Genomic DNA, 57,671 nt, shown 5'->3' on the forward strand with positions numbered 1-57,671 from the left:
CGGTGTGGACCGGGCGGGTGTGGCTCGCCTCGGCGCGGTCCGGGGGTGTGTGGCTCGGCCCGGTGTGGACCAGGAGGGTACGGCTCGGCCCGCTGCGAACGTGGAGTCGGCGGTTCACCGGGTCTACCAGGCGGTGGCGGGACCCGGCGCGTCCGTGCGTTGTGCTGGGGGTCGTCGCCATTCATCACTAGGCACTCTACTGATCGGGGGCCGCGCGGGGTGGTTTCGCGGCGGCCGGACGTCGGGTGGGTACAGGGTCGGCGCAGTCGGTCCGTTCGAATGCTCGTGCGCGAGTGCGTGTTCGAGCGCTTCATGGTCGCCGGTGCCCAGCGTCGATGGTGAGCGACGGACGAATCCGGCGCTCCTAGTGAATTCGCAAATAGACCGAAGTTGGTTACGGCAACCAGGAAACGTGCCCACGCAAGATCGTGTAGCCGATGTAGGCCACCGCGTCGATTGTGGCGTGCGCCAGAATCAGCGGCCACAGGCGATTGGTGCGCTGCCAGAAGCGGCCGAAGATCACGCCCATCACCAGATTTCCGATGCCGCCGCCCAAGCCTTGATACAAGTGGTAGCTGCCGCGCAGCAGCGCCGAGGCCAGCAGCGACGAATCCTCCGACCAGCCGAGTTTGCGCAGCCTGGTGATCAGATACGCGACCACCAGGATCTCCTCGGCCGCCGCGTTCGCGCAGGCGGAAAGGATGAGGGCCGACAGCCGCCACCAGTGGTCGCCGAGCGAGCTCGGCACGATGGTGACGCTGATGCCGAGTGCGTGCGCGGTCAGATACAGGCCGAGTCCGGGCAGCCCGATGACCGCCGCGAGTGCGAGCCCGGGCAGTACGTCCGAACGCCACCGCAGCCGCGCGAGTCCGATCATCCGCGGTCCGATACCGCTGCGCCACAACAGGTATAGGCCCAGTGCCGCCCACCCGGCCAGCCGTAACACCCCGAGCAGCTGAAACAGCAGATCGATCGTCGACTGGGTCGCGCGCGACGGATTCAGCGCGACCGTCCGACCGCCGACCCCACCGGGTGAGAGCGCGCTCTCGATCAGCGACAGCGCGGCGTTGAGCCCGCTCAGCCCGAAGGTGACGACCAGAACGACCGCGATCTCGAGCCGGATGGCGAATCGCTCCCGATCCGCCGGCTCGGGCCTGTCCCAGGTGGGAACCGATTCAGCAGCGCACATGCGCACGAATCTATTGCCAACGCAGAGTGCGCGGCACCGGCGGACTTCAGATGCGCCGCAACCCGTTCAGGAAGGGACAGCCCGCGAGCGTGCGGACGGCGCGGCTCAGGGATTCGATGTCTTCGGCAGGGGTGTTGAAGGGCAAGCGGAAGTCGTGGTCGCCGTCGGTGCCTTCGATGCGCAGGGTGAGGCCGTATCGGTCGATGGCGAGCGGGTGCACCGAGCCGCGCTGCAGGCGGGGCGGCAGGTGGCGGGCGAGTTGGGCGACGACATCCGCGTGGTCGGCGTCCATGTGCTGCAGCCATGCGGACTCGAGCGCGCAGAACGGGTCGGGCTCGGCGTGGCGGAGTTCGTCGACGCAGACGGATTCGGCGCCGGTCGAGTCGGCCAGCACCGCAGAGTTGATCACCACCCACAGCAGGGTCGCGGTGTATCCGACATCCAGCAGTCCGGGATGCGGATGGTCTTTGGCCACCTCGGAGGCCAGCGCACGTTGCGCCTGATTGGGCACGGTGCGCACCCAGCCGCGCAGCCATACCAGTGCCCGCACCGGCTCCCGCAGTGTCAGCGGCGAGTGATCGGTGAGCTCCAATACCGCCGCCGCGCCGGCAGCGCCGGAATTCGCGGCGAGCACGGTGGCCATGGACGCGGTCGGCACCGCGATCACCACATCACCACACTCCCGCAGGTGATGTACCGAAACCGGGGTCGGATCGATGCCCGGCATCGCGAGTACCGCCTGCTCCGCATGCGCGCACGCGTTGCGAACCCGCTCGGCGGTGGATGGTGCGACGGTCGGGTTCGGCATGCAGACCTCCAGTACTCGGTGTTGCCCGGCTTCGGTTGCGCTAGCTTAGGTAACCCTAAGCTAAGTCACGCGCGGTCGTTCCGCAAGCGTTCGCCGCGGCCGGATCCTGAGATTTCAGTGCGACCGGCCATGGCTACGGTGAGGAGATGGCGGATGGATCGGGAGAACCGGTGTTGGTTTCGTTGACAGCGCCCGCGCGACGCAGCCTGGTCGCAGGTCTGGTGCGTGCCACCGGATCCGGACCGGGAGATACGACGGCGCGCACCGTCGATGTGGATGTCGCGGATGCGGAGATCGCCGATCTTCTTGCGGAAGTCGCACACGCGGATACTGGGTTCATCGCTCGTACCGCGCACGGCGATCGGGCCCTGGCAATCGTTGCGGCAACCGCCGCTGCCCTGTGCGGCGAGGACATCCGCACCGCCCTCAGCACCCCGAACATCGCCTTTCTGACCGCACTGAAACCACCGGCGATCGAGGCCGTTCGCAGCGTGCTGCTTGCCATCGAAACCGACACACCAGACGAGGTGACGCATTCCCTCGCGCCGCTCGCCATCGCCGATTCGCCCAGGTGACAACAGATTTCGCGAGCGCGAGGGCAACCCGCGAACAGTGCGGCGAGCCGCCCGAAGGCAGATCCGCGTCGGTGTGGCGGTAGCGCCCTTACCGTCGGCGACGGAGGCCGCACGGCAGGGGAGTGTCAGGTGAACAGAACTTCCCAGTGCGCCGAATTTTTCCAGCACACCGGCAACCGCAAGTACTGTCGTAATCGTGCCGCGAATCGCGTACTTCGGTCCGTCCGGAACCTTCACCGAGATGGCCCTTGCCAAGCTCGAATCCTCGGAGGCCTTCGACCGGCCGGTCGAGCGGGTCGCCGCGCCGAGCCAAGGGGCCGCGCTGGACCTCATTCGGTCCGGTGACGTCGACGGTGCGGTTGTGCCGATCGAGAGCTCCGTCGAAGGATCCATCTCGGCGACCTTGGATTCGCTCGCGATCGGCCCGCGACTGCAGATCGTCGCCGAGACCGAGTTGGAAGTGACCTTCACAATTCTCGCCAAATCGGGCACCCGGCTCGCCGATGTGCGGACACTGGCCGCCTATCCGGTTGCTGCGGCGCAGGTGCGCGTGTGGGTCTCGCGCAACCTGCCGAACGCGCAGCCGTACACCTCGGCATCGAACGCCGCCGCCGCCGAGGACGTGGCTGCCGGTCATGCCGACGCCGCGGTCTCCACCGCACTGGCGGGTGAGCGCCTCGGGCTGACGGCAGTGGCTTCGGGCGTGGCTGACCATGAACACGCGATCACCCGGTTCGTCCTGGTCACCAAGCCTCGCGTGGCGCCGCGCGCGACCGGCGCGGATCGCACGTCGATCGTGCTGGAACTGTCCAACGAGCCGGGTTCGCTGATGCGCGCGTTTGCCGAATTCGCCACTCGCGGTATCGATCTGACCAGAATCGAATCCCGCCCCACCCGGACGGGCCTCGGCACCTATCGCTTCTATCTCGACTGCGTCGGGCACATCGATGACGCGGCGGTGGCGGAGGCGCTCAAGGCGCTGCACCGCACCGCGCGGATCAGGTTCCTCGGTTCGTGGCCCGCGACATCGGCGACGGGGACCCCGCCGCCGTCGGATGAGGCGGCCGCAGAATGGCTGACCCAGCTAAGAAAGGGGGTGGCGGATCTATGAGCGGAAAGCTGATTCTGGTCCGGCACGGTGAGACCGAAGGCAATGTCGCCAAGATCCTCGACACCGAAGTCCCTGGCCTGCCACTCACCGAACGTGGTGCGGCACAAGCGAAGACGTTCGGTTCGAGTCTGCTCATGGAGCCGCGTGCGGTGTTCTGTTCGACGGCGCTGCGCGCCAGACAGACCGCAGGCTACATCGAGGCGGCGACCGGCGTGCCCGCCGAAGTGCTCGACGGCGTGCACGAGGTGCAGGTCGGCGACCTGGAGGGCCTGGCAACCCAGGAGGCGCACGAGACCTTCCAACGGGTGTACCGGGCCTGGCACGAGGGCGATCTCACGCAGCGAGTGTCCGGTGGCGAGTCCGGGTACGACGTGCTCGCCCGCTTTCTGCCGGTAATCGAGACGCTCCGGACGACCTACCTGGCGTCCGACGCCGCCGACGGCGACGTGCTGCTGGTCAATCACGGCGCCGCCATGCGACTGGTCTCACGGACCCTCACCGGGGTAGCGCCGCCGTTCACCACCAACAACCATCTCGACAACACCGAGACCATCGAATTGGTGCCCCGTGCCGTCGGCGGCTGGGAATGCATCCGCTGGGGTCGTTTCACACCGCCGTTCGGCTACGAGGTGGCACCGACCGCCGACGACCCGATGGGTTAGCCGCGTCAGGTCAATGCCCGGTTGCTCGGGAAGTCCTCGCGTTCGGGCAGCACACTGATCAAATCCTGCAGTGCGGTCCGCAACCGCCCCGTCGTTCCGCTGCTGAGCGACGTCCACTTGGTGCCGTCATCGGAAACGCTTGCGGTGGCGATGAATCGACCGCCCCGGGTGTTGAACACGGCGATGTGGTTCTCGGCGTAGTCCTTGGTGCCGTCGCCATAGATCACGCCCACGATCTCGGCGTGCGAATGGATCTCCACCATCGCCGAGGCGATGGCCTGCGCGTCAGTGGCGGGATGTCCCACCCTGGCGAGCCGGGCGGCAGTCGCCTTGGCGTCGCCGGTGTCGTCGAAGATCGGGACGAGCTGTTCGGTCTCGGCGCGCATGCCTGTCAGCTCGAGCGGCTCGGCAGGCCCGAGCGCGGTGATCACCGGTCCGGCCAGGTCGTCCTCGACCTGGTCGATGACATAGGAGTGCGGCCCGCGAAGGGCGACGGCAACGAAGTCATCGCCCTTCGCCAGGCACATGCGACTCGCATTGCCTTCCACGAACAGTCGTATCGCGACCACCCAGTGGGGTCGGTACAGCGCCCGCAGCCGGTCTTCGAGCTCTTGGTGAACCGAGCCACCGATCAGGAGTTCCCGATCGGTGAGCGACTGAGCAGCCACGGCCATCGCCGCATCGTGATCGGTCACGTTGTCGTAGCGTCCCATCGCCTGGAGCACGATGGGCAGCTCGTCGATCTCCAGCTTCTCCAGGAGAAACTGCATCTCGTCGAGCGACAACACAACCGCCGCGAGCATCGACGGGCCGTGGCCCGCACCCAGCACCGTCACTTAGCCGTCCCGGCTGTGTCCGCGCCGATGACGCCGTCGGCCATGTAGCGACCGTCGTTGAAGTGATCGGTGCGCAGGTAGTCGGCCGACTTGTGCTCGGTCTCGTCGTCTTCGCTGTCTTGCACCCGGTTGCCGAGCAACGGACTGCCCGAGGGCGCCGCCGGACGGACCGGCGCGGCATCGAAACGCACGTTGACGGACTCGGCGACCGCGGTCGTGGCAGGCATGCCGACCGCGGCGCCCGCACCCCAGCCTTCGGGAAGCTTGAGCGATGCGTTGGGGTTCGCGCCCGGGGCGGATGCCGCCGAGCGGGTTGCCGCGGCAGCCGCGGAGACCGCGGTGCCGACACCCATCATCGACATCGGCGCGGCGGCCATACCGCCCATCGACGGCGTCGCGCTGGTGACGGCCGAGATCGCATTGGCGCCGAGGGTGCCGACCGTGCTGACACCCGAGGTTGCCACCGAGCCGATGACGTTCGCTGCCTGTGTCGCGGCGCTCGCAATGGCCGGGTTGTTCACGACCCCGACTGCCGCGGCGATCGCGGACGACACCGGATCCCCCTGGAACGCGGCCTCGGCCGAGCTCGGGTCCGCGGTTCCGGCGCCGTTGGCGATCGCGGGGGGCGGCACGAACTCGCCGGGGGTCGCCACTGTCGCGGTGGTGGCCGCTTCGTAGGTCTCCATGGTCAGCGCGGCGCGCAGATCCAAGGCGGCCTTGGCTGCCTCCGCGATCTCGGAGCTGCCGTTCAGGACGCCGCCGGTGGAGGCGGCCGCGACCCGGGCGCTGTCGACGGCCGCGATCTCCGGGATGCTCGGCATCGCTATCGACGCGACGGTGTACGCGGTCGCGTTCGCGACGGCCTTCGCGCCCAAGGTGGCCGCCATGACGCTCTGCTGCTCGGCCCATCCGGTGAAGCCGGCGAGCCTGGCGAGCGCGGCGACACCGTTGACACCCTGCATGCCGATGCCCAACTCGGCCATCACCCGGACAGCGGTCGTGGTGGCGTCGATCCACGCGCCGGTCAGCCCGCCCCACGCGGCGGCGGCCGCCGAGATCGGGACGCCGTGTGCGCCCGCGTTGAGCGCGATGGAGTTTCCTTCTGCCATACGGGGCAGCCAGAACACCCCGGTCATACCTGCGGTCATGCTTGTTTCTCCCCTTTTTCCGTAATCAGAGCTGTCCGCGGGCCTACTGGCCGAGGGTCATCTCGGTGGCCTTGATCACGCTCGCCCGGAGGATGTCCTCACCGACGTGCGTGGCGAGCTGCATGCGCAGCGTGGCGGCAGCGTGATGCAGCTCGAGGACTGCCTGGGCGACCGCCTGGTCGTGGGTCATGGCGCCCCGGTTGAAGTGATTGGCTGCCAGCAGCGACACCTCGTCCATCCCGGACGGGAGCACGTGCGTCGCCGCGGCGCTCAGCACGTGTGCGGCGGCCAGCCGGTCGGCAACCAGATCCAGTTCTAGTGCTGCGGCCAGGACGGCTTCGGGTGTGATGTCTACACCAAACATGACTCGACTCCTTCTAGTGGCGGCTACTGGGCGGAACCACGAGAATTCCCCCTACGAGTGATAGGACGCGACAGCGAGGCAATCGGTTCCATCGAATCCCCAATTTTCTTTCGTGCCTTGACAGCTGCGCTCCGGTCCCACAGCTGCGTAAAAAGACTAGCCCCATCCCAACTGATGCAACCGGTCTTCGTCAATCCCGAAATAGTGTGCAATCTCATGGATCACAGTGATCGCCACTTCTTCGACGACTTGGCTCTCATCGTCGCAGATTTCGAGGATCGCGTCGCGGTAGATCGTGACAGTGTCGGGCAGCGCTCCGCCGTATTGGCTATCGCGTTCGGTGAGTGCGATCCCGTGATATAGACCGAGCAGCCGCGAGTCTTCCGAATTGCGAGCCTCGATAAGCACGACCACATTATCGATGGCACTGGCCAGCTCTGGCGGAATGAGATCGAGCGCATCGCCGACCAGTTCTTCGAACCGGTCCTCGGACATGGTGACCGACATCGGAAGGGCGGCCTGCCTAACGCGGCTGCGGCGGCAGCGGCGCCGCACCCGGCAGCGGCGCAGGCGTCCGGCGGCCCGAGTTCGGCGGTGGCACCGGCGCCTGGCCGTTGATCAAGATCTCGCCCTTCGCCGAGCCGATGATCGGGGCGAAGCCTTCCCGGTCGGTGCCTTTGCCGATCATGCAATCCAGCTTGCGACTGCCGGCCAGCCAGCTGCGGGCATCGACATAGTCGAAGAACAGCGTCAGCGTCTTGTTGCGCACCTGATCGGGCGACCCCAGATAGTCGGTAGCGGAGCGGGCGCACTCCTCCTCGACGAACCGATCCTGCTCCTCCTTGGCGGGCGGCCCACCGGGGAACCGAGCCGCGAGGTCGATGGTGGACACGATCTCGACGGCGTGCGCCTGCCCGCAGTCCACCGGATCGGTCGGCAGGTTCTGGTTGATGCCGAGGCAGGTCCCCGCCTCGAACACCTTCGACTGATCGTGTTCGGCGGCGCTGCCCGTCGACGGCAGTGGGGTCCCGGTACTTCCGGAGAACTGCAGCCCACAGCGCAGCGTCCGATCACCGTGTTTCCACCCGTCGGGGCTCGGGTACATCAGCCCGACGACATAGCGCCCGCGCGGATCGAAGTGCCCGCTCATGTACTGCTGCACTGCGGGGACGCAATGCTCTTCCTTGAGCTCGGTCAGGCGCAGCGAGTCCGGGAACCGCGAGCCGGCGCCGAATTCTTTGCCCGGGTACTTGCTCATGTCGATGTCGGCAGCGACCTCGAACAGATGCCTGTTCGAGCACGCCACCTTCACCAGGTCGCCGCGGTCCGGCTTGGTCCAGCTGAGGCAGTCGCCTCTGGCTGCGGTGCCGAACTCCTTGTCCAGCACGGTGTCGACCGGCGACCCGGGAGTGTGCGCCTCCAGCCCCGTTTCGTTGTCGAACCCGGTCACGAACAGCGTGACCATGGCCGCGATGACGGCGCCCGCCGCGACGGCGAGCAGCCCCCAGCGCAGGGTCGGTGCGGACAGGTGCAGGTTGCTACCCGTGAGCAACGCGCGGGCGTCATCCAGCGAGCGTGGGAACGAGCCGAGACGCGACGGCTTGGCGCCCGAGGGATGCTCGGTCGCCCGCGGGGGCTGAGGCACATCATCGGAGGACATCGCGATCCATCATGGCAGCGTCTGATCCCCGGTGCTACGACCTGGTCGATCAGGCGCAGGCAATGGCTTGCCGACACCGCCGTAGCGGCCTGATCTCAGCCGCGAAACGCCGACAGGAACACTCCCGGCAGCCGCGCCGGGTTGCCGCTCGCGTAGAACTCCGTCAGTTTGCGCCCGGTCGCCGCGGCGGTGGCATTCGTGACGAACCACGGCGGCTTCGGAGACAGCGCGAGTTCACCGTGCATCAGTGACCGCGGCGCCGGCCGGAACGGCCCGCTCACCACCGTCCGTTCCACATCGTCGAGCAGGAAAGCGTTGTGCACCACGCCGATTCCGCTCTGCACGTCGTCGATGGTGTGGCCGGGGTAGGCGCCCCACGCGGCCCGTGGCGTGAGGAAGGCCAGCCCGGTCCAGGCGTTGACCGCGATCGCGCCGTAGCGCAGCCGTTCGATCGCGCGGTCGAAGGCGACGCCGAGCCGTTTGATGGTGCTCGGGTGCGCGATCACATTGGCGCCGAGCGTTCCGGTGAGTTCGGTGTTCGCGAAATCGACTGCGTGCTGCAGGAATTCGCCGCCGTCATCGGGCAGTTCGACCACGCCCAGCACCGGTGCGAAGTACTCGGTGCGCAGCAGCGGGGTCTCGGTCTGCGGCAAATTCTCGACCAGCACCCGACTCTGCCCCGGCCCGAACCGTTCCGCGTCGGGATACGCCGCAACTGCGTCGGCAACGCGGTTGTCGCTGCCCGGGTAGTAGGCCGGACGCTGCGGCGCCTTGTCGAGCGCGGCGCGCAGCTCGGCGAGGAATTTCTCCTTCTGCGGCCAGTTCGCGCTCAGCACCACGGCTTGGGTGGCGACGCAGTTGTAGCCGCCGTTGTGCAACCGCTGGGTCGCGACGTGCTCGGCCTGGAAACGCAGATCGGCGTCGCTCCATTCGCCTGGCACGACGATGGTCGGCGAGACGCCACCGAGTTCACTGGTGATCGGCTTGTCCAGCAGCGGGCGTTGGTCGGACTTGCGTTCCTGTCCCTCCGGTCCGGGCCCCCAGACGATCGCGTCATGGGTGTGCGCGCTGCCGGTCATGTGCACATGCGCCACGTCGGGATGGTGCACCAGATACCCGCCCGCTTCTGCCCCGCCGGTCAGGATCCGCAGCACGCCGAGCTCGATGAGCGGCGCGAAGATCATCTCGAGCACCGTGAACAGCGGATCGGTGATCGGGTTCAGTTTCAGCGCGACCACCCGGTTGTGCGCGTAAAGCTCGTACAACGCGTCCAGCGGCGGAATCGAGGTGATGTTGCCTGCGCCGAGTATCGCGCCGATGCCCGCGGTTGCCGTCGGGTCGAGCTGGGCCAGCCCGGCGCGTCGGCGCGCGGTGCCGGCGTCGACGCCGGGCCGCAGCCACACCTCGCCCCGGAAGCCGCTGAGCAGCAGACGGTCGTAGACATCCAGCGGCAGGATCGGCACCGCGACCCGATCTCCTGGGGCCGCGGTGAGCGCAACCCCGTCGAGTGGACTGCGCCCCTGCTCCAGCGCCGTCAGCGTGGCCAACAGCGCGGCTGTGGCCTGCAGCAGTGTCATCGGACCCGACATCCATTCCTCACCGACCAGCGGTGAGTCCTCATCGAGCCCCTTCCAGGTGCGAGCCGCACGCACCCAGTCGGCGGCGAAGCGTCCGGTTCGGGTGTGGATTTCGTCGAGGAGTTCGCGACGACGGCGCAGCGAAGTCTGGGCCCACGCCTTCTCGCCCGCGGTCAGATCGGACAGTGCGCTATCGATCTCTGTTTCGTCGAAAGTTGTGCCCACAAACCAACTATGCGCGCGAACAGGGCCCGATGGCCCACATCCTGGGATATCGGCGTGAAACAGCAACACCGCGCCTATTAGGCGGCTGCCTCGCCTTCGCTCGACCCGGCGCGGACTGCGGTCGGACTACGTCCGGCTGCGCCTATTAGGCGGCTGCCTCGCCTTCGCTCGGCCCGGCGCGGACTGCGGTCGGACTACGTCCGGCTGCGCCTATTAGGCGGCTGCCTCGCCTTCGCTCGGCCCGGCGCGGACTGCGGTCGGACTACGTCCGGCTGCGCCTATTAGGCTGGTCACCCATGATCGACCTCCGATTCCTGCGGGACAACCCTGACGCGGTCCGCGCCTCGCAGCGCGCCCGCGGCGAAGACCCCGCCCTCGTCGACGCCCTGCTCGAAGCGGATGCGGCGCGCCGTGCGGCGGTGGCCACCGCCGACAACCTGCGTGCCGAGCACAAGGCCATGGGCAAGCTGGTCGGCAAGGCGAGCCCGGAGGAACGGTCCGCGCTGCTTGCGCAGGCGCAGGAGATGTCGGTGAAGGTCAAGGAGGCCGAGGTGGCGCAGCACGCCGCCGACGCCGACCTGGACGCCGCACAGCGCGCCCTTTCGAACGTTGTGCAGGAGGGCGCGCCCGCGGGCGGCGAGGACGACTACATCGTCTTGGAGACCATCGGCACGCCAACGGAATTCGATTTCGAGCCGAAGGACCATCTGGAACTCGGCGAGTCGCTCGGGCTGATCGACATGGAGCGCGGCGCGAAGGTCTCGGGCGCGCGCTTCTACTTCCTCACCGGATACGGCGCGCTGTTGCAACTGGGGCTGCTGCAGCTGGCCGCGCAACGTGCGGTCGCCAACGGCTTCACCATGATGATTCCGCCCGTGCTCGTCCGGCCGGAGATCATGGCGGGCACCGGGTTCCTCGGCCAGCACTCGGCAGAGGTCTACCACCTCGCCGACGATGATCTGTACCTGGTCGGCACCTCGGAGGTGCCACTCGCCGGCTACCACTCGGGCGAGATCCTCGATCTGAGCGACGGTCCGAAGCGGTATGCGGGTTGGTCGTCGTGCTTCCGTCGCGAGGCGGGCAGCTACGGCAAGGACACCCGCGGCATCATCCGGGTGCACCAGTTCGACAAGGTCGAGATGTTCGTCTACACCACGCCGGAGCAGGCCGACGCCGAGCATCGGCGGCTGCTGGCGTGGGAGCAGGACATGCTGGCCGCTGTCGAGGTCCCTTATCGGATCATCGATGTCGCGGCAGGCGATCTCGGCAGCTCGGCGGCGCGCAAATTCGATTGTGAGGCGTGGGTGCCCACCCAGCAGGCCTATCGTGAGCTCACTTCGACCTCGAACTGCACCACCTTCCAAGCGCGCAGGCTGTCGGTGCGATACCGGGACGAAAACGGAAAGCCGCAGATCGCAGCCACTTTGAATGGCACACTGGCGACCACGCGCTGGATCGTGGCGATTCTGGAGAACAACCAGCAGGCCGACGGTTCGGTGCGGGTGCCCGCCGCGCTGGTTCCGTTCGTCGGAACCGACCTATTGCGACCGACCAAATAACCCGGCTCACATTGCCAACAGGTTATAGCCGCTGGTTCGCCATGCCGGATTCACGGGATGTGGCAACCAGTGCGAATCGTTACCTCTAGGCTATTGCCCGTGCGAGGAATCGGGGCGCGCGGCGATACCCGAACCCGGGTGCGGGCGGCATCGGCGCTGGCGACAGCTATGGTCATGGCTCGGACCACCGGGGCGTTCTACGTCATGGGTGGTGTGCTTGGCCTGATTATTACTGCCATCGCACCGGGGGACGAGGGTAATCGACCGCTGGTCGGTACAGCTGCAGCGATTGCGCTGACGCTGGGACTTACGCTGCTCGCGTGGGGGCCGCGACTGCCGCATTCCATTCATCACGGGTACGTCGCCATCGCGACGGTCCTGGTGACCGTCGCGGTGCATTCGTTCCCGAACACGGTCGGCGCGATCGGCCTCGCCTCGTTCTATGTCTTCGTCGCCTGTGATGCGGCGCTGTTCTTCGCCTGGTCGCAGGCGCTCGCGCACATCGCGTTCGCCATCGTGTTGTGCCTCTGGGTGCTGCCCGCGCGGCCCGTTGTCCCCGGCTTGCCCTGGTGGTCCGGGTTGATTCCGGCAGGCGTGACCTTCGGTGTGGGTGTCGTCGTCGGCATCCTGACCAGGATGGCCTCCGAAGCCGATATCGATGTGCTCACCGGTCTGCTGAACCGGCGTGGCTTCGACCGTGCGCTGAACATCGCGATCGAGCACGCCACCCGCAGCGGGCAGGGCCTCGCGCTGGTGCTCGTCGACCTCGACCGCTTCCAGAAAATCAACGATCACCTCGGCCATCGCGCCGGTGACGCGGTGCTACAGCGTGTTGCTGATACCTGGTCCAAGCTGCTCGCTCCCGATCAGCGGCTGGCCCGCTACGGCGGCGATGCTTTCGCATTGCTGTTGCCGAATACCACTGAGCAGGCCGCGATCCTGCTGACCGAGCAGTTGCGGGCCGCAGTGACCACCGGGTGTTCCGCGGGCGTCACGTCATGGCAGCCGGGGGAGTCGGGTTCGCTGCTGGTCAGCCGTGCCGACGTCGGCCTGTACCGGGCCAAGCAGGCCGGTCGCAACCGCACGGTACTCGAGTCCTCGCGGCAGCTGCCGCTGGCCGTCGAGCTGCGCGAGGCGATCGATCGCGGCGCGTTGGACGTGCACTACCAGCCGATTGTCAGCCTGACCGAGGGCGGCGGCAAGGCGGTCGGTGTGGAGGCGCTGCTGCGCTGGTCGTCGAGCGCGCAGCCCGACGTCACCACCGAGGGGCTGATCCGGGTCGCCGAAGAATACGACCTCATCTCCGACCTCGACGAGCTGGTGTTGCGCAGGGCCTGCGCGGATGCCGCGCGGCTGCAAGAGACCTTCGCCCAGCTCGATCTGACGTTGAATGTGAACGTCAGTGGCCTGGAACTCGCCGAGACCGGCTACGCCGATCGGGTTGCGAACATTCTCGCGAGCACCGGCTGGCCCGCCGACCAGCTGGTGCTCGAGGTCACCGAGAGCGAACTCGCCGCCGAATCCCAGACGGCCATCGGCAATCTGCACATCCTGCGGGAGCGGGGCGTGCGCATCGCCATCGACGATTTCGGCACCGGCTACTCCTCGCTGAGCCGGCTCGCCACCCTGCCCAGCGACATCCTCAAGGTCGACCAGTCCTTCGTCGCCGCGATCCGCTCGGATTCCCCGGCCCCGCCGCTGCTCGGCGTCATCGCCGCCCTGAGCAGCGCGTTGGACCTACAGGTGATCGCCGAGGGCGTGGAAACCGAATACCAGGCCGCGGTCCTGACCGAGCTCGGATTCGCCCTCGCACAGGGCTACCACTACAGCGATTCACATCCTGTCGCCGACCTGATCAGCGACCTCAACGAGCACAACGGCCGAGTAGGCCCCGGCGCGTCGGACCGTGAGATCGGCGACGGCGACATGCACGCTGCCAACGGTTGGCTGCCGCTCGGGTGAGCCGCGTTCGACGTCCTTGCCGCTAGCTGTCGCGTCGAAGAGCCTGGGAGTGGGCCGTATCGGTGCGCGAAGTCTCGTGCGGCCGGGCTCCTTCTGCGCCGTGGAAATCACTTGACGGGCTGCGGCGGGGGCGACCAAGCTGAGCATCATGCGGTTGCTCTTCTACGGCTGTTGAGCCGATAGGTCGCTACGCGTCCGGTTGACGGGTCGCGCCGGCAAACTCGGCCTTCATGCCCTCACGGTTCGGGCGGTGCTCTTCAAGGGCATCGGTGACCTCATTCCGCTGTATGCGCTGTACGCGTTGCTGTTCGCTGATCATGGGTTGAACACCGGGCAGATCTCCTCGCTGTTCGCGATCTGGTCGACCACCGCGTTCCTGCTCGAGGTGCCCTCCGGCGCCTGGGCGGACACAGTGTCGCGGCGAGCTCTGCTGGTGCTCAGCGGCGCGCTGCTGACCGCGGGATTCGCGGCATGGACCCTGGTCCCCACCTGTCTCGGCTTCGCGGCAGGTTTCGTCCTGTGGGGCGTTTCCGGCGCATTGCAGTCCGGAACCTTCGAGGCACTGCTCTATGACGAGCTCGCCGCACAAGGCGAGCGCGCGGCCTACCCGCGCATCCTCGGCTACGCGCGAGCCGCCTCGGAAGCCGCGATTGTGATCGCCATTCTCGCCGCGACACCGCTGTACGTCTGGGGCGGATACGCCCTGCTCGGCTGGTCCAGCGTCCTCATCGCCGCAACCCACACCCTCCTCGGTCTGTCGCTCCCGAGCGCACCGAAGGCAGTGTCCGCCGCAGCTGTCGAGGACCTGGAAGACGATGCCGCCGAAGCCGATCCGCCCCGATCACCGCCGCAACGCCGCTCAGCGCCTGGCGTCGATAGCTCGACCTCACCGCTAGCGGTATGCGCGGCGTACGCCGACGGCCCGGAACATGATGTCGCTGCGAATGATTCAGTGCAATCACCGGCCTCTGGCCCCTCGGTGGTCGGTGCTGAAGTTCCGACCACATCGGACGGATCGACGACCACTGCTGCCGGGATCCGGTCTGCCGAATCAGTCCAGCCCGCAGGAATATCCAATGGTCGTGCCGAGCTGTCTGATGGTCGTGCCGAGCTGTCTGATGGTCGTGCCGCGCTGTCCGATGGTCCTGCCGCGTGGTCCGAGGGTCCTGCTGTGGTGGTGGACGTCGCTGAATGTGGCGGCGGACCGGATCGTCCCGCAGCGCTATCGACGAGCCAGTCGGCCGCCCATGGCGGTCGCTCGACAGTTTCGTGTGATGCGATGCTGGTCGACCAGGCCGCGCCCGGCTCAGCTGTGTTGGGGCCGTTCGCCGGGTATCTGACCATGCTGCGCACCGGAGTCGGTGAGGTGATTCGGGTGCGGGCCGTGCGAAGCGGCGTGCTGTTGGGGGCGCTGTTGTCCGGGATCACGGCGTTCGACGAGTACTTTGCGCTGCTCGCGGAGTCGGTCGGTGTATCGACTGCCGTGGTGCCGTTGCTGGTCGGAGTGACGGTGCTCGGCTCATTGATCGGTTCGATGTCGGCCGGGCGCACCGAGGCGATGGCGGCGCGGACGATGGCGGTCGCGGTCGGGGTGGGCGGTGTGCTGTTTGCCGGTGGCGCACTGGTCGCCGGACTGGCGATCCGTTGGCCCAGCGCCGTGTATGTGCTTGCCGGCATTGGATTTACCGCAATCGGCGTCTCCTACGGCATCGTCTACAACGCGAGCATCGTGGCAGGAGCGCGGCTACAGGATGCCATCGAAGGACCCGCCCGCGCGACGGTCACCTCGGTGTCCGGCCTGGCCTCGGAGGTGGTCGCGCTCGCGGTATTCGGCTTCGCCGCCGCCGCAACCTCCTGGCTGTCGATGCCCACGACGGTCGCTCTGCTCGGCGCCACAATCCTGCCGATCGCGCTGGTCACCCCCTCTTGGCTACCCCGCCGCCGAGCGAATGCCGACTGACCGGGCGAGTGGCAAGTGGTGGACCCGCTCGGCGTGGTCAGTCGAGCGGGCTGCCGATGAGATGGCTTGCGGTGAGCAGGAATTGGTCGGTGGAACGGTCGATGAGAGTTCGGCGGGTGATGGGGAGGGTGCCTGCCAGCCAGCTGTTGGTGGTTTCCCAGAGACCGCCGAGGAGGTGGGTTGCGGCGAATTCGGCGTGTTCGCCGGCGTTTTCGACGACGTCGGCGCCGACTTCTTCGGCGCATACGGCCAGCATGATGCCTGCGAACGAGCGCATCACCTCGGCCCTGCGCATCAGCAGGGCCGGGTTCAGTTGAGCCTCGACGGTGGCGATGCGTGCCTTGCGTGGATCATCGGCGATGAGGTCGACAGCGGCGGCGATGGCGGCTCTGGTCTTCGCGCGGATGTCGGCGCCGGTTGTCATGAACGCGGTGACGACGACCTGGCCGATCTCGTCGACGATCCGGTCGAACAGTTCGCTGAATACCGAATCGAGGTCGGTGAAGCTCTCGTAGTAGTAGCGCTCCGACAGCTTTGCCTTGGTGCACAGGCCGGAGACGGTCAGCTTGGCAAAACCCGAGGTCCCGATGATTTCCAGTGCCGCATCCAGCAGCGCGGCGCGGCGGCGCGCCCGGCGCTGTTCGATCGGCACGCCGCCGTAGGACCGCGAGGTGGTAGTCATCGGAGACCATTCTGGCATAGATCCTTGCCAGATTTTCAATTCTGTGAGACGTTCTTGTCAGAAGGTGCCCGATGCGTGCACCGACGCGAACCTCGAACCGATGGGTGAAGTGCAATGACGCATGACAACCAGCTGCTACCCACGCCGCCGCTGTTCACCGAGTTCCCCTTCCGGCAGGCTGTTCCGGTCCTCGCGCCGGGCGATCTGCGCTGCACCGCCGCCCAGCGCGATTCGTTCCGCCGCTTCGCGCAGGTAGGCGATCCGCTGGCCGACGACGTGGTGGCGATGATCCAGCGCCTGCCGGTCGGCGAGGGCCGTCGGATGTTCGAGATCGCCGTCGAGCAGGGCATAGATGCGGTGCCGGACGCGCCGCAAGAGCTGCGGGCACTCTTCGAACAGGTCGAGGCGGACCCGTACTGGCTCGATCGCGGCAAGATCGATCGCGGTGCCCGCGTCGTCGGCCGCACCAGTGTCTGGGGCGGCATAGCCATGGGTATGTTCGCCCTGATGGGCGGCTATCTCGCCTCCCGTGCGGACAAAACGCTCGTCGGCACCGGCGACCTGAACGCGATGGCGCCGCGCCGACTCGCCGAAACCACACAGTGGTGGCTGGATGTCACCACTCCCGGTGGGCTGCAACACAATCGGGTCGGATACCAGAGCGTGCTGCGGGTGCGCCTGATGCACGCGCTGGTGCGCGCGGGCATGAATCGACGGCCCGACTGGGATTACGCCGCATGGGATCAGCCGGTGAACCAAGTGCTCACCGTCGGCACCCTCGGCCTGTTCTCCATGGCGAATCTGGTTGGCGCGCAGGCGCTCGGACTGCGATTCTCCGCCAAGGAAAAGGACGCGGTCTTCCACCTGTGGCGCTACGTCGGCTTCCTGCTCGGCATCGACGCCGAGATCCTGCCGACCTGTGAAACCGACACCTGGCGCGCCTTCTGGATCCTCGCCGACACCGAATTCATCCCCGATAAGGACTCCCGTCTCTTGGCCCAGGCCCTCGTCACCGCCGCGGGCGGCCTGTTCGTCGGCAACGACACCGCTCCACAGCGCCTGGTCCGCAAGGCGGTCACCGGCTACATGGTTGCCTACAGCCGAATCATCCTCGGCCCGACCAACTCCGACTTCCTCGGCCTACCGAACAACAAACTATTCCAGAGCGCGGTCATGGCCACCGCCGTCGTCAACGGCGTCCTGGAAATCCCCCGCCAACTCCTCCCCGGCACCACCCGATTCCACGAAGAACTGGGCGCCCGCATCCGTACCCGCCTGGTCCGCGGCTCCATCGCCCGCAACGGCGGCGACCGCACTTATGCCCGCCACGACACCTTCGCCACCAACCGCACGGCACTACGCGCGGGATAGCTCGAGCGAGCGCTGGTTAGGATTGCGTCCCAGTAACTTTGGGTAATGGCGTTAGTGAAATGGTGGCCGCCAATGCGGTGGCGGCCACCATTTCTCTCACGTCAACCTGAGCAGGGTGCACGGCTTCCGGAGTGCGGACTGGCTGTGGGTGCGTGGCGAGGCGGAGGGGTAGTCGGGATGCGGACGGGGCGCGGTACCGTGCGGGGGTGACCGGGCGGCGGCAGGTGGGGCTGGTCTTCGGCTTCTGTATCGGGGCCGGGGTAGCGGTGCAGGGGCGGGTCAATGGTGCGCTGGGGGCGCGGTTGCATGACGGAATCGCTGCCGCGTGCATCAGTTTCGGCCTCGGGCTGGTGCTGCTCGGCGTTGCGTTCGTTGTCAGTCGCCGCCTGCGTGGCGGGCTCGCGCGGGTGCGGATAGCGCTGGAATCCGGTGAGCTGCGCCCGTGGCAGTTGCTCGGGGGGCTGTGTGGTGCGTTCTTCGTCGCGTGTCAGGGGCTTACGGTCGCCGCGATCGGTGTCACCGCGTTCACGGTGGCTGTGGTGGCAGGTCAGCTGGTGAGCAGTCTGGTGGTGGATCGTCTCGGTGTGGCTCCCAGTGGCCGCACCCCGGTCACCGCATTGCGTCTCGGCGGCGCTGCCCTTGCGATGGTCGCGGTGGTCCTGGCCGCGGCCGGTCGCTCAGGTACCGCGGTCGGTTCCTCGGCCGTCCCGGAGTGGCTGCGTGACGGCCCGGTCGCATTGCTGGTCGTCCTGCCCGCGTTGGCAGGCATCGGTCTGGCCTGGCAGCAGGCGGTCAACGGTCGAGTCGGCGCGGTCGGCGGTCCCTTCGCCGCCACCCTCGTGAACTTCGGTATCGGCACCGCTGCCCTGTTCGCCATCAAAGCGCTCATTCTCGCCCGCACCGGTTGGCCCACCGAATTCCCCAGCGAGCCTTGGCTCTATGTGGGTGGCGTCATCGGTGTCGCTTTCATTGCCCTTGCGGCTCTCACCGTCCGCTGGATCGGGGTCCTGCTCCTCGGTCTGACGTCGGTGGCCGGCCAACTCCTCGCCTCGGTCCTCTTGGACATCGCGATTCCCACCGGTGCCGGACTGTCGGTCATGACTGTCATCGGCTGCGCCCTCACCCTCGCAGCGGTCGTCGTTGCCGCTCGCTCCCGAAGCTGAACACCACTGCTCAGCTGAAGCGCCACCGGGTTCCGGCGCCATGGCAGCTCACTTGATCGACCCGCCGAGCGGGACAGGGTGGACGTCTGTCGTGGCCGCCGCCCAGCCTGCGGTCACGACCACTGAAACTGTTCCGTGTTTCATGTTCTATGGGCATGACCGATGTGGGATGGTGCGGTCATGCTGATCGAATACGGGGTGTGGGTTTCGCGGCTGGCGGTGAGTGCGGTGTTCGGTCTGTCGGCGGTGGGGAAGCTGATGGACCGGGCCGCGATGCGGAAGTCGGCGGCCGAATTCGGGGTACCGATCCAATGGGCGCCCGTCGTGGCGTGGGGGCTACCGATGTTGGAGGCGGTGATCGCGGTGGCGGTGCTGCCGCCGTGGACGGCGGTGGCGGCGTCGGTGCTTGCCACGCTGGTGCTCGCGGTGTTCACGGGCGCCGTCATTCGACTGCTGGTGCGGGGAAGACGACCTGCCTGTTCGTGTTTCGGCTCGTTGAGCGACGCACCGATCGGCGCCTGGACCGTAGCCCGCAATGGGGTGCTGATGGCGCTCGCGGTGCTGGTCGGCTGGGGTTCGCTCGCGTATTCGCAGGTGCCGGGCGGGCTGCCCGCCGACAATGCGGTCGGGCTGGGAGTTGTCGCGGTGCTCGCCGCGCTACTGGTGTGGATGTTCGGCGAGGTCCGCGGCTTGCAACGGCGGGTAGACGAGCAGGCGCTCTCGACCCTCGGTGCCGAGGGGCTGCCGGTGGGCGCCGTTGCGCCCGAGTTCGAACTGTTCGACGTCGATGACGGCCGCACGACTCTGGAATCGCTACTGGTCCATGGGCGCCGAGTACTACTGGTGTTCGTGCATCCCAACTGTGAGCTGTGCGCAGCACTGGCTCGGGAGCTGCCGCGGTGGCACTCGCGCACCGCCGAGGCGCTGACCATTGTGGTCGTCGGCAACGGCGACGCCGCGGAGCAGGCCGAATGGGCGCAGGAGCAGGGGCTCGACGGTATTGCCGCGCTGGTACAGCGGGGTAACGAAGCCGCTTTGCGCTACCGCGTCCGCGGCACGCCTTCGGCCGTATTGATCGATGCCGAAGGCCATATCGGCGCGCCGGTCGCCAGGGGCGCGATGGCGGTCCGGGAGCTGATCATGTCATCGAAGAAGGTTGTACGGCAGTGATGGGGAGCCGCCAGCGCGCGGACGGTCCAGTCGATCCCTGTGTATCGATCCGATCCGCTGCTTGTTCGAGGCAATACGGACCGGCTTTCTACTTCCATTGTCCTGCAACAAATTTTATGAGCAATTTGCAGCACGCCTGATCGTCGAGTCGATACGATCGAAGGGCTAGGTTCCTCCAATCGAAGTCGATTGGCCCTACTCCATCGAGGGGAAAATCAACATGGCGGACTTTGCATTCACAGATTATTCCGGCAAGGAATTCATCATCCGGCTCAACAACGAACAACGGATATCCGAAGCCCGTCGAATTCTGTCCGGCGAGGAAACCATGTCGGTCCACGTGATGGGCCGAATCAGGAAAACCACCGTGAATTACAACCCGGGCTGGAGTTTCCATCTCGACCCGGACACGATCACCTTCTTCACCATGGCGATCGAGGTATGCGACTCGAGCATCACCTACACGGAGGACCACCTGGATGAGGCCTGCGGCGCCTTCCTGCCCGGGTGCTTCTGGTGTCCGTGGTCCTCGCGGCTCACCCGCGAAATTACCGCCTGAGCGGGCCTCTTCGAGGAAAATCGCGCTCGTTGGGTGCCGGTACGGCACCCGGCCGAAACTCTGTCCGACGGTTCCGTGTGCGCAGTGTCACTGCGCACACGGAACGGACGAGCATATGCCCGATCGATCGACATCCGGAATGATGCGTCGACATTCGGCGCGATGAAGTTCGGGCGCTCGAAATTGGTGCAGCGACCGACTCAGGCCAACTTGCGGGAACGAAGTTCGTGACCTTTGGAGGTTTTGCAGCGACCCGATTCCAGGTCCCACTGCCACCCGTGCAAATTGCACAGGAGCGTATTGCCCTCGACGACACCGAATTTCGAAAGGTCGGCCTTGAGGTGTGGGCAGCGCCGCTGCACTTCCCAGCCGTCGAGTTCGGTGGACGCGGAATCGTCGTGCGCCTCGGCGAACCAGCCGTCGGCATAGGCGATGCGCTCGTCGGTCAGGCATTTGAAGAACGTATAAAGGAATTCGTTGTACCCGCCGATGCGCCACGCCTGGAATCGGGTGGACAGGAAGATGGTATTCACCCAGTCCGGCTCGTTGTCGCGCAACACCGTGCGCACCAATTCCGGGGCGATGCGGAAGCCGTAGCGATACTTGCCTTCGCCGTCGACCGGACCGCGCACCACGCGCTTGGGGAAGTCCAGCACCACGGTCTCGTCCCCGATGACGAGCCCCACGGGGTAGCCGATGCCGTCGCAAATCAGGTCGCTCTGCGCCATGATCGGCTCGAACAGGGCCTGCAACGGCTCCAGCAGCGGCTCGCCGGTCGCCGGTGCCCAGCTCGCCTTCTCCGCGGCCAGCACCGGCGCGAGACGCTGCGCCATCTGTTCGATGTATGCGGCCTTGTTGTCGTAGACCAGGCCTGGTTCGAACGGATGGGTCAACTCCAGCTCGGAACCACGCACATCGGCGACCGAGCCGGGGATCATCAACAGCCCGCCCTCGTTGCCGTGGATGCGCATCTGTTCCAGGAACACCATCTGGTCCGGGAAGATATTGCCTTCGTCGCCGCGGTCGTCGTTGAGGTAGCGCAGCTCGCCGTCGAGGAACACCGGCGGCCCCGCCGACGGCACCACCCAGGTGGCGCCGACCTGCTCGATATAGCTGCGGCACCGGTCCATGCCGCGCTGCCGTTTCTGCTTGCCGAAGTTCGACTTGGTGCGGCTCGGGATGTCGTAGACCATCGGGTACCAGATGGCGCCCGAGTACTGCAGCAGATGAATGTCGATCCGGCCGAATGCGTCGTGCAGCACATCCATGTCGACCGGCCGGGCGTCGTTCATGTTGAAACAGGTGGTCACGCCGTCTGAGACGATAATCCCGGAGTCGCCGATCGGCCCGTCTGCCGGCGCGCGCAACGCGATGATCATGATGTCCAGCTCGCCGCCCGGACCGGTGATCGTGTGCTTGACCGAGTCCTCGGTCTCGAAGAACTTGGTGAAACCGAGCAGCTCCAGTTCGCGCTTCAGATCCGGCACCGGGTAGTCCGGCAGCAGCACGGTCGCGTCCTTGTTGACGTGCTGGGCCAGCGTGACGGCGTCGAAGTGGTCGCGATGCAGGTGCGAGACGTACAGGAAGTCGCAATTGCCCAGCTCGTCCCAGTCGAGCTGGGTGTTGTCGGGGAACGGGAACCACGAACCGAAGTAGGCGGGGTTGACCCAGGGATCGCAAAGGATCGACCCGGCCGCGGTGCGAATATGGAATCCGGCGTGTCCGACGCTGGTGATCTGCACGAGCTGCTCCTCCTAGCCGTTACCAGCCATCCAGAGTAGTGGCTATGGTGAAACGTCGCCGATGCAGTAGCCCTTGGAGCTCTCGTGGCCATCGGTCAAGGTGAAAGTCCGCGTCTGGGTCACCCCGGCGGCGTTGGTGACGGGCACCTGTACCGCGATGTAGTCCGCGCGCAGTCGCTCCGATTGGATTTCCTGGTCGGCGAACTTCGTGGCGCCGGTCAGCTTGCCTGCGTTGTTCGCCAACGGCGCGGCGATCGGTTTGCCGGTGCCGGTGGGGTCCCAGGTCGCCGGGCTCGCCTTGCACACGAGCGGGTAGGTGCCCTCCTTGTCGGAGGGGTCGAGCGGAGCGCCGACAGATCGGGCCAGATACCGGCGCACGGTGTGCCTGGCGTCGGCGTCGTTCAGGCCGGTGTCCTCGCCCGCCGCAATCACTCGCGGGCAGGCGTAGCCGGTGTCGGCGGCGGCGCGGTCGATGGTGACTGCGGTGGTCCTGGTCTTCCAGGTGACGGTGTCCTCGGTCGCGACGCCGGGCTGGGCGAGGGCGTTGAGGATGGCCTGCTTGCCCTCGTACATGTCGGCCACATTCCCTGGGGCCATGGACCAGCACTTGGCCTGCAGCGCGGTGATCGTTTCGGTTTGCAGGTCGGCGGCCCAGCGCTGTACCGCGGGTGCGGCGGCCGGGAGGCCTGGCACCGCTGCGACCTGCGGGGCGTTCGCGGGGATCGGCGGGAGGGCCGAGGTGCTCGGTGTGGTCGGGGCGAGGATGGGCGAGGTGGTGGTCTGCGCCGTGGCGCGCGCGGGCTCCTCATTGGGAATGCCGACGGCCGAATCGCAGCCCGCGAGCAGGACCGCTCCGGCGGCGACGAGTCCGCCGACCAGGCTCCTGCCGATGCGTGGCGTTGTCCGCAGGTCGCCGTGGCGAGGGGCGCTGCGCTGCTGGTGCGCTGCCCCGTCGTGCTCGAATTGCCTTGTCCGGTCACGATAGCGCGGGTCTTTCCGGTCGCGTTCACGCGTTATCGGTCGGGCGCGGTCCACTTCCAAGGTCCTCTTTCGTAGGTCTTGCACTCGGGCCTATCGGGCGAATCCCGGGTCCGGTTCGGCGCTCGCGAGACAGCGCGCGCGGCGGCGCTCTGCCGGATGGGACAGTCTGCGACTACGCTAGCGGAATTGTGGAACCCGTCTACCGGACGATCGTCGGCCTGGCCCGTACTGTCTTCTTCGTCGAAGGTCTGAAATTCACCGTCAAGGGTGAGGAGAATATCCCTGCCCGGGGTGGTGCCGTAATCGCGGTCAACCACACCGGATATATGGACTTCACCTACGCCGGGCTTCCGGTGCGCACACCTAAGCGCTACATCCGCTTCATGGCCAAAAAAGAGGTGTTCGACAACAGCATCTCCGGGCCGATCATGCGGGCGCTCAAGCACATTCCCGTGGACCGATCGGCGGGCGCCGACTCCTACCAAGCCGCGGTCGAGTACCTGCGCAAGGGCGAGCTGGTCGGCGTGTATCCCGAGGCGACCATCAGCCGGAGCTTCGAGATCAAGGACTTCAAGTCCGGCGCCGCGCGCATGGCGATCGAGTCGGATGTACCGATCATCCCGATCGTCATCTGGGGTGCGCAGCGAGTGTGGACCAAGGGCTTCCCGAAGCGTCTCGGCCGCACCAACACTCCGATCTCCATCGCGGTCGGCGTACCGATCCAGCCCTACGAACCCGCGGCGGACCTCACCGCCCAGCTGCGTGCCGCCATGCAGGAAATGCTGCTCGATCTTCAGCGCGACTACCCGCACGAGCCGGGCGCCTACTGGGTTCCCGCCCGCCTCGGTGGCAGCGCGCCCACCCTCGAGGAAGCCGACGCCATGGACGCCGCGGAAGCCGAGGAGAAGGCGGCCCGCCGGGCGGAGAAGGATTCTCGATAGGGGAGCTATGGCGCGGAAACCTGTCTATGGCCTTCTCGCCCACCTGGTCCGCGTGGTATTCGCCATGCAAGCACGCGGGTCGATATCGCACGACCGGATTCCGCGCCCGCCATGAAGCACTACAACGCAATCGGCGTCGACCGCACCGCTGGTGCCGAGTCCGACGATCGCGCCGCATCAGGGATCTGTCGGGCCGACCATGGCAACTGTTCTCACCATGCTGGCCGAATGTGCGAGAGGGGAGATGAACGTGGCCGCGGCGACGTCGAAGTGGGCTCTGGCTGATGTCCCGTTCAGGGCGGGCGGTCAGGGGTGATAGAGCGGTTGACAGGGGGTGGGCGCGGGGAGGTTGCCGCGGAGGAAGGAAGTCGGGGGGACGCCCATGAGGGTGCGGAAGTCGGCGGTCATGTGGGATTGGTCGTAATAGCCGGTGGTGGTGGCCAGTTGGGCCCACGGGGTGATGCCCGCATGGGCGAGGATGCGGCGGACTCGGGCGATGCGGGTGTAGTGCTTGGGGGAGACGCCGACACCGGTGGTGAAGAGGTTGCGGAGTTGGCGTTCGCTCACGGCCAGGTCGGCGGCCAGTTCGTGGACCGGGGTCGGTGCGGCGGCGGATATGGCGGCGACGGCGGTGCGCAGCAGGGTCCGGTGGGCACGCTGGGTCGGGTCCTCGGAGATGCGTCGGGGGAGGACGTCTGCCAGGAAGGGTAGTACTTCCTCGGGTGTGAGGCGCGTCAGCTCGTCGGCCAGATCGGCTGCGACACCGGGAAAGTCGGCGAGCCGGAACACGCGGTTCGCAAGGTCGGTGGCCGGTACACCCAGCAGCTGACGGGTGGCTCCCGGTTCGAGTCGAAGGCGCACGCATCCGGCCGGCTTCTCGGCCCTGGAGTACGTCGCCTTGGTGTGCGGGCCGACGACCATCGCCTCGCGGTGACCTCCCGCCTCGGCACGCAGCACAATGGTCGTCGCGACGTGTGGCACATGCGTGAAGGGCAGCGAGACGTCGGCGACGGTCGGGATGTGTCCGAGCTCGGTGATCCACGGGCGCAAGGATTCGGGCGCTGCCACCGTGGTCTCGATGAGCTCGTCGGTCAGCGTGTGCGCCGGATATGTGGTGGTCACCCGATCAACTGTAGGCAGTTCGAGGCCGTCCAGGTGTGCCGAAATTTCCTATAGACCGCGGGGTCACGGCGGCAGGCTGGCCATCATGATTCTTATTACCGGTGCCACCGGAACAATCGGCAGCGAAATCGTTCGTCAACTCGCAGCGCGCGGCGAGCCGGTCCGTGCCGTGACGCGAGACCCGCAACGAGCGCAGCTGCCCGCCGAAGTCGAGGTGGTGCGCGGCGACTACACCGACACCGCGTCGATGGCCGCGGCCATGTCGGGCGCGGACGCCGTATTCATCGTCGGCGTGCTCGGACCGGACGACGCCGAAACCGACCGGGCATTGGTCGCCACCGCCAAGGCGGCCGGCGTCCGCCGAATCGTGAAACTGTCGGCCATCGGCACCGGCGAGCCCGAACTCGGACGAGTCGGCACCTGGCACATCCCCGGTGAGAACGCCGCGCGCGAAAGCGGCCTCGAGTGGACGATCCTGCGCCCGAGCTCTTTTGCCTCGAACACCCTGAGCTGGATCGATGCGATCCGCTCTGGTCAACCAGTGCCCAACCTGACCGGTTCGGGCAGCCAGGGCGTCGTCGACCCGCGCGACGTGGCCGCAGTGGCCGCCGAGGCGCTCCTCGCGCCCGGCCACTCGGGCCGCGTCTACACCCTCACTGGCCCGGAACTGCTCACCGGCCCGGACCAGGCTGCCGTGTTGGCCGCCGTCCTCGACCACCCGGTGGAGTCCATCGACATCGCAGAAGACACCGCCCGCGAACACATGCTTGCCGCCGGCATGTCCGCGGAATTCGCCGATGGTGCCCTCGCCGGCCAGGCTTACGTCCGCGCGGGCGGCAACGCGGTCCTCACCGACGACGTCAACCGGGTCCTCGGCCGCGCCCCGCGCACCTACACCCAATGGGCCACCGACCACGCCACCGCATTCGGTGCGGTGACGAACCCGGTTGCTCAGGGATCTCGGTAGTCGCCGCACTGCTGACCGTGGTTCGGCTCAGCGGACTCGACCACCCTCAGCGGTGAGCCGGACTCGCGGTCTTCGCCGGGACCGGCGAGTAGGCGGCAACGCCGCCCGCACCCGGCGATGTCCAGCGCGCCTCGTCGCATCCACTCCAGCGCGCAGTTGCGACAGCCGGAATCCGGTCGTAGTCCAGCGCGGGTCTCGTCGATTCCGGGCATCCCGCGACGTCGCGCCGCGGTTGGTGTCAGAGTCGTGCCCGCTGCTCGGCGGTCAGCGGCACGTAACGCAACAGCACGCCCGCGGGCACGGTCATGTAGTCGACGCCATGCTCGGGTCATCGAGGGTGCGGCCGCCGTCGTAGCGGAGCCGAATAGTATTGCTGTGCAAGCGAATACGAACCCATCGGTGCGCATCTGATGGCTGATCCGACAGTAGCGCACCGACGATCCGTCGCCCCGGATTTCCGAAATCCGGGCCGCACCTACTACAGTTCAACGTCGCAGAACATGCACGGCCGGAATCGGATCGCGCAGGCAATGCACGCGGATGTAGCGCAGTGGTAGCGCATCACCTTGCCAAGGTGAGGGTCGCGGGTTCAAATCCCGTCATCCGCTCTTACGAACCCGGTTCTTCCGGATCGCGACGCCAGGGCGCACGCACTTCCCGCAGACTGGGCGCGCCTGGCACCAGGTCGGGCAGATCCGGCATCGCATCGGCCCCCGCAGTGAGCGGGGCGGTAATCGCCTCGTTCTGCACGTTCGCGAGTCGTGCCGCCTCCCGGCCCGCCTCGGTGACAGATTGGCCCAGCTTCTCTGGGGTACTGCGAAAAGCCTCCTGCGCGAACTGCACATCGGTGAGGACACCGGCGCCGTCCACGGTCACCGTCACCAAACCGTCGGCTGAACTCGCCGTAGCCCGTACCGCGGCCAGCTGCTCGTACACATCGGACGCCTGCGCACGCTGCTCGGCGAGGGCATCCAGGATGAATTCGACCTGGTTGCGCATCCCGAAGTTGGCCGAGCGCAACCCATCGCGCTCCCATTGCTCCATCGGTAACTACTCCTTCGAACCTGATCCGGCTACCGAACCATGGCGTTCGGAGAACCGCTGTGTGAAGTCGTCAATGTAAATCCCAGGAGCGATGGACGACGACGAGGGCTCGAGCACCCCATCGTCGCCGATGTAGAAGATCGCCCGGCCGATAGCGATCTCGTCCTCGGCCACCGGCACGTACACCATCCACCCGACGTCGAACCGGTCGGCAACCAACTGGGACAACGGATATCCCGAAGTGTCCAGCCCACGTCCGGTGATGTAGTCCCGTACCCGAGCGATCGCCTCCTCCGCCGGCATCGGCTCCGGTGTCGTCGATACCAGCCCAGCCGCCGAGTACTGATAGAGCGCACCATCGATATCGAAGCGCCCGTCATCGCCGAACACCTCGGCCAGCGTCGCACGGGTCACCGAGCCCGTCTCGGCGGCAGCCAACAGCGCCGCGATCGCCTCCGACGCATCGTTGTCGGAATCGTCGGCAACCAGCCTCGCGACGATCCCTATCGTCGTATCGCCGGTCCACACCCCTGGCAGGGCCGTAGCGCAATCACCAGCGCCGGGGGACTGTCCTCGATACCACCGCCCCGCCTCCCACCAGTAGCAGAACGACAGCAGCCCCGAAGCCGTGCGCGGATTCAGCACGGAGTCGACCACCCAATCTGGTGCCCCCGCATAGAGTTTCGGCATCGGCGCGCCACCGTTGTACACGGCATCCAACGTGGGCGCATTCCACACTCCACCTGACAACACGCCCCGCCCCGCAGGCAGCGCATACAACGTCGACCCACCCCGACCGGACCCCTCGAACACACCGGTCCACGGCAGCATCCGCGGCCCCCAATCCGACTTGGCCGCAACAAATGCCGCCGAGATCGTCGCCCACCGTGCCCACATCACCGGGAACGGCGGAAACTCGTTCTCCGCCAACACCGCCCACACTCGCTCGGCCCGGTCGGCCCGAGCCTGGGCCGCAGCCACCTGCGGAGAGCGCAATTGCCGATCCCCGTGGCCGATATAAGCCGCCAGCCATACCGGCACGTTATCGCGCGGATACGCTTCGAGGTCCGCGCGATACGCCTCCGGCGTGAACATCTGACTCGAAGGGAACGGTTCCTCGCCGTAGTCGTAGTCGATCTCCAACTCTCCGGAACTGGCCAACACCAATAGCATTCGCCACCACGGTCCCGTGCTGAACCTCGCGGCGTCCACCCGGAGTTCCCGGACCAGTGCAAGCACCGTCTCCGGTGGGCTCATCGGAACTACGCGCTCACCATCGGAATACACAAGCTGACCGATCTCGCCGACAACGGTTACCGCGAATACCGCGTCCACCCGACGCCAGCCCTCCGGCCCCTCTGCTGCCAATGTGCAGGCAAGAGGATGCTCGGTGGTTACCCTATTGTGCTGTGTGAGGAATCCCCGTTCGCCCGGTGTCGAAGTCACAGGATTCTCTTTGCGGGCCATTTCGATCCCCTCATCACGTGTGCACCCAGCTGTCGATCGTCCTTGCCTTTCAGCAGCGCGATTTCGAGCGGCGTGGGATAGTCGGCGACGGGTCCGCCGAACTTGTCCCAGATTTCGTCCAACAACTGTCGATCTCCAGGAGTCGCGTTCTTGTAAACGAGGCGAATTCGATGTCCTATATTTTCCTTGGCTTCGGCCAATTTGGCCGGGTCCGGGTTCCAAATTGATCCGTTGAGTGCCGAGACCAGGCCGCCGTCCTCGCCAGCGGCAAGGAAATATATCGCGTGGACACCTGAAACTCGATAATAGTCGTCCATTGGCCTGTTCAACGCCTTCGAAAATCCTTTACCGCGGGCCTGCTCCTCGAGGTCGAGTGCATCGTGGTACGCGATTATTCGACCCTGGTCGTCGAATTGGAACCGGCGTCTCATCCAGCCGACCTCCGCGCCGTGCTCGTCGCGGATAACGCCGTAGACGCCGATTGCGATCTCGCCTTTCTCGGATCGCAGTGAAATCTCCAAAGATTCCGCAATTTCCGCATTCTCATGTCGGGTAATATATCTTGTCTCGACGTCCATCCAGAACGGGCCGAATTGTCCAGTCATTCCTTGCAGCTGCCTCGCCAATATCAGGTTATTGGCATCCTTGGCACCGACATCGAGGAGTTGACCGATCGGAATTGCATCCGAAACCGCATCGGACCCATCGGTCAGTAGGCGCGGCCGTCTTTCCGGACCGGACCTGACCGGAGTGCTACCCCCCGCGGCCCGCGCCGCCGCGGCCCGCATCGCCCGCCGCAGCTCCTGCGGCCCAGGACGAGGTTGCGCCACGGAACCACTTGCAGCCGAGTTGTTTTCGCCGCCAGCCATGGCGACGTCCTGATCCGGTGGAGCAGATTTGCCGGAGACGGGTGGGACACCATTGTTCGACGAGCTGCGCGGCATTTGGTCGTCAGTGGCCGGATCGTTGTGCTCGATATTCGGGATCACATTGGCGCCTCGCAACGTTGGCCGTGGCCTATTCGGATGCGGTGCCTCGGAACTGTCTGTAGCCGAATAGGTTTCGCCGACAGTGACCGCACTCTCCGGTGCTGAGGGAGCAGGTTCACTTGGATGATTCACCAGCGGTGCGACTGTTCCCAATGGGTACTTCCTGCTATGGGGTGTGAGTGCTGATATGAGCGCCGCCAAATCCGGGTCACAGACTTCGCCGTCGAGCATCCATGACCGCACCTGCTGAGGAAAAGAGTGCAGGTCCCCGGGGCTGCCGCTGCGTGCATGATGCTCCGCGGCCAGCAGGACAGCGGTTTTGCTCGCTTCAGGAACATGAGGTTCCCAGTAACGTTTGTCGATCGGCTCCGGGAAGTACCTGCTGGGAAGGCGCGCTTCGGGTTGCGTTTGGTCCGGGCCGTCCGGGGTGATGGCCTTGGCAGAAGGCGCTGGTCCAGGAACGAGCGACTCGATCACATACAGCGCCTGGTTGCACAGGAACGTGAGGTTCTCCGCATCGGGCAGGAAGCCGGTGTGGCCGCCTTGCCAATGGCTGGCCGGCAGATGGAAGACATGTCCGGTCTTGCGGTGCGGATTCGGATCGTCGGGATCGATCGTCAAGAACGCGTAGTGCCCCCGAATATCGACCCCTTTCAAAAGCTGAGCGATGACTTCCTGTGTTCTGCCGCGCAGGCTGTTATCGATTACCGTCAGCGCACTCACGTCGAGACCCAATCGGCTGAGGTATGCCTTGAAGTTCTCCCACGACCCCGGTACCAGCTCCCGTATCGCCTCCCAGTTCGGATCGCCTTCCAGCTCGATGCGGAAAGACGACGGCAGCAGCAGCGTGGTGTCCTTCGTGGCCTCGTAGTCCCGGGCCACCATCTCCATTACTTGACGGGATAGCACGATCTCGACGCACCGCTCGGCGAAGAAATCGGGATCCCTGCCACGCACCCCTGCCGCCAGGATGTGACCATCGCGGCCGATGAAGACAAAGCGCCGGTTCGGATCTTTGTTCGCCTCGTCACGCAGCTGGCGCAGGATGCTGTCGGCGATCCACGTGTTGAACGGGGCGATGTGCCGCAACGCGATCTGGTAGGCCTTCTCGACTGTCTGTGCCCCACGTTCGTCGAGCCCGAAGCTCCGAGCGATATCGGCGGGGCTGGAAAATGCCTCGGCGACAGGCACCTTCGGGAAGTTTTGCAGGAACTCTTCGCGAGAGGGGATGGTGTTCGACGAGCTGTGTGGCAGTTGGTCGCCAGTGGCCGGCGATCCCTTCGGTTCATCAGACGACCCCGAAGCTGTGGACGGTCTCGGCTGACCGAACGCGCTCGCCTTGCCACCCTCAGGGTCTGGATTGCCTTTGGATGCCCCACTTTCCGGGCTGAAGGCGTTGAGCACGGCCACTTTGCGCACATCACCGCGCGACGGCTTCAGTCCGTTTCCTTCGACCCGGGCGTCGCCCAGGTTCGTGGGCACCACACTCGCGCCCGGCGGGGCTGGTATCAGTTCCCGCGACCCGGTGTGCTGTCGCGATGCGGAACTGTCTGTAGTCGAATCGGTTTCGTCGGCGGAGGTCGCACTACCCCGAGCCGACGGAGCGGATTCGGCTACTGTGGCCTGTATTTCGCGGTCGAAGCGCGCTTGCCATTCCGCGTCGGACTCGCCGGATGGATTCGGATACCGCGCACCCTCCGCCAGATCGGCGAGCCGCTGGTTCACGGCTTGCAGGTAGGCTTCGGTCAAGCCCGGCCACGCGTCCTCGTCGAGCTCCTCGGCGCTCACCTCGCTCATTCGCACCGTATGGGCAAGTTTGACGAGCAGGTCGAGTCTTTCGATGCCACGGGCAATCCTCGGGTTCTCGGTTCCCTGCTGTCTCAGGTCTGCGACCACCTCGCGCCACTGCTGCGGCGTCCTGGGTTCATACATCCGCGGCAGCCCGAGCGCCCGCGCCTGGGAGTTGAGAAGGTGTTCCAGAACCTGCAGCGTCGCGTCGGGGTCGGTGCTAGGTGGCCGCGGATCTTCCCTCGCGTTTTTCTCGATTTCGGTAAACCGGCGCAGTACCCTCTCGAACCACGTGGATCTGTCCCGAGGAGCCAGGTATTCCGATTCCGAGGCCATGATTCGTTCCCGGTCGGCTGCCAGCTCCGCCTTCGGAATATCGTGCGAATGCCACCGGATCTGACCTTTGGATATATGGTAGAAGTTATTAACGAAGCCGAGTTCCGGCAATTCCTCCATCTGACTCATACCGAGGTCGAAGAACCACATCAGGAACTCTTGCTGAAGGCGCCAGTTGCCACCCTCGATCCGGTCCATCGGGCCGACAAGGGTGTCACCGACGCCCGCACGCTTCGCTTGCCGCGTATGTAAATAGCGTTCCCACGGATCCCCTCGATAAGTCGGATCCACCCGCTTCGCGTCGACGCCGGGCACATACTCGATGAGAAACATGAGGTCGCCGCGGCGCAGAATTTCTGGAACCTGCACGCCGACATCCCTGAGGGTTCTCGTCCCCAACCACTCGGCATCGGCCTGATCCAGATCTCGGGCCCACTTCTCGATCACCCGGAAACCATTGTTGTATTCGATCAACCACACGGCCTCGGACGTCGTGGGGTCCGTCGTATAGTCCTTGCGGGGCGTGCGGTCTTTCCGACCAGATTTTTCCGCTGCGGCCAGCTTCTCGGCGAAGGACCGCTCATCGGTGAGGTCGTTCATCCACGCGATGTCCATTGTGTCGACGTAGTACCGCATGCCAGGCTCGGGCTCGTCATGGACACCGGTCACCGGCTCGACGGTCAGCTGACCGTCCTCGCCGACCAGGACCCGCCGATACTCGATCGAAATCCCGGCCCGCTCAGCGTGCTTTCGGTAGCCAGGCGCCAGTTTGTCCAGCAGCCGCTGCTGCCCGAGCAGCGGTGATTCGACGATAAGACGGTCGCCGACCCGCACGACCCCCTCGGCGACCCGGATCCCGCCGTACGTCGCCAGGCGTTCCCTGGCGGCCAGCACCGCCAATGCTGTGCGAACCTCGTTCACGTATCGGTGCCCGGCTTCGATATGCCGTCCGACCGGCTTGAAACGCTCGTTGAGCTTGGGCAGCGTCTCGGTGTCTGCCAACGCCCGCGCCGCCGTCTCATCGAAGACGAGCCGTCGCAGAATTCGGTCGACGAGAACTTTGTGGCGGTACTCCAGGGCCATGAGCGCCTTCGTGAGGTCCTTCTGCTGCAGCTCCGGAGCCTTCATGTAGAGCGCCTGAGCAGGGCGCAGTGCGTCGTCCACCTCCTCCTGGACTTTGCTTTCGGCCTTCTCGAGTGCCCGGCGCGCCGGCGCCGGCAGCTCAACCCGCACGGGCATCCGAGTTTCTGCATCTGCGCTGACTTGGTGATGGTCGTCGGCAGGTGGGTGATGGAAGGCCACGGCGCCCTCATGGAGACCCGCGAATCCAGGCCCACCCAAAGATTGCCCGGGGCGCTTCTTGTCAGGGAGATCGAGCGCTGCTCGGTGATCGAAGTCGTTGTCGTGCGCGGTGTACGGAGCATTATCGGGCGGTGTGGCCTGGGTCCAATGTTCTGGACTCGCCACGGTGGTGCCGAGCTCGTCGCTGCTCGCCAGGTACCCCTCACCAGTCAATTGCTGGTAGCCCTTGTGCAGGGAGACCGCCGACGCCATGCCCAGATGCTCCGCGAGTTCTTCGGGTGTAGGCAGTGACCGGCCTGTGGCCAACCGACCGGAGGTGATCGCCTCGCGCACCGCGGAAACGACGGTATCGCGCCAGCCTTTGCGTCTCGCCTGTTCCAGAAGCTCGTCTCTCGACGACCCCTCTGCCAGGATCTCCATGAATTCCGGTGGAGAAACCGGCCGTGCCAACTCGGGGTCGCCCGGGTCTGCGAACGCTTCCTCGCCGATCTCACGCAGTCGCTGCTTCACGGCAGCGTCACACAATGCGCCATCGACCCCGGCTCGGTAGGCGGCGGCCGGACTGATACCGAGTTGCTCGGCCAAGGCGTATTCCTTGCCGAGGTCGGTACCGAAGAGAGCTGGGTCGTCGGTACTGATACTGCAGCGGACGCCGGCGGCGAGCAGTTGCGGTAAGGGATGCTCCTCCACGTTGGCCACCACGTTGGTGCCCACATTCGAGGTCGGGGTTACGCGCAGAACGATGTTCCGAGCGACGAGCTCGGCCATCAGGGCGGGATCGCCTGCGGCGGCGATGCCATGTTGCAGCCCGTCCGGATTCCAACGCAGGACCTCCCGAATGGCGTCGATGCCTCCGGCTTCCCCAGCGTGCGGCACGATCCCCAGCCCGGCTGCGCGGGCTATGGCTACCGCCGGATCGAACTGCGAGACGTCGCCGCGCGCCAGTTCATTACCACTGAGGTCCAAGCCGACGATGCCTCGGTCTTTGTATAGTACGGCCCACCGGGCGCATTCTTCAGCCCCTTCGGGCGGTTCTCCCCAGATCAGGCTGGGCATTGCCCGCATGATGACACCATATTGTTCTGCCGCGACAGTAATGCCGTCAGCGACACCGTTGAACATGGCTTCGTAGGGGATACCGTCCCATTTATTGCGATTGATGGGAGAGAAGGTGAATTCGACATACACCACACCGTGGGACTTCGCCTCTTTGGCGTAATCGATCACGGCTTGGCGGAAGTCTTCTTCCGTCCGCATGACACCGGTAGTGGTGCGCCACATCTGGAGAAAGTGGCCGAAGTCGCGGTACTTATACATCTCAGACAATGCATCGGCATTGTCCGCAGGCAGCTCCACACCATTACGGATGGCCATCTCCAGTAATGTTTCCGGTCGGATCGTGCCCTCGAGATGCACGTGTAGCTCGATCTTCGGATACGGGTTCGAAGGTCCGCTGCGAGGCGGAGGTGCTGCGTCGGAACTGCCGGAGTCTCCCGGGCCACCGTCTGGATGCCTCTTCTCAGCCGACGGAGCAGGTTCATTCCGGACGTTGGGTGTCGATCGGTCGTCGCGATTGCCTCCGGACGTCCCGCTGTCCTGGCCTTCAGCTCGTGCGTCGAGGGAGGGGGAGGTGTTCGGACCATTTGTGCGCGCGGCGTTACTCGGCTCGTGACCGATCCCCAGGTGAGCCGGCTTCGGCGGGCGCCCAGCAAGTCCCAACTCCTCCTCCGGACCTGCGGCCCACGGGCTCGCAGGCGCGGCAGGCTTTTTGCGTTGCTCGAGCGCTGCGCGGTTGGGAGTCGGTTCCGTGGGAGTCCGCTTGCGGCGGTTCCACGGCGACTTCTGCTTGGAGGTGGCCTGCGGTGCACCGCCGAGGTCTGCGGTTGACCCGTTGGACGTCTCGCCTCGATCCTGACCTTTGCCGGTGGGTCCGGAGCTCTGGGCCGCTTTCTGACCGGGCATTCGTCGCTGTGCCCAAGGGGAGCGGCCAGCCTGCGGGGCATGATGACCGAGAGCCTCGGGGTTGTGAGGTCCTGCGGAGCTGATGGGCGTGGCCAGTTCCGCTGCCGCTCGATGCAGCGCAAGCCAGTAGCCGTCCTGGTCGGGGGACATCGCCTCGGCGAGTAATCCAGAGCCGACCATCTGCAGGCCTTCTTCGACCTCGTCCAGCGTGTGATGATAGGAGAGCATGAACGCTATTACCGCCCCGCGGAAAGCGCGCCTCAGGTACTCCGGCATCCCCAGCGCATCGAATACCCACATGAATCGAGCAGCGGTGCCGGAAATCCCTGCCGCCAAACCGATTCCGAGTTCGACGGCCATCCTTTGGAACCAGGCGCTTTTCGGTTTGAAGTCGACAAGCGCCACACCGGGTCGCCAAGGCAGCGGTACCGCGAATCTGTTGGGGTCGAGTGCAAGCGCCGCCTCGGCGTCGACCGTCTCTCCGGTGTCTCGGTAGACAAGAACACCTTCCACGACCGCAAAACCGTCAGCGTCGCGGACACGCTCGTTGCGCCCGCCTGCGCGATACCGGTAGAGCGGCAGTACATGGCTGACGGTGGGGTCCTCGGCCTTCAGCAGGGCTTCCAGTGCGTTCTCGTCGACCCGGCCTCGAGGGTCGCGCGGCAGTGCGTGATTCGGATCGAGCTTGTCTATGCGCAGTACTCTCAGCGGGCCTTCGACGGCCTCCAATTCCCGCACGGACAACGGCATTCCCATCAGCGCCCAGTCCTGCACCGTGAAATGCCTGCGCAGGCTCACCTGGTCGGACCTGTTGCGGGTCGCCTCACTCCTGCGCACGTACTCGTCGCGCACGCGCCGTGCCACCTCGGTGTCATGCGCTGCATACTCGATCGCACGAAGGTCGTTCCACGTGATCGGTGCTCCGGGATGCGCTCTCTCGAACGCCCGTTGTACCGTCTCGAGCGCGTCGACACCGAGTCCGATTGCGGCTGCGCTCGTTTGCCAGCCGGGCTGGTTCATGAGCATGGCCAGACCCTCGAACATGGTGGTGCCGGCGGAGGTCTTCTTTAGTTCCGCGTTCCTGACTACCCCATTGAGCAACGCCGACATCAGCTCGCGCATGTTGCCGGTGCGCAGTAGTTCCTCCAGCGGGACCGAACGATGCACCATCCCGCCCCAGAGCTTGTTCTCTTCCGCGTCAAGAGAGTTGCGGATCTGCTCCGGAGTCGCCTCGTGCAACGCGAGCTGAACTTCGATCATTCGTTTCAGTACCGCAACGGCTGCCTGCTTGGATTCAGGCCTGTTGTAGAGCGCCGCTGCCAGCAGGGCCTCTTCCATGCGCTGCTCGCGCCAACCCAGGTCCGACTTGAACAACGAGGGCACATTCGCGGCGACTAATGCGGGCACATTCGCGGCGACCAGGGCGGGCACGTTCGCAGCTGATGCATAGCGCGTGTTACCCATTATCGGCTCGTCGATCGCCTCCTCGTCGGGACTGCTCGGCGGCGTTACGTCGGATTTCGCTGCTGAAATGATCGCCAGATCGTCACTGCCGGTGGGTCTGTCCAGGGAACCCTCGGCGCGCGCGGCCGCCGGATCGGTCCGGGCGGTCTGTTGCCCTGGTGTCTGGTCCGACGCAGGCGGTTCGGGGCTGGCCGATTCCGGTTGGTTGTCGCTGGTAGGTGGATGGTGGAAGCCCACGACGTTCTCGGGGAGCCCCGCGAATCCGGTCCCACCCTTCAATCGTGTGGGCTGGTTCTTGTCATGGAGATCGAGTGCGGCTGGTTGGTGGAAGTTGTCGTGCAGCGTGTACGGGGCATTGTCGGGTGGTGTGGGCTCGGTCCAGTGTTCGGGGCTCGCGACGATGGTGACATTGTCCGTGTTGGCCAGGTAGCCCTCGTCGCTCAGTTGTTGGTAGCCCTTGCGCATGGAGATCGCTGATGCCATTCCCAAATACGCGGCGAGTTGTTCAGGGGTAGGCAGTCGCTGATCTGTGGCCATCCCGCCGGAGGTGATCGCTTCGCGTAGTGCTGCGACGACTGTGCGGTCCCAGCCCGTTCGTCTGGCTTGCTCGCGAAGTTCGTCTCGCGAGGATCCTCCTGTGAGTGTCTCCATCAGCTCCTGTGCGGATTCGTGGCGGTCGGGGTCAGGGGGGGCGGGGCGGTCCTCGAGTTGGCCTTTCATCATTTTGGGATGCCTGTTGAATATGCGGGGCAGGAGTAGCCAGCTGGGTGCGGTCGGTCTGCCGTCCTTGAACTCGAAGGGAGCGAGGAAGAGTGTGATTTCTTCGCCATAATTGGGTCGGCGCCATTTGTTTTTACCATCCTTATCGCCATCCAAGTTGCGTACTCGGGGGGTTTCGATGTCGGGGTCTTCGTCGATCGACTCAGGGGTATTGGCGAGGGAGTCGAATACGATGATTTGATCTTCTTCTTCGCCGGGCAGGCGTCCGGCATTGACGATATAGAAGGGGTGTGAGCTGTCGCGGCCGCTGGCGATCACAGCGACCGAATCGATGCCATTTATTTTCTTGCGGACCATTTCGATTGCGCGGGCGAGGGCATCGTTCGCGTTGCCTGCTTGTCGCCGGAATTTGTTGCCGATTTCGGCTTCGGTGGGTTTCCAGTTGTTGTCGGCGTTCCATTTGGGGTGGGTCGGGTCTGGTTCAGGTGAGTTGCTGTCGCCGAATGCTCGGACAATGCGGGCAAGGTCGAGGGCGCCGTTTCGCATGGTGGGGTAATTGATCGACCCATCGTATGCTGGTACGTGTTTGTAATTGTAGGTTTTGAATCCTACTCGCGCCGCTGCGTACGCTGATATACCGAACATTGAGGCGGTTACCAAGCCTACTGATTGAGAGCTGAGGTTTTCCATCAGCGGGGTGGTGGCCATGCCGCCGAGTATTCCGCCCAGAGCGCCGGTTATGTTAAGGGCCGCCGTCGCACCAGGGCGGGCCGGCTTGGGAACCAAGAAATTGCGGAGGGCATTATACCTCTGGTTGTTGAGCATATTGACTGCACCGGCGATAGCCGCGGACAGCCAAAGCCACCGTTGTTCTGGTGCTAGCGCCATCACCGACATCGAAGCCGTCAACGATGCCAACGAGAGCGGGTAGGTCCATTTTATGTTGGTGGCTTCGGACAACTTCGGCCATATCTTTGTAGCCAACGATGTTATAACGATTCCGGTGCTGACCCCCGCTAGGATTATTCCTTTCATCCATTCCGGAACTCCGGCATCCGTGAGTATTTTCACCAAGTGAACGCCGCCTATTGTGGTCGCGGCGACTGCCGGCATACCTATGAGGAGGTGGGCCTTCGTGAACTGGTCTTTCCACAGAAATTCGGCCCCGTCGAAGAAATCTGCTCTCTCTTCTTCTTTCGGCTTCACCGAGGGTATTTTGCCCAGAATCCATCTATTGAACGCATAGGACAAGAAGTTCAACAAGAATGGGGCCCAAGAGGAGATGATTCCGATCATAGGGCCCAAGGCTTTGCCGAGCGAGCTGGCAAGAGCACGTTCAATCAGCGAATAATTTGAAACATCAGTTTCTTCTTCTTTTGTTCTGGCCGCATATGTGGCCAAGGCGCTGTTGACTGTTCCGACGATAGTGTCGTTGGCCGATGTGAGGACCATCGCAGCCGCGAGGGCCCACACAGCTCCAGGCCAATCGAACAGGACCCAGGCGCCACTGGCGAGCATAGTCGCGGCCCCGGCTGTCGACAGCCATTTCAGCACCTCACGGGTGTCTCCCTGTGCCATCGGTCCAGCCATGAGATTAGCTGCCAGCGTGATCGCTTGAGTTGCAGCTGCCAGGGGACCGAGCATAGCCGTCGAATTATTATCCAATTCCACAACCAGCAGACCGGCGCCGATCATCCATCCGTTGCCGAAGACCGAGGACACAATAGAGCCGGCGTACTGCTTGGCAATGTCCGGGTTCCTTGGAGTCCTGCTGCGGATCCATTGCCAGAATCGTTTTGCGGGTTCGTCGGGTAGTGCGGCTTCGCCGGGTTCTTGGGGCCCGCCCAGGATCTTGCGCAGTCGTTGTTCTGGGCTGGGGCCTTCGGTCTCTGTCTGGGGTATGGGTTCGAGTTGGCCTTCCGCGTTCCTGGTGTACTCGACGATGAAGGCGTCTTCGATTTGGGCGAAGTTGATTTGGGTGGGGGCTAGCTTTACCCAGACGTCGCGGTGGCGGAGGCGGGGGATGTATCGGGGTTCGTTTTCCGGGTCGGTTGAGGGTTTCGGTTCGGTTGAGGTTTCGGATGGTTGTGGGATTTCGGTGTCGAAGACGTAGGTTTCGCCTTCCACGGTGGTGGCGGTGATGTTGTGAAGGTGGGTGCCGTAGTCGACCACGAGGACAACGGTGTCGACTATCGGTTTTCCGACGGTGTCGTTGTCGTTGTTCGGTTTTCCTACGGTGTCGATGATCTCGAAAACTGCTTCGGCGACGGAGGTGGCGTCTGATGTCGGGATTCTGTTGAAGTCGCTGCCGTGGAGGCTTTCTGTGAGCTCCTTCCAAGTGTTGGCGTTTTCGGCGGGGATGGTGGCATTGTCGTAGCCGACTGCCCAGGTGGCGCGGACAGATTGGACGAGGCAGGCGACAACGTAATCGGGGATGCCAGTGGTAGCAGTGGGCTGTGTGGCAGGGGCGTTCTCGCGGGAACCAGGCAGTGCAGTCGCGGTCGCGCTGGGCGCGGGCAACGCCACCGAGTCGGGATCGAGGAGCCCGCGGCGTACTGCTGCGATCACCGCCTGAGTTCGGTCGTGGACGCCGAGCCGCGCGAATGTGCGATCCTGATGGTCTTTGACTGTGCTCGGCTTGACTGCCAGTCTCGAAGCGATCTCGGTGTACGTCAGCCCCTCTGCCACCAAACGGAGAATCTGAACCGCACGAGCGGACACCTCGACACGACCGTGCAGCGCTTGCTGCCACTCAGGGTCGATACGCAGGATGCCCTGGCGCAGCCCCGCGATCACTGCCTGAGCCGGTCCCTCGACGCCGAGCGTGTCGTATGTGCGATCCAGCAGTGCCGCAACGGTTTCCGGTTTATAGCCGAGCCTCGTGCCGATCGCGCCGATCGGCAGGCCCGCAAGAGTCAGCTCGAGTACCTTGACCTCGGGAGCCGACAGCATAGGGCGCCCGGAATCATCGGGCGTGACCTTCGGCTGCCCGGTCGAGTTCGGCGCCGTTTCGCCGACACCGACACTGGCGGTCGAATTCCGGTTGTCGCCGCGCGGACCGACGAGTTTTTCATTCGGTTCCAGCACGACGGCGCCTGCGACGGGTGCAGCCTCCGGCGGTCGGCTGGTCTGCGATACGGCAGGCGTCGAAGACGGCTCGTGCGCGGGTGTCTCAGTGGGGCCCTCGGCAGGTGCTGTGCCCGGCTTGGTTCCGGCGGCCGGCTGCGACGGCTTCTTCGGACGGCCACGTTTCCACGGAGTCTGGGTGGGCCCAGGGGTGCGGGCATGCTCGCGCTGCGACTCGAGTTCGGCCCGCGTCGGAGCGGTCTGATCACCGGAACCGTTCGCTGGTTGGTATCCACTCCCGTCGCCGGGCGGCATGTTGTGCGGAAATGCTTGCCCCAGTTGGCCTTGCGGCATCCCGGGCATCGGCTGTGCTACCGGATGGACCAGTTCCGGCTCGCCTCGCCCGGCATCCAGTATCCCCTCGACCGAGAACGGTGCGGCGGGGACCGTGCTGTTCGGGACGCTCGGTCTAGGTGCCCGCGGGTCGGCGGATGTGTTGCCAGAACTCGGGGGGCCAGGAACTCCCCCTATCGGCATACCTGGCTCGGGTGCCTGTGGCTGCGCAGTGCCATCGGGCTCGGCAGGCGCGCCCCAATCTTGTGATACGGGTGGTGGCGCGCTCGGTTTAACGGCGGTGATTTCGTACCAGTCGTCTGGGTGCTCTTCGGTGAAGAGACTATTTTTTGCTATCCGGAATTCGATCTGCTCGAAACCGACCTCCTCGAGTCGGTTGATGGTGTGGAGGCGGTCGTCAGCAGTTGTCATCGACAGAATGCCAGTGGTGATCAGCAGCTCGCCCCCCGCCTTCAGGACGCGGTGGACGTCGGCCATTGCGCCAGGCGACCCGGTAACGAAGGCCAGTGGGAACCGTTCGAGGTAGACCTTGTCGAATGCGCCCGCCGGAATGGCATGCATATCGCGGACATCAGTGATCAGGTCAGGGCGCGCCGCCTGATCGATGTTGGCGAATACCTCGCCTGGTTCTGCTGGCCGGAACCTGTGACCGCCGCCGACAACTAGTCGTGCTTCGATGCCGGACTCGCGAATATCGGCCAGAAGCGCAGAGAGGTCGGAGGTCGGTTCGGTCCGTAACTGATTCGGGGTGGAGTTCGGATCCACCACGGAGTGATCGGATCCCTGCGGCTGATGCCCGAGACGCAAGTCGTCCATCACAATCCACTGGCGCGTTTCTTGTGGGCGTTCGAGTCGGAGATCCTCCTGCCCATGCGCGCGTTCCGGCGGCAGCCCTGCCTGTTCACGGACCATGCGAACGAGCTGCTCTTGCCGAGCGTCGGCTGCGATGCGCCGCAACATCTGCGACCGATATGCCTGACCGTGGAAGTAGTGGACGAGCCGCTGGACTTCCTCGCCGGTGAGGTTCAGCTGTTGGCCGGCCAGCATTGCTGAGTGCGCGGCCGACAGTTCCTCCAGTGCGCCGACCATGTGGCGCAGCTTCTGATAGTGCGCCAGGTCTTCGGGCGTCGCGGTATCCGGATCCACCACTGCAGCATCGTGTTCCGCGGCAACATCCACTTGTGTCGACCGCAGCAGGTCTACATCGATTTCCGCGAGCAGGGCCATGAGCCTGGCGCTAGGAGGCTCGCTCGCGTTCGCCCGCGCCGCGTCCAACGCTGCCCGGACCTGATCGACCCGCGCATCGGCCTGTCGGAAGCGTTTCACCGCCTCGGATATCCGCTCCTGACTGCGCGCGTTGGAGACTTGCCCAGCAGGGCGCTCGCCGGAAGCCGTCGATCCCTGCTCGGCCCCGCCGCTCGTTGGGGCCCTGTAGTCCAGGCCGCCAGGACGCCGGCGAGTTGGCCGCAAGTCGAGTACCTCGGCCAGCTCGGGGTCGCGATTGTAGGACTCCACACCGGGTGGTCCGTCGGCTCGCGGCCCACCTCCAGGTTGCTTGGGTGGCTGGCTATCGCCTACTGGATCGGTCTCGGCTTGATCGCCACTGGTGGTACCGAGTTTGCGGGATATTCGTCGAAGATGGGTCTTGACGGTCGTCTTCGATATTCCCAGCGTCGCCGCGATTTCTCCGTATGTCTTTCCTGCGGCCGCTAAATCACGCACCTCGATCTCACGGTTGGACAACCCACCGTGGCCACCGCTGTGCTGGATCTGCGCCGCGGCCGTTTTATCAGCGGGTGCGTCACCAGCAGTCGCGGAAGTCTGATCAGCGCCCGGCTCCTGGGATGGGGACTGTTGGTGGAGTTGTCCGGGCTCGACCTGTGCGGACTGTTCGGCAGCAGTGATCAGTGCATCAAAAGCCCGGTGCAGCGCTGTAATGTCCCGGACGCCTTGTTTGGGAAAGTCGGTCTCGTCCACCAGAGGATAGCCGCCGAGCAGGATGCCTTTTGCGACCTCATACGCCGTGTGGTGTTCTGGGAAGGTGAATGTCAGCGCCGCGAGGGCCCATGCGTGCAACAGCTCGCCCAGTAGCCCAAGCCAGATACCGTGCGTTATCAATCGAGTTTCGGTGCCCGAAATTCCAGCACCCGCTGCGATATTGAGTGCTTGAATAACATCGACGAACCACTTGCCTTCCGGATGGAAGTCGAATTTTCCCAGCCCGTTGACCCAGGCGATCGGTACAACGTATCGGTCGGGATCGCTGTTCATCGCCGTCTCGGGATCGACAACACCCTCGTCCCGGTGGACCTCGATGTTCCTGACGAGGGCGTTTCCCTTCCTGTCGCGTATGTGGTGGTGTGCGTCGTAGTGGTAGGTCACCTGTACAGCGACGACAGTGCTGTCCTCGGCTCGCAGCATTGCCTTCAGTGCGGCCTCGTCCACCAGACCACGGCTTTTTCGGGGCAGGGGAAAATCAGGATTATCCAGCGAATCTCTGCGCAAAAGACGTAGCTCGCCGTGAACCGACTCGAGTTCATTCAGCGACAGCGGTTTGAATAGCAGATAGTCCTGTAGGTTGAGGAGTCTGGTTTCGTTCGAGCGTTCCTTGCGCGCCATTATGCTGAGACGGTATTCGTCCAACAGCGGACCGGCTTCAGCGATGTATTCGATAGCTCGGAGATGCGCCGGGTCGATCTCCGGTTCGGTCGGCAGTCTCGCCTTTACTGCGCTGAGTGCGGCGACATCGAGCCCGAGTGCGGCAGCCTTCACCTTCCATTTGGGCTCCTTCAGCAGTTTCGCCAAACCTTGGTCCAGCGTCGTGTGTATGGAAGGGTCTGTTTCCGAGCTCCGGAACATTGCGTTGATTCCGGCCGACATCAGCTCACGCAGATTTCCGGTACGCACCAGACTTTCCAACGATACCGAACGGGGGACCATCCCGCCCGCCGCGTGATCGTGGAGTGCATAGAAGGCGTCTTGGATCTCCTCGGGAGTCGCGTCTGGATGCAATTTTGGTAGCAAATCTAATAGTCTGTAAATCATTGCGACAGCAGCATCTCTGGCAATTTTCAGGTTGTAGGCCCGTTTTGCCAGTTTGAGCTCATCCACCATGCGCTGCGGCCGCCAGCCCTTGCCCGCTTCTGGCAGCGGCTGGTGACGGTTGGGTTCGGCATTCGCAGTGCGGTTGCGTTTGGCAGCGAGGAATTCTGCCAGTGTGGCCGGGCTGGGAACGGGCGGTTGGGATCGCCCTGCAGATCCCGGTTCCCGGGCGGTTTCGGGCGGTACAGGTTTACCGCGTTTCTTGGCCTTTGCAGGCTTTGCTTCGGCAGGCGTCAACGCTGGCGTCGGAGGCGTTGCCGAATCCGGCGGTGCGACCGGCGGGGCCGATTGCTTCTTACGTTTACGCTTGGGATCGGCGCCCATGGTCGGCCTTGCCCATGGGGACAGACCACCCTTCTTTACCTCCTTGCCTGGTGCCGTGCGTTGCAGAGGCGGTGGCCCTTCGATACGAGGGACCCCACTGATGTCGGGGATTTCGCCGCGGCTGTCGGGGTTGGGACCGGGAGGCGTCGACACCGGGGGGACCGGCGCGCCTGGGGTTCTCGGGTCCGGGGGAGTGGCGTAGCGGCTGGATCGGGGGGCCCACGGGGGTGTTTCCGGCGTCGCAGGCAACCGGGGGGACAACACGGCGTTTTCGCTGTGGGCCGGCGGTGCGACCTCCAGCGGAGTTTTCGTTCCGGTCCATGGCGAGACCGGGCTGTTCGGTTCATCCGGCTCGTCGGGGACATTGAACGGTGAGATCATGGGGGCCGGTTTGGGGGGCAGGTTCGCCGGGGATTGCGCAGGCAGGTGCGGAATCAGCGGCGTGATGTCCTCGGGCCGTTCGTCTTCCGGCGGGTCGGGAACACCTGGCAGCGGTATGTAGTCCGGCTTCGGGAAGGTGTACTCCTGAGGCAATACCTCCGCAAAGTTCGGCACGGGTCGGACATAGGTATTCGGAACGCTGCCCGGGTGGGGACCCGGGACTTCGGGGATATCCCGCACGGGGAACTCTTCGGGCTCCTCCTCGTCGAGGTCCGGCCGCGCGTTCGTTGCGCCGAGCAGGCTCGGTGAACCACTCAGAGCTTCGGCGCCGAGCGGGCGCGGACTTGTCGTCGCGGGACCGAGCCCCGATACCTGCGTCGGAGAAACCGACCGTGCGCCGAGGTGGTTGGTATCAGCGACCTGGTGTGTATTTGCCTTTGGCACAAGACCATTCGTGCCCGGGGTGTGCGCTTGCGGTGAGATCGCGTGATCGGTAACCGTTCCCGGTGCGGCCTGTGCCATGGGGTCGTCGGTGTCGGGGACAGGGCCCGGCGGTACCAACGGTGTGCGGGTCGGAGCAGTTGTCGGGGCGCCTGCTCGGGCAGCGGGGTTGGCTGGGTCGGAGACCTGGTGCTGCGTTGCCGCATGCGCTGCGGGACCGCCAGTTTCGGAGATCAGTCGTGGCGTCTCCGGTGGCGTGACCTCCGGAACTGCCCTCGGCAGGGATACTTGGCCGGCACTGTGATCGAAGTTTGCTTTCGGCGGGGCGTGATCCGAACCTGTGATCGTTGGGTTTCTGTGTGCTGCGAAATTGCTCGCTTCAGCGGCAGTACGTGTCGGTGTCTGGTCAGCGGCCTTTGGAGTGATCGACTGTGCTGTCAGGTTGTTCGCGTCCGCGGTCGGGCGCGGCGGTATCGATGACGGGGTGCCCGAGCTGCTTCTCGGTGTGGCTGCTTGCGCGCCTGGGTTGCTCGCGTCGATGACAGGGCCGGGCGATGCTGACGGCGCGGCATCGGGAGCTGCTGCTGTCGGTCGACTGGGCGGTGGCGCAAGGTCGTTGCCTTCAGCCCGGGAATGCGACGTCGGCGCGGGCGCGTCGCCGGGAACTATGTCCGGCGAGTTTGCCCGCGCGCCTGGGCCGTTCGCCTCGGGTGCGGGACTCGGCGTCACCGGTGGTGCGGTGATCCCCTCATCGAACAGCTTCGCCAAGTCACGGGCAAACGCGTCCTCGAATGCGGCCTGGGCCTCCGGATCGAGGGGAGTGTGTTCGTTGCCTACCTGTGCGTCGACCGGCCGCTCGAGAATAGGTGGGTGTTCGTTGCGTACCGGCGCGTCGACCGGCCGGTCGAGAACGGCAGCCCCACCGTCCGTTTGGTACCCCTTCATCGGGTCCGCTGGGCCATGCCCTCGCGGTGCCTCCCCGGGCTTGAGTGGGATCATCGGGGTGCCGTCGGCTTTGAAGCCGATACCGTGCGTGCTCTTGACGTGCGGGGTCAGATCCCGAACCCATTGCCCAACAGCATCTTTCACGGTTGTTGTGGTCTTCTCGCCGACCTGTCGCCCCTGTGTGTCAACCCTCCAGTGTTCGACCGTGTCGCCGGACATCTTGCGGACCATGTTGCCGACCTGCTCGTGCACCTCGATATGTCCCTGCGCGTTCTTGATGACCGCGAACGCGTGCGCTCCGGCATCCTTGAACTGCACACCACCGAAAATCGACCCGTCGGTGCGTTGAGCGTGCTCGATCAATGCCTGCGGCGAGCGGTAGGTCAGCCAATTCCCGCGACTTGCTCTCGCGACGCGGTCGCCGTATACACCCTCGGATCCGGCCGTCCGATTGCCGATCTCCGACAGATCGAAGGCGTCTTTCCCGGTCTGTTCCTTGATGTGCTCATTGATGCGCGAGGACGCCTCTGGAACACAGTTCCGCTGGCCTGGGGCTACTTCCTGCGCGGGCACGAACTCGCCGCCGCCATCGCCTGCGGGCGGGGAGTCCCCGTGCGCGTGGCCAGCTGCGGTCCCGGGAGCATCCTGCCCGGTCTGGGAGACCGAATTATCGTGCGTGCTGGTTGATTCGGCTGTCGTGCCCTGCTCGGTGGCAGGAGAGGCGACCTCGTCGGCAGTCGATACGCCACCGGCTTCGTCTGGGCTGCCTGCAATCTTGCCTTCGTTCTCGACTCGAGCCCCGGGCTCCTGCGGCGTCGCTTCCGCGACTGGGCGTTGATTCGCTGGGGCATCCGCGACGGCACCGGGACCCGGTGTGTCCTGGCTAGTGCGTACGGCGCCTTCTGGTGCGATGACCTGCCCGGTCGGCCTACCCAACCCGCCTTCGGCCGGTGCGAATACGGTGGCGGTCGCCGGCCGCGCTCCCGGCGAATGCTGGCCACCGCCCGACGGTGGCGAAGGGTGAGGGCTGACTATTTGTGGCGGACGGACGTTGCCGTGGCCGAGCGCGGGAGGCGGGGTGCCCGGACCTGGTGGCCTGCCTGCGGCGTTGGGGGGCAGCTTCACTTCGCCGACATTCAATTTGTCGAGCTTGGCTCGGGCTTCGGCATCGGCCCTTTGCTGGAGCTTGGCGTTGTCTATCGGCTCGAACCGACGTGCCCCGCCGGACGGCTCGGCGCGATTCTTCATGAACTCGTTGGCGGCGCGGGCCTGCGGTGGCTCCATGCTCGCGATCTTTTCGGGAGTCATGTCGCGGGCGACGGCTGCTTCGGCATCTTTACCCGCGGCCATCATCTCCGGGGTCAGCCCGTCGGGCCGAGCTACCTGTCCCTCATCGGCCCCGGTGACGGGTTCACGCACGCCTCGCTGGTTGAGCCCGAGCTCCGTCCCAGCCCGGTTACCGCCAGCGCCCGCACCCGCAGCGGGGTTGTAACCTGCGGTCCGCACGGCACGGAAACCCGCACCGGCTCCACCGATCAAACCGCCGCCGATTCCCATCAGCACCGCATCGGCCAGGTTTCCGCCGGTATATAGTCCCGCCGCCAAACCACCTGCGGCACCACCGGTAACCCCCGCCGCCACCACGGCCGCGACCCGCCAAGTGTTCTGTGCGGCCTTGGACGCGGCGTCGGCCCCCAAGCGAGTCACCGCCGGTGCGACGATACTGCCGACTCCGCCGCCGACTGCCCCGCCGATCGCACCGGCCTCGGCCGCCAACCTGACTGCTTTCCAGTCCACCGCCTCGCGATCACCGTGCGTGACCTGAATCCATTCCGCGACGGCACGGACACCACCCATGCTCACGCCACCGACAATCGCGCCACGAGTCGCACCCCGGAGCACCATCGCCAGCACCGGACGTTCCGTCGCGAACTTCGTCATCAGCTGCCGCATTCCGAACAGCAGCTCGCCCCATGCAGTCTTTAACCCCGCATCGGCGGTAGCTCGATGAGCAGTCGCCGCCGGGACACCAGCAATGCCGAACGCAAGGTCAACAGCCAACTGCGCCAGCAACACGTACATGATGCCTTTGACCATGTACCCCTCGAGCTCGAGGGCGGTGGCGCCCTCGTACAACTGCTTCGCCATGCTGTTGCAGTACGCAATCATTTGCTGCGTATCTTCTTTGAGGCCTTTGTACTGGCTGCGTATCGCGTCGGCGGTAGCACCGTTGGTCGCCGCTTCCAGCGCGCGCGCCTCGGAGGCTTCGAGTCCACGCAGGACCTCGACGAGCCTGTTGGCCGCGTCCGACCAGGCGTCCGCGGCTCGCCGCATCCCTGCGATGATCGCGTTCGGCATGTGCCCGAACACCATGTCCTGCAAACCCGGGGGGATCCCGGGGAGAAGCGGCGCTGTCACCCGATGTCCGAACGCCCTCGCGCGGTCTCGACCACCAACTGGTGCAACACTTTCGCCGGTCCGCAGGCCTTGTCACCGCACAGCTCGACCTCGGTGAACGCTTCGATCAATGCCGCGCGGGGCTCGAACCGAGGGCCTGAGAAACACCGGCCGCTCAGTTGCGCGCGCCATTTCCGGTAGCCGACAACGATCTGGGCCAGCGTGTCGGTTCGGTCCCATGGCCCGCTGATGCGCCGATACTCGGCGATCAACGTTGCCTGTGCTCGCTTGCGTGCTGTGGGACCCGCGGCCGCCTCCATTACTCGGCCGAGGTCGTTGACGATCGTCGAATACATCGGACGTTCATCGGATCCGGGTACCGACGCGCCTGATCGAGTTGCGGCGGAGACGATGTCGGCGAGCTTGGCGAGGTCGGCCAGCATGACGCCGTCGAGAATGATCCAGCCCACTTCCCGCTTCCACTTCACATCGGATGCTGCGTCGCCGAGCTCGCTGATCTCGATACCGCCGAGCTTCAGGAATGGGTATTTCCCGAGTATGTCGTCGACGGCCGCCGCGATCTCCCGCACCGTGCGTTCCACAAGGCCCGAGGTCTCGAACCCGACGATTTGCAGGCCATGTCTGGCGGCAAGCCGGCGCGCTACCTCCATAGCTGCCTGGTCGGTCGCGACCCGTTTCGGTTTGGCCGAAACAGGCTGGGGGCGGCGAGTTTTCTTGTTTCGACTGGGCTTCGCACGCTTCGCGGGGGCCTGTCCCGGTCCCAGGCTGCCGGGCTGCGGTGGAGAGACTCGCGGAGGGACACCTCCAGGCGCGTTGCGTGGGCTCTGCGCGCCGGACCCGGTGGGGGATATCGGTGCTCCCGCCTTGCTGGGCGCGCCCGGTGCGGACCCTTTTCGTTGCCACGGAGTATCTGGCGCCGACCCCGACCATGGTGTGTCCGAACGCCCGGCGATCGGCGGGCGCTCGGGCTTTCCGGACGGGGATGCCGCCGCACGGGGTGGCGCGGAATCCTTGGCGGTCGGCGGTGCGATGGAGCCGGGTTGGCCGCCAATCGGCTGCCCGCCGGGCAGTCCTTGGCCGGCGTCCGGACCATAGTTGGGATACAGCGGTTGATATGGCGAGTATGGACTGCCGTTCGATGCGGGTTGCGGCTGTTCGGATCGAGGGGCAGGGCCTTGGCTTCCGCTGGGGTTCGGGGCGCCGGTACCGCCCCTTGGGTTTGGTGCAGAACTCTTCGGCGGCGCCGCCGCTGGGGATCGGCCGGCACCGGACAGCGGTTGGTCGAATGACGGGGTAGGAGTGTTCCAACCGGGTTGGGGGCCACCGGGTTCCAGATTGCGGATCTGACTGCCGATTTCCTGGTCCTGGTTGTGGAAGGCGTCGGCGACGTTGGTGGCACTGTCACCGATTCTGCGCAGGTTGTCGACCAGGTTCTTGTAGCCCGCCAGCCCTTGTTCCGCTGCGGGCTCATAGCTTTCGCCGAAGGTACGGCCGGGCTCGTCGTTGCCCCAGCATTGACCCTCTGCGTTGAGTGTGGCTTTCAGCTGCGTCAGCTCATTCTGGGCCATGTCGGCGAGCGCCTTGAGCTCCGGTGCTAGCGCCCGTAGTAGGTCTGGATCGACCTCCAACGATTCGCCCATGCCCGGCAATCCCTTCAAACCTGGTTCTGTGGAACCGAGAAAGAGATTGTCCTCCAGCTATCGCGATTGCTGAAGGAGCTCCTCCCATTGCTGGGAAACCCTTCGAGTTGTCAGCGGATCGGCAGACCGTCGCCGTCACGACCCATGCGGTCCGACGAAACAGCTCAGCAGAACTCACCTCGGGCGATCTGCCGTGGCAGTCGACCCGGCGTGGCACGCGGCCGCGAGTTGTTAGCTATGCGGAGTCGGTGGGTGAACCGTTGTCCGGTACTGATTCGTTTATGGTCGCCTGGATTTCATGTTCGAAGCGCGCCTGCCATTCCTCGTCGGATTCGCCGTTCGGGTTCGGGTACCGCGCCCCCGTCTCCAGGTCGGCGATGCGCTGGGCCAGGCCTTCCAGGAACTTTTCGGTCAGTCCCGGCCACTTGTCGTCATCGAGTTCCTCGGCGCTCACTTCCTTCAACTGCGCGTGTAGGAGCACCTTGGTCAGCCTGTCGAGGATATCGACGTGGCCCAGCATCGTCTCATCGTTCCGAAGTTCCAGTCTCAGATCCGCGATCATCTGTTCCCGCTCGGCCCGACTGGCTTGCTGGTCGTCAAGGCCCAATCTATAGGCCAAGTCGTCGCGGAGCTCTGTCAGAATTTTCACTGCATCGGCGGGGTCGGTGCTCGGCGACGCGATGTCCTGCTTCGCGTTGGCCTCGATTATGGCGAAGATTTCCAGCACTTCGCGATACCAGTCCGGTTGGCGCCGTCGCACGAATGCCGATTCCGAGGCGATGATTCGCTGCCGGTCGGCCTCCAGTTCCGCGGGTGGGACAAGGTGCTCCTTCCACCACAGCTCTCGGTTGTGTAACTCCAAGAAGTGGTACGCGAACCCGCCCGCAGGCCATCTCGCTTCGAACCCGTTGCTGAAGTCGAAAACCACCGCATGGACGAGATGCTCGAGTAGCCAGTTTTTGCCCTCGTGACGGTCCCACGGTCGAGTCAGGGTGTCACCTAATCCCGCACGCCGCGCGCTCGGAAGATTGAAAAAGTGCTGCCAGCCATCTATGCCGTGGATTCCGAGCTCATCCGCGAGGACTCCCGGTACGAACTGCACGAGCACGACAAGGTCGCTGACCCGCAGTACTTCTGCGGCATGCGCCCCGACATTTCTCGCTGTCAGCGACCCCAATTCCTCGGCATCGGCGTGCTCCTTGGTCCGAACGGTCTTCTCGATCACCATGTAACCGTTGTTGTAGATGATCAACACGACCTGCTGCGACATCGTGTCATCGGCAACGGTGCTCTTGAGGACCTCGCGTGTACGTTCACCCGAGGCTTGCGCGTCGGCTAGTTTCTCGGTAAACGATCGCTCGTCGGTGAGGCTGTTCATCCAAAAGATGTCGTCGCGATCGGTGTAGTACCGGAGGTTCTCATTCTTGTTATAGACACCTGATACCGGCTCGACGGACAGCTGGCCTTCATCGTCGATTTGCACCCGCAGATACTCGATCGGAATTCCCTCGTTCACCGCCCATTCCCGGAGTGCCGGTGCCACCGTGTCCAGCATGCGCTGTTGTCCGAGCAGCGGAGACATGACCACAACTCGCTCGCCCCGGACCATCCAGACGCCTTCGGCGACCATGACCGCGTCCTCCGTCGGAGGCAACTGTCTTGCGACCATAACCGCCAACGCCTCGCGAACTCCGGTCACATACCGGCGAAAGGCGTCGATATGCGGTTTCAGTAGTAGGTACTGCTCGCGAGCCTTGGGTACTGCCTTGTCGTCGGCCAGCACACGGAACAACAGTTCGTCGGCGACGAGCCGCCGCAGCACCGCGCCGTATCGATAACCTTGTCGAACCTTCAGATTCTTGAACAGCTGATCGATCGCAGCGGGATCCTTCCAGCCAATGTCGGTGGTATCCGCGCCGAGCGCCTTGGCCTCGCGCAATGCTTCGGCCACGACCTCGTTCGCTTCGTTCTCAGCGGTCTCGAGCGCATTCCGCACACTAGGAGGCAGTGTGCTCTGCGGCTCAGGTTGCGGCCCCCCACGTACCCAACCACCGCCGAAGACGTTGAGTTCTGTCACCCTGCGTATCTGTTCGCGAACCGACGGATGCCTGTACGGCTTACGATGTGAATTTGGGTCGAGGTCCAACTCGGACCCGATCGGGAACGCATTCCCGCCTGATGAATGCGTGCGGCGGGCCGGTGTCTGCTTGTCGGCAGCGGCAGCGGCAGCGGCAGCACGAGCCGCGAGGTCTGTCACTTTGAAGCGGTATCCGGGAGCACCCGGGGCCTCGACGGCCTCGATCTGCTGCATGGCCTCAACGTCAACGTAGTCCGTGAAAATCATCAGCTGCCGCGGCCGGCGGCCGCCTCGCAAGTAATCGGGGTTCTCATTCGCAATGCGGAGGCGTTCGCGTGCTTGGCCCACCAATGAACCTAACGAATCGACTTGCCGGTTGGGGGAGATGGACTTGACTTCGACCCAGGTGCGTCCTCCGTCTGCGACGATATCTACCTCAGAGGTTATGCGTCTTCCGCCTGGCAGGTCGAGGTGCACAATCTTGCCCACGAAGTCGATACGCTTGAACTGCTCGGCTACCTGGATCTCGCCGAGTAAGCCTTGAATATTTGCATCTTGGCCGAGAATTCGACCAATATCCAGCTTGTCTTCGGTGATCGGTTGTCCCGTCTCGGTCTTACCTTCAAAAAAGTCGGCGGCCAGATCGGCGATCGCGTAGCGGATATTCTCAGAAAATGTCAGCCACTTGTCTGCGCCGTGGTCTGCGAGGTGCGGCATTTTGGCCAGCAGTGTTGCCACGCGCTTATCGAATTCGTCGAGGCTGTCGCGCATCACACCAAGGCGGTCAATGGGAGTGCGTTGCACCAGGTTCAGGTCAGGACTGAGCTCCGACGGAATGTTATTTTCGTATTGCCAGATCATCGCAAATCGGCTGATGGGATCGGAACCCGCCCGCGAGGCGCGCGTCAGATTCTGGTTCACCCATTTTTCGGTGCGAGCTAGTGCCTTTTTATTGAGATCGTCTTGCGTGCGTTCCCGGCGAATGTAAGACTCTGCATGCTGTTTAGCGATCCGCTCGGCCGTCTCCGTAGACTCGCCGCTGTGTATGAGCTTCTCTATGTATTCGTTGAGAAATTTGTAGTAGTTTGTTCGCTCCGTCGTCAGCCGGTATCTCGCATATCGCGTGAAGATCACACGTGCAGCATGTTCGGAAGCCTCTGGATCGCCGCCGAGGCCCGCTCCGCCGGTCAAAGCCCTTTGGACAATTTTGGACAATGGATTGCTGACCGACGTCGGCGACGCGCCTCTATTGGACACGGCCTGGTTTGCTGCTTCGGTGTGGCGACCGATGGATACTATGTGGCCGAAGTCTTCTGCCAGTCGGATCTCGATATCTAGTTCTTTGATGATCAGTTCGTAGTTTGCAATTGTGTCCGAGTTGGACATTTTATGAGTGATCGGTAGTCCTGTCGCGTCCTTTCCTTTAATGCGATCAGTAGACGGCGTGGTCAGAATTGCGCGAAGCATTTTTATACCTTTCCGCCACTGATCACCACCCTTTCCCGTGAGGCTCGGATCGGTGGCCAGGAGCGCACTTGATCGCCTTTCTATTTCGAACAGATTCTTACGCAGTTCATTCAGTCTGTTCACCCACTGAATGGTCCGGTCGGTAGCGAACCGAGAAATGTCAGCTCGGACCCTATCGCTACGGATCGAATCTTCTGCGTGCTGCCTCGCAATCGGTTCGGCATCCACCGGAGTCATGCCAGTGTTTGCGAGTTGGGCAATCTTCTCGTCGACTAAAATCTGGTGGGTAGATTCTTCTCCCGACTTCAAGAATTTCCGATATTCCTTGATGACAATAGCCTTGGACGACTTGATGACTTGGAGATTGCCGTCTGTATTATCGAGCTGGATCAAGATGTCCTGGATCCCCGAGGGGTAGATTCCGTAGTCGGCTGGTGTTTCGGCTTCAGTTGCCGGCTTATTCGGAATTACCTTGTGCGGCATATTCTTCGGATTACCGGCCGGCGGCCTGGGCTTTGGGGGCTTGGCATCCCTCGGAACGAGGCCCGGAGGAATCGCGCCCTTCCCTGGGCGGATTGTTGCCACGGTGTCGTCCGTAGCCGTCAGAGAGTGGTTAGCGGGCGCGGTGGGAGACGGGTCTGCCAACTGACCAAGGACACCGGTCGGCAATTCGGTCGCTGTGGGGGCCCCTGCCGGCGGAACGACCTCGAGGTCACCGCGTTCCTCGGCTTCCGACAACGCTTCCTCAGGGGCCGGGAGGGGCGGTGCGGTGTCGGGGTCACCGTCCGAGGTCATCCATGTGTGCAACCGCTGGTAAGCGGTGATGTCATGCAATCTTCCCGGTATGAAGGGCGACGGGGCGCCGCCGATCTGCCGGTAGCGTTGCTGTAGCTGCGCAAGACCAAAGAGCGTCACTGGGTCTACTACGGCGCCCTGCTGCTCGACCTGTGTTTTCCACAGCTGGTAGCGCATGCTGCTTGCTCGTACGACCGCCACCCAATCCTGTCGCCGCGTGAACAGGTCGTTATCGAATTCCGGTATGGCGCTGGGAGGTTCGCCGTCCTTGGCCAGCGACCAGTTCATGAGGATCCGTGACAGCCGACCGTGGAAGTCTCCCTTGCCGGTGTGGCCGGACACGGATCTGTACTGCAATTCCGCCGCTAGCTTGTACGGATCGTAACCGGGTGTTCGGCGTGCCTCGTTGTACCAGTCGGACATCGCCTCCACCTCCGCACGACCTCCTGCCTTGCCACCGAAGTTGGGGTACAGGATGACTCCGTGCGTGTGGGGCTTCGGTACCGCCGGCACGTATCCCAGCAGTGGATCCGCGTCGATGACGGCTCTCTCTGCTTCGGTCAACGGCTCGCTCAGCACCCGCAACTGCCGAGCCCCGGGTTGGCCTTCGACCGCAGGGAACAACACATATCCGTGTTCCCATGGCCAGAAAGGTCCAGGGATGTAGGTCAACCAGGGGTTTTCCTCGAGCGCGGACCGCTCGTACTCGCTCGGCGTCCACGCCAACTTGCCGTGATGGGGATTCTTCGCTTCGGCGAAATCGCGGGCGTGCTCCGGTGTTATTTGCAAACACAGCAGCGCATGCACCTCTTGTATGAACGACACGCTCAGATCCTGATCGAGGTTCTGCAGGGTGAACGAGCGGGCCTTCATCCAGGCCAGCCATTCCTTATCGCCGAAGAGCCTGGGGATTTCGGCCAGATCCTGGCCCGCGACGATGGCGGTATCGCGAAACTTGTCCTCGATATACAGCGTCACCTCGAGCAGAAGGTCAAGGGGCGTGTGCAAACCCAGCGCTGCTTGTAGTTCGGAGATTTCTTGTTCGATGGTGGAGTCCGATCCCGGATGTGGCTGGTATATACCAGGTACCGCAACATTCTTGGCTCCTGCGATGGTCTCCGTGCCGCCACCGATGTTGTCGCTTCGAGTCGAGATCTCTCGGACGCCGCCGGGATCCGTTTCGACCTCAGCTGATTTCGCCGCTCCTTCGGTCGATACTTCCTGTGGAATGGCTTGATCCGGAACTTTCTTCGGGCTGTCCGGCTGCTGGTCCGCGGAGTCCCCGAGGCCGAGGGCGGTGCGCACCGGGATCTCCCCGACATCCTGGGTTACGAGGATGCCCGATACGGCCTCCTCAGGTCGCAGCCCACTTGCCGCCGAGGTGTTTTCGCTTTCACCTGCTGTGGCGGGTGCCGACGATTCCTTCTGCCGCGCTTGGTTCGCCGTGGCCCGCTGCCACGGCGTCGGCTTGCTCTGTTCGGGTGCCGGAGCGGGATCAGGTTGCGGGGCGGTGTGTTGACCAGAGGGTGGAGCGCTCTCCTGGTCTCCCTGCTCGCCCGTCGAAGAGAGGCGTTGGGTCCACGGCGTCTTCGGTGCAGACTCGGACCGCGGTGTATCGCCGCTGTGAGCGTCCTCTGGTACCCCCGGCGGCGCCTGTTCCGCGCGGACGGGGTCTGACACAGCTTCCTCGACGGTTTTCCTAATTGGGTCGCTGCGCCCTGCCTCTTCGCGATCTCGCAGGTTCTGAACCTCACCCCAATTCCTGGCTCGGGGATCGTTTTCGTCGTGGTGGTAGCCCATTAACGCTTTGGTGAAACGATCTTTTGCACTTTCCGGCTTTTTGGGTCGGCGGTCCGACAGATTAAACTCCGGCAACCCGTTCGGGGGATAGTAATGGGAGCTGGGTGCGACGTTTCCTGGCGACTGTCGGGTCTGCGCCGATGAGGTCGGGCCGGATCGACCGACAGCCGACTTCCCAGGTGCGGGCGGCTGGGCCGGGCAGTTGTCCACTGGCGTCGGAGGTCCGTTGGGTTCGACCGCTACGCGCTCGGGTGACCCTATGCCGGTCTCGAAGCCTTCGTGGCGTACCAACACGCTGGTGATGTTGTCGTGCCCTCCGGTCTGCATCGCGCGTTGCCAGAGCGCTCTCGCCGCCGCAAGGAGGTTGTTCAGGTGAGCGCTGACGATGCTCGCGAGCGCATTGGCGGCGGGAGTTCTGTCCCAGACGCCATCTGTAACCACTAGCAAGATTCCAGAGCCGGTCAGGCTGGGAATTGTTGTCTCAACTATTTTCTCGCGTTCCTCGACTGAGCCGTCGATAAATTCAGCCATGCGTTCAGGAGTGAATTGGGTGATAGCAAGGGATTTGGCGTTTGATTCCGGCAAGCTATAGCCGAGGCACCGGTAGATTCCATGGCTGTTCTGCTTCTTTACCGCCTGCTTTTCGGCGAGCTTCGCCTTCAGGTCGAGCTCCGCTGCCACTCTGGCGAGCTTCAGTGCCTCAGCTGGCGGCCCTCCTTTGCCGAGCTCCGCCGCCTGTGCGGCGAGCTTCGCTTTCGTTCGGGCGACTCTCGCGGCGTCTTTGGTTCGCTCTGCCTCCGAGTCGTCTTTGGTCAGCTTGAACGAGGGGCCACCATCGAATGCAAGCCAATATGCCCTCGTATCACCGACCCAATCAACGGAGATTCGTCCCGCTTGGACCAGCGCCACCACAACTGTGCATAGTGGGTGGGGTCGGCCTTCGGGATACTGCTTTGTGGGTTCGCCTGGTGGGTACTCCGCCGCCTGCTCGATGACGGCAGCGTTTGCGGCCTCGGTCACCGCCCGCACCGTCGCCAGCGGATCGAATCGCCCGCCCGTTGTGGCATCTGCCGCAGCAGCTTGGAAAGCTTCCCTCCCCGCTTTTGCCGCTACTTCTGGTGCACGATGTGGTTCTTGCGATGACCCCACGCCGTCGAACACCATCACCATCGTTACCGGATCACCGTTGATGATCTCCGTCACGATCTCGAACGCATCCTGATTCGGCTTTGGCTTCAGGCCTTTATCGCTGAACCCGGCAGCCGAGCCGTGATCCGCCCAGACACGGCTGCGCGGTCTTTCTGTCGCAGGGCTTCCGCCCTTTCTCACCTTTGGCTCCGCCGGCTCGGACTGCACCGCTATTCGAGAATCGGGCGCGACGGCTGATGGAACTGCCGCCAACTCGACCGCGAGCGCACGTACCCTGGCGTCGGCCGCCCGATAACGATCGAGCGC

29 protein-coding genes, 1 tRNA gene and 1 pseudogene (1 of these 31 cut by a window edge) are annotated in these 57,671 nt (G+C 64.7%); 13 read left to right on the plus strand and 18 right to left on the minus strand.

Going from position 1 to position 57,671, the window contains the following annotated elements; all coding sequences use genetic code 11:
* Positions 1-394 precede the first annotated feature (394 nt).
* Entirely contained in the window at positions 395-1,189 is a 795-nt protein-coding gene (locus ACLMAL_RS05480) for a CPBP family intramembrane glutamic endopeptidase (protein ID WP_411998063.1), read from the minus strand.
* Between the two features lie 46 nt (positions 1,190-1,235).
* On the minus strand, positions 1,236-1,997 hold the full coding sequence (locus ACLMAL_RS05485) for a DUF2470 domain-containing protein (protein WP_411998064.1): 762 nt from the start codon (positions 1,995-1,997) through the stop codon (positions 1,236-1,238).
* Between the two features lie 146 nt (positions 1,998-2,143).
* Here ACLMAL_RS05485 and ACLMAL_RS05490 point away from each other — a divergent pair, with 146 nt between their 5' ends.
* From ACLMAL_RS05490 to ACLMAL_RS05500, 3 genes are all read left to right on the plus strand, one after another.
* Positions 2,144-2,572, plus strand: coding sequence for a hypothetical protein (locus tag ACLMAL_RS05490; protein WP_411998065.1), 429 nt, complete (start codon positions 2,144-2,146; stop codon positions 2,570-2,572).
* A 196-nt stretch (positions 2,573-2,768) separates the two neighbouring features.
* The gene (gene pheA / locus ACLMAL_RS05495; RefSeq protein ID WP_411998066.1) at positions 2,769-3,683 is read left to right on the plus strand and encodes a prephenate dehydratase; all 915 of its coding nucleotides are present in this window, start codon (positions 2,769-2,771) and stop codon (positions 3,681-3,683) included.
* Entirely contained in the window at positions 3,680-4,345 is a 666-nt protein-coding gene (locus ACLMAL_RS05500) for a histidine phosphatase family protein (protein WP_411998067.1), read from the plus strand. Before pheA ends, ACLMAL_RS05500 begins: the two co-directional genes overlap by 4 nt.
* A gap of 5 nt (positions 4,346-4,350) precedes the next feature.
* On the opposite strand, the gene ACLMAL_RS05505 is transcribed toward ACLMAL_RS05500, so the two are convergent.
* From ACLMAL_RS05505 to ACLMAL_RS05530, 6 genes are all read right to left on the minus strand, one after another.
* Positions 4,351-5,181 (minus strand): ESX secretion-associated protein EspG, encoded by an 831-nt coding sequence (locus tag ACLMAL_RS05505; RefSeq protein WP_411998068.1) that lies wholly within the window; start codon positions 5,179-5,181, stop codon positions 4,351-4,353.
* On the minus strand, positions 5,178-6,329 hold the full coding sequence (locus ACLMAL_RS05510; protein WP_411998069.1) for a PPE domain-containing protein: 1,152 nt from the start codon (positions 6,327-6,329) through the stop codon (positions 5,178-5,180). Before ACLMAL_RS05510 ends, ACLMAL_RS05505 begins: the two co-directional genes overlap by 4 nt.
* 43 nt (positions 6,330-6,372) lie before the next feature.
* Positions 6,373-6,693 carry a PE family protein gene (locus ACLMAL_RS05515; protein ID WP_411998070.1) on the minus strand — a complete coding sequence of 107 codons (321 nt, stop codon included), beginning with the start codon at positions 6,691-6,693 and terminating at the stop codon, positions 6,373-6,375.
* Positions 6,694-6,849: 156 nt separating this feature from the next.
* Complete coding sequence (locus tag ACLMAL_RS05520; RefSeq protein ID WP_328407917.1) at positions 6,850-7,200, minus strand: metallopeptidase family protein; 351 nt, start codon at positions 7,198-7,200, stop codon at positions 6,850-6,852.
* A 16-nt stretch (positions 7,201-7,216) separates the two neighbouring features.
* On the minus strand, positions 7,217-8,353 hold the full coding sequence (locus ACLMAL_RS05525; RefSeq protein WP_411998071.1) for a septum formation family protein: 1,137 nt from the start codon (positions 8,351-8,353) through the stop codon (positions 7,217-7,219).
* 95 nt (positions 8,354-8,448) lie between these two features.
* Positions 8,449-10,155 (minus strand): aldehyde dehydrogenase family protein, encoded by a 1,707-nt coding sequence (locus ACLMAL_RS05530; RefSeq protein WP_411998072.1) that lies wholly within the window; start codon positions 10,153-10,155, stop codon positions 8,449-8,451.
* A gap of 296 nt (positions 10,156-10,451) precedes the next feature.
* Here ACLMAL_RS05530 and serS point away from each other — a divergent pair, with 296 nt between their 5' ends.
* The 3 genes from serS to ACLMAL_RS05545 all read left to right on the plus strand — a co-directional run bounded on the left by serS (position 10,452) and on the right by ACLMAL_RS05545 (position 15,636).
* Positions 10,452-11,714 (plus strand): serine--tRNA ligase, encoded by a 1,263-nt coding sequence (gene serS, locus ACLMAL_RS05535; protein ID WP_411998073.1) that lies wholly within the window; start codon positions 10,452-10,454, stop codon positions 11,712-11,714.
* A gap of 99 nt (positions 11,715-11,813) precedes the next feature.
* The gene (locus ACLMAL_RS05540; RefSeq protein ID WP_411998074.1) at positions 11,814-13,676 is read left to right on the plus strand and encodes a putative bifunctional diguanylate cyclase/phosphodiesterase; all 1,863 of its coding nucleotides are present in this window, start codon (positions 11,814-11,816) and stop codon (positions 13,674-13,676) included.
* A gap of 250 nt (positions 13,677-13,926) precedes the next feature.
* Complete coding sequence (locus ACLMAL_RS05545) at positions 13,927-15,636, plus strand: MFS transporter (RefSeq protein ID WP_411998075.1); 1,710 nt, start codon at positions 13,927-13,929, stop codon at positions 15,634-15,636.
* Between the two features lie 37 nt (positions 15,637-15,673).
* Here ACLMAL_RS05545 and ACLMAL_RS05550 read toward each other — a convergent pair whose 3' ends face one another.
* Positions 15,674-16,318 carry a TetR/AcrR family transcriptional regulator gene (locus ACLMAL_RS05550; protein WP_411998076.1) on the minus strand — a complete coding sequence of 215 codons (645 nt, stop codon included), beginning with the start codon at positions 16,316-16,318 and terminating at the stop codon, positions 15,674-15,676.
* A 114-nt stretch (positions 16,319-16,432) separates the two neighbouring features.
* Here ACLMAL_RS05550 and ACLMAL_RS05555 point away from each other — a divergent pair, with 114 nt between their 5' ends.
* From ACLMAL_RS05555 to ACLMAL_RS05570, 4 genes are all read left to right on the plus strand, one after another.
* Positions 16,433-17,689: an oxygenase MpaB family protein gene (locus ACLMAL_RS05555; RefSeq protein WP_411998077.1), complete on the plus strand. Its 1,257-nt coding sequence runs from the start codon at positions 16,433-16,435 to the stop codon at positions 17,687-17,689.
* A gap of 206 nt (positions 17,690-17,895) precedes the next feature.
* The gene (locus ACLMAL_RS05560; protein WP_411998078.1) at positions 17,896-18,852 is read left to right on the plus strand and encodes a DMT family transporter; all 957 of its coding nucleotides are present in this window, start codon (positions 17,896-17,898) and stop codon (positions 18,850-18,852) included.
* Positions 18,853-19,032: 180 nt separating this feature from the next.
* On the plus strand, positions 19,033-20,022 hold the full coding sequence (locus ACLMAL_RS05565; RefSeq protein ID WP_411998079.1) for a MauE/DoxX family redox-associated membrane protein: 990 nt from the start codon (positions 19,033-19,035) through the stop codon (positions 20,020-20,022).
* 220 nt (positions 20,023-20,242) lie between these two features.
* Positions 20,243-20,581 carry a calmodulin gene (locus ACLMAL_RS05570; protein WP_406235139.1) on the plus strand — a complete coding sequence of 113 codons (339 nt, stop codon included), beginning with the start codon at positions 20,243-20,245 and terminating at the stop codon, positions 20,579-20,581.
* A 200-nt stretch (positions 20,582-20,781) separates the two neighbouring features.
* Here ACLMAL_RS05570 and ACLMAL_RS05575 read toward each other — a convergent pair whose 3' ends face one another.
* Together ACLMAL_RS05575 and ACLMAL_RS05580 are read right to left on the minus strand one after the other, a co-directional pair.
* The gene (locus ACLMAL_RS05575; protein ID WP_411998080.1) at positions 20,782-22,323 is read right to left on the minus strand and encodes a Rieske 2Fe-2S domain-containing protein; all 1,542 of its coding nucleotides are present in this window, start codon (positions 22,321-22,323) and stop codon (positions 20,782-20,784) included.
* A gap of 42 nt (positions 22,324-22,365) precedes the next feature.
* A complete protein-coding gene (locus tag ACLMAL_RS05580) occupies positions 22,366-23,358 on the minus strand; it encodes a hypothetical protein (protein ID WP_411998081.1) in 993 nt (330 codons plus the stop codon).
* A gap of 134 nt (positions 23,359-23,492) precedes the next feature.
* On the opposite strand from ACLMAL_RS05580, the gene ACLMAL_RS05585 reads away from it, so the two are divergent.
* Positions 23,493-24,245, plus strand: coding sequence for a lysophospholipid acyltransferase family protein (locus ACLMAL_RS05585; RefSeq protein WP_411998082.1), 753 nt, complete (start codon positions 23,493-23,495; stop codon positions 24,243-24,245).
* 306 nt (positions 24,246-24,551) lie between these two features.
* On the opposite strand, the gene ACLMAL_RS05590 is transcribed toward ACLMAL_RS05585, so the two are convergent.
* On the minus strand, positions 24,552-25,367 hold the full coding sequence (locus ACLMAL_RS05590) for a helix-turn-helix domain-containing protein (protein WP_411998083.1): 816 nt from the start codon (positions 25,365-25,367) through the stop codon (positions 24,552-24,554).
* A gap of 85 nt (positions 25,368-25,452) precedes the next feature.
* Between ACLMAL_RS05590 and ACLMAL_RS05595 the strand changes: the two genes are divergently transcribed.
* Positions 25,453-26,334: an NAD(P)H-binding protein gene (locus ACLMAL_RS05595; protein ID WP_411998084.1), complete on the plus strand. Its 882-nt coding sequence runs from the start codon at positions 25,453-25,455 to the stop codon at positions 26,332-26,334.
* Positions 26,335-26,587: 253 nt separating this feature from the next.
* Here ACLMAL_RS05595 and ACLMAL_RS05600 read toward each other — a convergent pair.
* Positions 26,588-26,659, minus strand: a pseudogene (locus ACLMAL_RS05600) (hypothetical protein); the annotation flags it as partial.
* A 211-nt stretch (positions 26,660-26,870) separates the two neighbouring features.
* Here ACLMAL_RS05600 and ACLMAL_RS05605 point away from each other — a divergent pair.
* Positions 26,871-26,942, plus strand: a tRNA-Gly gene (locus tag ACLMAL_RS05605).
* Between the two features lies 1 nt (position 26,943).
* Here ACLMAL_RS05605 and ACLMAL_RS05610 read toward each other — a convergent pair.
* The 5 genes from ACLMAL_RS05610 to ACLMAL_RS05630 form a co-directional block, all read right to left on the minus strand.
* Positions 26,944-27,378 (minus strand): YbaB/EbfC family nucleoid-associated protein, encoded by a 435-nt coding sequence (locus ACLMAL_RS05610; protein ID WP_411998085.1) that lies wholly within the window; start codon positions 27,376-27,378, stop codon positions 26,944-26,946.
* Positions 27,379-27,384: 6 nt separating this feature from the next.
* Positions 27,385-28,824, minus strand: a complete 1,440-nt coding sequence (locus ACLMAL_RS05615; RefSeq protein ID WP_411998086.1) for a hypothetical protein — start codon at positions 28,822-28,824, stop codon at positions 27,385-27,387.
* On the minus strand, positions 28,821-48,377 hold the full coding sequence (gene add / locus ACLMAL_RS05620; RefSeq protein ID WP_411998087.1) for an adenosine deaminase: 19,557 nt from the start codon (positions 48,375-48,377) through the stop codon (positions 28,821-28,823). Before add ends, ACLMAL_RS05615 begins: the two co-directional genes overlap by 4 nt.
* 56 nt (positions 48,378-48,433) lie before the next feature.
* A complete protein-coding gene (locus ACLMAL_RS05625; RefSeq protein ID WP_411998088.1) occupies positions 48,434-49,087 on the minus strand; it encodes a hypothetical protein in 654 nt (217 codons plus the stop codon).
* A gap of 1,225 nt (positions 49,088-50,312) precedes the next feature.
* Positions 50,313-57,671 carry the 3' portion of a hypothetical protein gene (locus ACLMAL_RS05630; RefSeq protein WP_411998089.1) on the minus strand. 6,306 nt of this gene lie beyond the right edge of the window, so the window shows 7,359 of its 13,665 coding nt (coding positions 6,307-13,665); the start codon falls outside the window, past its right edge; its stop codon occupies positions 50,313-50,315.

The sequence above is a fragment of the Nocardia sp. CWNU-33 genome, from assembly GCF_046764895.1.
Taxonomy (GTDB): domain Bacteria; phylum Actinomycetota; class Actinomycetes; order Mycobacteriales; family Mycobacteriaceae; genus Nocardia.

What these genes read in the sequence shown, in the direction of transcription:
- ACLMAL_RS05485 (WP_411998064.1), bottom strand. Translation starts at nt 1,997, where the DNA reads ATGCCGAACCCGACCGTCGCACCATCCACCGCCGAGCGGGTTCGCAAC.
- ACLMAL_RS05480 (WP_411998063.1), bottom strand. Translation starts at nt 1,189, where the DNA reads ATGTGCGCTGCTGAATCGGTTCCCACCTGGGACAGGCCCGAGCCGGCG.
- ACLMAL_RS05510 (WP_411998069.1), bottom strand. Translation starts at nt 6,329, where the DNA reads ATGACCGCAGGTATGACCGGGGTGTTCTGGCTGCCCCGTATGGCAGAA.
- ACLMAL_RS05520 (WP_328407917.1), bottom strand. Translation starts at nt 7,200, where the DNA reads ATGTCGGTCACCATGTCCGAGGACCGGTTCGAAGAACTGGTCGGCGAT.
- ACLMAL_RS05595 (WP_411998084.1), top strand. Translation starts at nt 25,453, where the DNA reads ATGATTCTTATTACCGGTGCCACCGGAACAATCGGCAGCGAAATCGTT.
- ACLMAL_RS05515 (WP_411998070.1), bottom strand. Translation starts at nt 6,693, where the DNA reads ATGTTTGGTGTAGACATCACACCCGAAGCCGTCCTGGCCGCAGCACTA.
- ACLMAL_RS05550 (WP_411998076.1), bottom strand. Translation starts at nt 16,318, where the DNA reads ATGACTACCACCTCGCGGTCCTACGGCGGCGTGCCGATCGAACAGCGC.
- ACLMAL_RS05490 (WP_411998065.1), top strand. Translation starts at nt 2,144, where the DNA reads ATGGCGGATGGATCGGGAGAACCGGTGTTGGTTTCGTTGACAGCGCCC.
- ACLMAL_RS05565 (WP_411998079.1), top strand. Translation starts at nt 19,033, where the DNA reads ATGCTGATCGAATACGGGGTGTGGGTTTCGCGGCTGGCGGTGAGTGCG.
- ACLMAL_RS05500 (WP_411998067.1), top strand. Translation starts at nt 3,680, where the DNA reads ATGAGCGGAAAGCTGATTCTGGTCCGGCACGGTGAGACCGAAGGCAAT.
- ACLMAL_RS05555 (WP_411998077.1), top strand. Translation starts at nt 16,433, where the DNA reads ATGACGCATGACAACCAGCTGCTACCCACGCCGCCGCTGTTCACCGAG.
- serS (WP_411998073.1), top strand. Translation starts at nt 10,452, where the DNA reads ATGATCGACCTCCGATTCCTGCGGGACAACCCTGACGCGGTCCGCGCC.
- ACLMAL_RS05625 (WP_411998088.1), bottom strand. Translation starts at nt 49,087, where the DNA reads ATGGAGGTAGCGCGCCGGCTTGCCGCCAGACATGGCCTGCAAATCGTC.
- add (WP_411998087.1), bottom strand. Translation starts at nt 48,377, where the DNA reads ATGCCGAACGCGATCATCGCAGGGATGCGGCGAGCCGCGGACGCCTGG.
- ACLMAL_RS05570 (WP_406235139.1), top strand. Translation starts at nt 20,243, where the DNA reads ATGGCGGACTTTGCATTCACAGATTATTCCGGCAAGGAATTCATCATC.
- ACLMAL_RS05610 (WP_411998085.1), bottom strand. Translation starts at nt 27,378, where the DNA reads ATGGAGCAATGGGAGCGCGATGGGTTGCGCTCGGCCAACTTCGGGATG.
- ACLMAL_RS05525 (WP_411998071.1), bottom strand. Translation starts at nt 8,353, where the DNA reads ATGTCCTCCGATGATGTGCCTCAGCCCCCGCGGGCGACCGAGCATCCC.